The sequence below is a fragment of the Streptomyces sp. NPDC102467 genome (assembly GCF_044765445.1).
GTDB lineage: Bacteria > Actinomycetota > Actinomycetes > Streptomycetales > Streptomycetaceae > Streptomyces.
Window position 1 is genome coordinate 131,421 of sequence record NZ_JBIWKA010000002.1, and the last position, 45,986, is coordinate 177,406.

43 protein-coding genes (1 of these 43 only partly in view) are annotated in these 45,986 nt (G+C 71.7%); 18 read left to right on the plus strand and 25 right to left on the minus strand.

Features of this window, described 5'->3' with window-relative positions; all coding sequences use genetic code 11:
- A protein-coding gene (locus ACIREE_RS03660) for a thiamine pyrophosphate-binding protein (RefSeq protein WP_404145644.1) crosses the window boundary here: on the minus strand, positions 1-1,070 show its 5' portion. Its footprint begins 601 nt before the window's first position; only the first 1,070 of its 1,671 coding nucleotides appear in the window; the start codon lies at positions 1,068-1,070; the stop codon falls past the left edge of the window.
- Positions 1,071-1,121: 51 nt separating this feature from the next.
- Positions 1,122-2,588: a sodium:solute symporter gene (locus ACIREE_RS03665; RefSeq protein WP_404145647.1), complete on the minus strand. Its 1,467-nt coding sequence runs from the start codon at positions 2,586-2,588 to the stop codon at positions 1,122-1,124.
- Positions 2,589-2,732: 144 nt separating this feature from the next.
- Here ACIREE_RS03665 and ACIREE_RS03670 point away from each other — a divergent pair, with 144 nt between their 5' ends.
- Entirely contained in the window at positions 2,733-4,175 is a 1,443-nt protein-coding gene (locus ACIREE_RS03670; RefSeq protein WP_404145650.1) for a helix-turn-helix domain-containing protein, read from the plus strand.
- A gap of 23 nt (positions 4,176-4,198) precedes the next feature.
- Here ACIREE_RS03670 and ACIREE_RS03675 read toward each other — a convergent pair whose 3' ends face one another.
- Together ACIREE_RS03675 and ACIREE_RS03680 are read right to left on the minus strand one after the other, a co-directional pair.
- Entirely contained in the window at positions 4,199-4,555 is a 357-nt protein-coding gene (locus tag ACIREE_RS03675) for a YkvA family protein (RefSeq protein ID WP_404145653.1), read from the minus strand.
- 42 nt (positions 4,556-4,597) lie between these two features.
- A complete protein-coding gene (locus tag ACIREE_RS03680) occupies positions 4,598-5,392 on the minus strand; it encodes an SDR family NAD(P)-dependent oxidoreductase (protein ID WP_404145656.1) in 795 nt (264 codons plus the stop codon).
- A 156-nt stretch (positions 5,393-5,548) separates the two neighbouring features.
- On the opposite strand from ACIREE_RS03680, the gene ACIREE_RS03685 reads away from it, so the two are divergent.
- Positions 5,549-5,719, plus strand: a complete 171-nt coding sequence (locus ACIREE_RS03685) for a hypothetical protein (protein ID WP_404145659.1) — start codon at positions 5,549-5,551, stop codon at positions 5,717-5,719.
- A 14-nt stretch (positions 5,720-5,733) separates the two neighbouring features.
- Here ACIREE_RS03685 and ACIREE_RS03690 read toward each other — a convergent pair whose 3' ends face one another.
- From ACIREE_RS03690 to ACIREE_RS03725, 8 genes are all read right to left on the minus strand, one after another.
- Positions 5,734-6,240: a DUF5709 domain-containing protein gene (locus ACIREE_RS03690; protein ID WP_404145662.1), complete on the minus strand. Its 507-nt coding sequence runs from the start codon at positions 6,238-6,240 to the stop codon at positions 5,734-5,736.
- Positions 6,241-6,338: 98 nt separating this feature from the next.
- Complete coding sequence (locus tag ACIREE_RS03695) at positions 6,339-6,734, minus strand: hypothetical protein (RefSeq protein WP_404145664.1); 396 nt, start codon at positions 6,732-6,734, stop codon at positions 6,339-6,341.
- A gap of 63 nt (positions 6,735-6,797) precedes the next feature.
- On the minus strand, positions 6,798-8,420 hold the full coding sequence (locus ACIREE_RS03700; protein ID WP_404145667.1) for a glycoside hydrolase family 13 protein: 1,623 nt from the start codon (positions 8,418-8,420) through the stop codon (positions 6,798-6,800).
- Positions 8,421-8,465: 45 nt separating this feature from the next.
- The gene (locus ACIREE_RS03705) at positions 8,466-10,178 is read right to left on the minus strand and encodes a glycosyl hydrolase family 28-related protein (RefSeq protein ID WP_404145670.1); all 1,713 of its coding nucleotides are present in this window, start codon (positions 10,176-10,178) and stop codon (positions 8,466-8,468) included.
- Between the two features lie 43 nt (positions 10,179-10,221).
- Positions 10,222-11,106, minus strand: a complete 885-nt coding sequence (locus tag ACIREE_RS03710) for a carbohydrate ABC transporter permease (protein WP_404145672.1) — start codon at positions 11,104-11,106, stop codon at positions 10,222-10,224.
- 15 nt (positions 11,107-11,121) lie between these two features.
- Positions 11,122-12,069, minus strand: a complete 948-nt coding sequence (locus tag ACIREE_RS03715) for a carbohydrate ABC transporter permease (protein WP_404145675.1) — start codon at positions 12,067-12,069, stop codon at positions 11,122-11,124.
- A gap of 1 nt (position 12,070) precedes the next feature.
- Positions 12,071-13,315, minus strand: a complete 1,245-nt coding sequence (locus tag ACIREE_RS03720; protein ID WP_404146795.1) for an extracellular solute-binding protein — start codon at positions 13,313-13,315, stop codon at positions 12,071-12,073.
- Between the two features lie 260 nt (positions 13,316-13,575).
- Positions 13,576-14,583, minus strand: a complete 1,008-nt coding sequence (locus ACIREE_RS03725) for a LacI family DNA-binding transcriptional regulator (RefSeq protein WP_404145678.1) — start codon at positions 14,581-14,583, stop codon at positions 13,576-13,578.
- A 153-nt stretch (positions 14,584-14,736) separates the two neighbouring features.
- On the opposite strand from ACIREE_RS03725, the gene ACIREE_RS03730 reads away from it, so the two are divergent.
- Entirely contained in the window at positions 14,737-16,068 is a 1,332-nt protein-coding gene (locus ACIREE_RS03730) for an SLC13 family permease (RefSeq protein WP_404145681.1), read from the plus strand.
- 207 nt (positions 16,069-16,275) lie between these two features.
- Positions 16,276-16,686: a GPI anchored serine-threonine rich family protein gene (locus ACIREE_RS03735; protein ID WP_404145684.1), complete on the plus strand. Its 411-nt coding sequence runs from the start codon at positions 16,276-16,278 to the stop codon at positions 16,684-16,686.
- Here ACIREE_RS03735 and ACIREE_RS03740 read toward each other — a convergent pair.
- From ACIREE_RS03740 to ACIREE_RS03750, 3 genes are read right to left on the minus strand one after another with little or no spacing between them, the layout of a single operon-like run.
- Positions 16,683-19,322 (minus strand): FUSC family protein, encoded by a 2,640-nt coding sequence (locus tag ACIREE_RS03740; RefSeq protein WP_404145687.1) that lies wholly within the window; start codon positions 19,320-19,322, stop codon positions 16,683-16,685. The two genes, ACIREE_RS03735 and ACIREE_RS03740, sit on opposite strands and share 4 nt — an antisense overlap.
- On the minus strand, positions 19,319-19,798 hold the full coding sequence (locus tag ACIREE_RS03745) for a MarR family winged helix-turn-helix transcriptional regulator (protein WP_404145690.1): 480 nt from the start codon (positions 19,796-19,798) through the stop codon (positions 19,319-19,321). The genes ACIREE_RS03740 and ACIREE_RS03745 overlap by 4 nt, the downstream gene beginning before the upstream one ends.
- 56 nt (positions 19,799-19,854) lie before the next feature.
- The gene (locus ACIREE_RS03750; protein ID WP_404145693.1) at positions 19,855-20,655 is read right to left on the minus strand and encodes a helix-turn-helix transcriptional regulator; all 801 of its coding nucleotides are present in this window, start codon (positions 20,653-20,655) and stop codon (positions 19,855-19,857) included.
- A 121-nt stretch (positions 20,656-20,776) separates the two neighbouring features.
- On the opposite strand from ACIREE_RS03750, the gene ACIREE_RS03755 reads away from it, so the two are divergent.
- From ACIREE_RS03755 to ACIREE_RS03775, 5 genes are all read left to right on the plus strand, one after another.
- Positions 20,777-21,511: an SDR family oxidoreductase gene (locus ACIREE_RS03755; RefSeq protein WP_404145696.1), complete on the plus strand. Its 735-nt coding sequence runs from the start codon at positions 20,777-20,779 to the stop codon at positions 21,509-21,511.
- A gap of 113 nt (positions 21,512-21,624) precedes the next feature.
- A complete protein-coding gene (locus ACIREE_RS03760; protein WP_404145699.1) occupies positions 21,625-24,249 on the plus strand; it encodes an ATP-binding protein in 2,625 nt (874 codons plus the stop codon).
- 98 nt (positions 24,250-24,347) lie between these two features.
- Positions 24,348-25,763, plus strand: a complete 1,416-nt coding sequence (locus ACIREE_RS03765; RefSeq protein ID WP_404145702.1) for an FAD-binding oxidoreductase — start codon at positions 24,348-24,350, stop codon at positions 25,761-25,763.
- A 58-nt stretch (positions 25,764-25,821) separates the two neighbouring features.
- Positions 25,822-26,454, plus strand: a complete 633-nt coding sequence (locus ACIREE_RS03770) for a DUF6629 family protein (RefSeq protein WP_404145705.1) — start codon at positions 25,822-25,824, stop codon at positions 26,452-26,454.
- Positions 26,455-26,581: 127 nt separating this feature from the next.
- Positions 26,582-27,541: an NAD-dependent epimerase/dehydratase family protein gene (locus tag ACIREE_RS03775; protein WP_404145708.1), complete on the plus strand. Its 960-nt coding sequence runs from the start codon at positions 26,582-26,584 to the stop codon at positions 27,539-27,541.
- Between the two features lie 13 nt (positions 27,542-27,554).
- Here the strand turns inward: ACIREE_RS03775 and ACIREE_RS03780 are convergent, their stop codons facing one another.
- From ACIREE_RS03780 to ACIREE_RS03810, 7 genes are all read right to left on the minus strand, one after another.
- Entirely contained in the window at positions 27,555-27,941 is a 387-nt protein-coding gene (locus tag ACIREE_RS03780; RefSeq protein ID WP_404145711.1) for a hypothetical protein, read from the minus strand.
- Positions 27,942-28,060: 119 nt separating this feature from the next.
- Positions 28,061-28,963, minus strand: a complete 903-nt coding sequence (locus ACIREE_RS03785) for a phosphogluconate dehydrogenase C-terminal domain-containing protein (protein ID WP_404145714.1) — start codon at positions 28,961-28,963, stop codon at positions 28,061-28,063.
- A complete protein-coding gene (locus ACIREE_RS03790; protein WP_404145717.1) occupies positions 28,921-29,721 on the minus strand; it encodes a sugar phosphate isomerase/epimerase family protein in 801 nt (266 codons plus the stop codon). Before ACIREE_RS03790 ends, ACIREE_RS03785 begins: the two co-directional genes overlap by 43 nt.
- Complete coding sequence (locus tag ACIREE_RS03795; protein WP_404145720.1) at positions 29,721-30,491, minus strand: triose-phosphate isomerase family protein; 771 nt, start codon at positions 30,489-30,491, stop codon at positions 29,721-29,723. Before ACIREE_RS03795 ends, ACIREE_RS03790 begins: the two co-directional genes overlap by 1 nt.
- The gene (locus ACIREE_RS03800; protein WP_404145722.1) at positions 30,491-30,952 is read right to left on the minus strand and encodes a ribose-5-phosphate isomerase; all 462 of its coding nucleotides are present in this window, start codon (positions 30,950-30,952) and stop codon (positions 30,491-30,493) included. Before ACIREE_RS03800 ends, ACIREE_RS03795 begins: the two co-directional genes overlap by 1 nt.
- A gap of 21 nt (positions 30,953-30,973) precedes the next feature.
- On the minus strand, positions 30,974-32,701 hold the full coding sequence (locus ACIREE_RS03805; protein WP_404145725.1) for a dihydroxyacetone kinase family protein: 1,728 nt from the start codon (positions 32,699-32,701) through the stop codon (positions 30,974-30,976).
- Entirely contained in the window at positions 32,698-34,074 is a 1,377-nt protein-coding gene (locus tag ACIREE_RS03810; protein ID WP_404145728.1) for an MFS transporter, read from the minus strand. The genes ACIREE_RS03805 and ACIREE_RS03810 overlap by 4 nt, the downstream gene beginning before the upstream one ends.
- A gap of 255 nt (positions 34,075-34,329) precedes the next feature.
- On the opposite strand from ACIREE_RS03810, the gene ACIREE_RS03815 reads away from it, so the two are divergent.
- Positions 34,330-35,094 (plus strand): FadR/GntR family transcriptional regulator, encoded by a 765-nt coding sequence (locus ACIREE_RS03815; RefSeq protein WP_404145731.1) that lies wholly within the window; start codon positions 34,330-34,332, stop codon positions 35,092-35,094.
- Positions 35,095-35,177: 83 nt separating this feature from the next.
- On the opposite strand, the gene ACIREE_RS03820 is transcribed toward ACIREE_RS03815, so the two are convergent.
- Entirely contained in the window at positions 35,178-36,122 is a 945-nt protein-coding gene (locus tag ACIREE_RS03820; protein WP_404145734.1) for a GlxA family transcriptional regulator, read from the minus strand.
- A gap of 219 nt (positions 36,123-36,341) precedes the next feature.
- Here ACIREE_RS03820 and ACIREE_RS03825 point away from each other — a divergent pair, with 219 nt between their 5' ends.
- From ACIREE_RS03825 to ACIREE_RS03840, 4 genes are all read left to right on the plus strand, one after another.
- The gene (locus tag ACIREE_RS03825) at positions 36,342-37,013 is read left to right on the plus strand and encodes a DJ-1/PfpI family protein (protein ID WP_404145737.1); all 672 of its coding nucleotides are present in this window, start codon (positions 36,342-36,344) and stop codon (positions 37,011-37,013) included.
- A 53-nt stretch (positions 37,014-37,066) separates the two neighbouring features.
- Positions 37,067-37,387 carry a hypothetical protein gene (locus ACIREE_RS03830; RefSeq protein ID WP_404145740.1) on the plus strand — a complete coding sequence of 107 codons (321 nt, stop codon included), beginning with the start codon at positions 37,067-37,069 and terminating at the stop codon, positions 37,385-37,387.
- Between the two features lie 2 nt (positions 37,388-37,389).
- Complete coding sequence (locus tag ACIREE_RS03835; RefSeq protein ID WP_404145742.1) at positions 37,390-37,860, plus strand: hypothetical protein; 471 nt, start codon at positions 37,390-37,392, stop codon at positions 37,858-37,860.
- 113 nt (positions 37,861-37,973) lie between these two features.
- Positions 37,974-39,521, plus strand: a complete 1,548-nt coding sequence (locus ACIREE_RS03840) for a substrate-binding domain-containing protein (protein WP_404145745.1) — start codon at positions 37,974-37,976, stop codon at positions 39,519-39,521.
- A gap of 6 nt (positions 39,522-39,527) precedes the next feature.
- Here ACIREE_RS03840 and ACIREE_RS03845 read toward each other — a convergent pair whose 3' ends face one another.
- Positions 39,528-40,076 carry a helix-turn-helix domain-containing protein gene (locus ACIREE_RS03845; RefSeq protein ID WP_404145748.1) on the minus strand — a complete coding sequence of 183 codons (549 nt, stop codon included), beginning with the start codon at positions 40,074-40,076 and terminating at the stop codon, positions 39,528-39,530.
- A gap of 169 nt (positions 40,077-40,245) precedes the next feature.
- Here ACIREE_RS03845 and ACIREE_RS03850 point away from each other — a divergent pair, with 169 nt between their 5' ends.
- The 4 genes from ACIREE_RS03850 (at position 40,246) to ACIREE_RS03865 (ending at position 44,073) form a co-directional block, all read left to right on the plus strand.
- Complete coding sequence (locus tag ACIREE_RS03850) at positions 40,246-41,484, plus strand: benzoate/H(+) symporter BenE family transporter (protein WP_404145751.1); 1,239 nt, start codon at positions 40,246-40,248, stop codon at positions 41,482-41,484.
- Positions 41,485-41,584: 100 nt separating this feature from the next.
- Positions 41,585-42,475 (plus strand): fructosamine kinase family protein, encoded by an 891-nt coding sequence (locus ACIREE_RS03855; RefSeq protein WP_404145754.1) that lies wholly within the window; start codon positions 41,585-41,587, stop codon positions 42,473-42,475.
- A 39-nt stretch (positions 42,476-42,514) separates the two neighbouring features.
- Complete coding sequence (locus tag ACIREE_RS03860; protein WP_404145756.1) at positions 42,515-43,597, plus strand: dihydrodipicolinate reductase; 1,083 nt, start codon at positions 42,515-42,517, stop codon at positions 43,595-43,597.
- On the plus strand, positions 43,594-44,073 hold the full coding sequence (locus ACIREE_RS03865) for a carboxymuconolactone decarboxylase family protein (RefSeq protein WP_404145758.1): 480 nt from the start codon (positions 43,594-43,596) through the stop codon (positions 44,071-44,073). The genes ACIREE_RS03860 and ACIREE_RS03865 overlap by 4 nt, the downstream gene beginning before the upstream one ends.
- Before the next feature lie 40 nt (positions 44,074-44,113).
- Here ACIREE_RS03865 and ACIREE_RS03870 read toward each other — a convergent pair whose 3' ends face one another.
- On the minus strand, positions 44,114-45,748 hold the full coding sequence (locus ACIREE_RS03870) for a GMC oxidoreductase (RefSeq protein ID WP_404145761.1): 1,635 nt from the start codon (positions 45,746-45,748) through the stop codon (positions 44,114-44,116).
- Positions 45,749-45,986: the final 238 nt, after the last annotated feature.

Sequence of the window (45,986 nt, forward strand, 5' to 3'; positions counted from 1 at the left end):
TCGTCGGCCCGCTTGTCGACCGCGTCGGCGAACGCCTTCAGGGTGAGCCGGGCGTCGGCGTGGAGGCCGAGGGCAGGATGGTTGGCCTCCAACTTGCCCGCGTCCGCCTCGACGTGGATGACCCGGCCACGCGGCGCGAAGGTGTGGTAGTTCGAGGACAGCTCACCGAGCCCGGAGCCGACCACCAGCAGGACGTCCGCGTCCTCCAGAAACGCGGTCGTGTGCCGGTCCTCCAGCCAGGACTGGAGGGAGAGCGGATGGTCCCACGGGAAGGCGCCCTTGCCGCCGAACGTGCACACCACCGGCGCGTTCACCTGCTCCGCCAGTGCGCGCAGTTCCGCTGCCGCGTCGGCGCGGACGACACCGCCGCCCGCGACGATCACCGGCCGCTCGGCCCGCGTCAGCAACTCGGCCGCTGCGGTGACGAGTTCAGGTCGGGGAAAGAGAGCGCGCGGCCTGGCCTCGACCGTCGTCACGACCGGCTGCGCCGCGGGGGCGAGCAGCACGTCCTGTGGGATCTCCACGTACACCGGGCCGTGCGGCACGGTGAGCGCCGACTCCCAGGCCGCCGCGATCGCCGACGGGATCTGGGACGCGGTCCGCACCGGGTGCACGGACTTCACGATCCCCTTGAACACGGCTTCCTGATCACGGAGTTCGTGGAGGTAGCCGTGCCGCCCGCCGCCGACTCCGGCCAGCGGCACCTGGCTGGAGATCGCCAGCACGGGCGCGCTGGCGGCCGCCGCCTCCTGCAGTGCAGCCAGCGACATCAGCGCGCCGGGGCCGGTGGACAGGAACAGCGGCGCGGCGGTCCCCGTCATCCGGCCGTACGCGTCCGCCGCGAACCCCGCGTTGTTCTCGACGCGCAGCCCCACATAGCGCAGGTCGGAGCGGCGCAACGCGTCGAAGAGGCCCAGCGCGTGCTGGCCCGGCACACCGAAGACCGTGGTGGCGCCGAGGCCGGACAGGGTCTCGATCACCAGGTCGCCGCCGATCCGCCCGGTGGCCTGCGTCGACACGGCGGCGTCCGGTGCGGGTGAGATGTCCGTGCTGGTGCGGGTGCTGGTCATGCGCAAGTGCCTTCTTTCCTGTGCCTGTTCACTTCATGGGCCGGGCGCCGCTCATGGCCGCGCCGCGACCGCTTCCGCCGCCGGAGCCGGTGCCTCCGCGCGCCCGGCGAGCCGCTCCCGCCAGTGGGCGAGCACCGCGGGGTCGGTGGGCCGGGTCGCCAGAGAGACGGCGACGTAGGCGGCGAGGGAGGCCAGAAGCCCGTAGTAGACGGGCTCGTTGGCGAGGATTCCGTATCCGGCCATGAGGCCGATGACGGCCGTGCCGCCGACCGCGACGGCGGCCAGCGCGCCGGCCGCGGTGCCGCGCTTCCACAGCAGGCCGCCGAGGATCGGCACGAGGAGCCCGCCGACCAGCAGGTTGTAGGCCACGGTCAGCGCCTCGACGACGTCGTTGAGGGCGATGGCGATACCGATGACGGCGACCCCCATGACGAGGATGAACACCCGGTTGCCGGAAACCTCGTCGCCTTCCTCCTTTGTGCCGCGCACGGCGCCGCGCAGCCGCGACCAGATGTCGTTGTTGGCGACGGTGGCGCAGGCGATGAGCGCCCCCGACGACGTCGACATCACCGCGGCGAGCGCGGCCGCGAGCACCAATCCCCGTACGCCGACGGGAAGTTCGTCCTTGACGATCGTCGCGAACGCCGAGTCGGCGGACGGCAGCTTCGGATACATCACCTTGGCCGCCGTCCCGATGACGGCACCGGCGATCGCGTACACGAGACAGTAGGTGCCGGCGACGGTGCCGCCGTAGCGGGCGACCTTGTCGCTGCGCGCGGTGAACACGCGCTGCCAGATGTCCTGCCCGATGAGCATGCCGAACGTGTAGATCAGGACGTACGTGAAGATCGTCTCGCCGCCGATGCCCAGCGGATCGAAGTACGAGGTGGGCAACTGCGCCTTCATCTCACTGAACCCGCCGGCCTTGATGACGGCGATGGGCAGCAGCAGGACCAGCACGCCGATGGTCTTCACCACGAACTGCACCATGTCGGTGAGGGTGATGGACCACATGCCGCCGAGCGTCGAATACGCGACGACGATGGAGCCGCCGAGCACGATCGCCAAGGTGCGGTTCATGTCGAAGATGACGTCGAAGATCGTGGCGTAGGCGATGGTGGAGGTGACCGCCAGCATCAGCGTGTACGCCCACATGACGACGCCGGAGATCAGGCCGGCGCGGCCGCCGTAGCGCAGGTCGAGCATCTCGGAGACGGTGTAGACCTTCAGGCGGGAGATCCGCGCCGAGAAGAGCACCGACAGGGCGAGCAGGCCGAGGCCGATGGTGAACACCATCCAGGCGCCGGACAGGCCGTACTGGTAGCCGAGGCCGACGCCGCCGATGGTGGAGGCGCCGCCGAGGACGATCGCGGCCATGGTGCCCGAGTACATGCCGGGGCCGAGGCGGCGGCCCGCGACGAGGAACTCGGACTTGGACCTGGCGCGGCGCATGCCCCACCAGCCCATGGCCAGCATGCCGGCGAGATAGACGACGATCACTGTGTAGTCGACGGCCATGGGGCGGCCCTCCTTCACGCACAACGGCGGGGGTTCGGCGGGGTCGGGCGGGGGGTGTGGAGCACGACCCTAGGTGGCTGGGGAACGGCGCTGAAGTGTACGTTTCCTCCACTCGCAGGCCTGTCAGCAGAGGAAACGTCCACCATGCCCGAGACTGCAGCCGCTCCGCGGATCCCTCCGACTCCCCCGGTCCCCCTGGCCACGCTCCTTGCCCGCGAGGATCTGGGGCTGCGGCTGATCGGGGGCGGTCCGGCGGAGGATGTGGTGATTTATTGGGTGCACACGTCCGAGATGCCGGACCCGTATCCGTATCTGCTCGGCGGGGAGTTGCTGCTGAGCGCCGGCGCGCACGCCACGGAGGCCGCGGGCACGGGCCCCTACTTCGACGACTATGTGGCGCGGATCGTCGCGGCGGGCGGCGCGGCGCTCGGGTTCGGGCTCGCTCCGGTGCACGACACGGTGCCGCGCGCGCTGGTGGAGGCCTGCGAGCGGCGGGGTCTGCCGCTTCTCGAAGTGCCGCCGCGCACCACGTTCAGCGGGGTCGCGCGGGCCGTGTGGAGTCTGATGGCGCAGGTCAGGCACGCGGAGCTGCGCCGGGTCACGCAGGCGCAGCAGAGTCTCGCCGCGGCGGCCGCGCGCCCCGATCCGGTGGCGGCCGTGCTGGGTCAACTCGCCCGGTTCGCGGGCGGGTTCGCCGTGTTGGCCGACGCGGACGGTGTCCCGATCCGGCAGGCCGGGCGGGAACCTGCGGACGGTGTGGCGCGGGCGCTGACCGCCCTGATCGATGTCGTGCGCGGGCCGTCGACCGGGGGGCGTCCGACGTCCGCGTCCGACACGGTCGGCGGCACGCGGCTGTCCGCGTACGCGCTGAGCGGCGGGGGCGGCCACGCGCTCGGCCTGACCGGGCCGTCCCGCGACAGCGGGGACCACACCGTCGCCGGGGCCGCCGTCGTCCTGCTGTCCCTGCTGACCAGCCGGCACCAGCTCGCGGGAGCCTCCGGGGACACCGACCGGTCGGCGGCGCTGGTCCGGCTCCTGCTGGGCGCGCGCCCCGAGGACGTGGCGGAGCTACTGGGCGGGGCGCAGTGGCGGGTCGCGCAGCTGCGGTGGACGGGAGCAGGGGCGGCGGGCGGGACGCCGCCGCCCCCTGCGGTGCCCACACCGCTGGTCGACGTCGACGGCGGGCGGGTCCGGGCGCTGCTGCCCGCGGATCAGGAGATCACCGGCCATCCGGGCTGGGCGGCCGGTGTCAGCGCCCCGGCCGGCCTGCGGGACCTCGCGGCGGCCGACGCCCAGGCGTCCCGCGCCCTGGCCCGGGCCCGCGCCACCCGCAGCCCGCTCGTCCACCACCGCACCGCATCCCCCGGCCTCGCCCTCACCCCGCTGCTCGACAACGCGGCCCTGCTGGAGACTCTGCGCATCTGGCTGTCCCTGCACGGCAGTTGGGACCGTACGGCCGCGGCGCTCGGTGTGCACCGCAATACCGTGCGCCAGCGCGTCACGAAGTGCGCGACGCTCCTGACCGCCGATCTCGACGATCCGGACGTACGGATGGAACTGTGGTTCGCCCTGCGGTACGTCCCGTGAGCCGGCGGGGCGGGGCCGATCCGTCAGGACGGTCCGGGGCCGCCCCACCGGCCCGGACCGAGCTGCTTGTCACTGGAGGCCGAAAGAGTCGATCCGGACCCGCCCCGCGACGCCGTGACGGCGCGTGCCGCCGAGTGCAGTGACTTCAGCGCGACGAGCAGGACCCCGATGTCGTCCAGGTAGATCGGGTCGGGGAGCAGGTCGACCGGGGAGACCGTGTAGACCACGGCGACCCAGAACAGCGCCTTGCTCCGCAGCGGGATGCCCGCGTCGAGGAGCAGTTTGCGCGCCTGGAAGACGCGTACGAGGAGATACACGGCGACCACCAGCATGACGACGGCCGCCACCGTCGCCAGGACGAACCATGTGTGCCCATCCATCAGTCGTCCACCCCTGTCCGGTCCCGGTTCGCTTGCCCGCCCTCACGGCAGGATGGAGTCCACGTACCCACCGTCGACCCGTACCGCACCTCCCGTGGTCGCCGAAGCCTGGTCGGAACCGAGGTAGACGACCATGTTCGCGATCTCTTCGGGCTCGATCAGGCGCTGCAGCAACGACTGCGGCCGGTGCTCCCGCATGAAGGCGCGCTGCGCCTCGTCCCACGGCAGGTCCCGGTCGACGAGTTCGTAGACGAAGTCCTCGACCCCGCCGGTGTGGGTGGGCCCGGCGATCACCGAGTTCACGGTGACACCCGTCCCCGCTGCGCGCTTGGCGAAGCCGCGGCTCACGGACAGCAGAGCCGTCTTCGACATGCCGTAGTGGATCATCTCCGCGGGCACCACGATGGCCGAGTCGCTCGCGATGAACTGCACCCGGCCCCAGCCGCGCTCCATCATGCCCGGCAGGAACATGCGGGTGAGCCGGACGCCCGCGAGGACGTTGACCTCGAAGTAGCGCCGCCACTCGTCGTCGGTGATCTCCAGCGGTTCGGCCGAACCGAAGATCCCGAGGTTGTTGACCAGGATGTCCGTCTCGGGCAGCGCCTCGGCCACCTGCCGCGCGCCCTCCTCGGTGGTGACGTCCGCGACGACCGGCACCAGGTCCGCCCCCGGCGACTGCGCCGTCAGCCGTTCGATGCTCTCCTGCACACGCTCGGCCGAACGCCCGTTGGCCCCGACGCGGGCCCCGGCCCGGGCCAGGCCCGTGGCGATCGCCGCCCCGATGCCCTGGGTGGAGCCGGTGACCAGCGCCGTCCGCCCCTTCAGATCGATCCGCATGTTGTGTGTCCCTTACTGATCGGGGGCTGGTCGGGTCTTCGTCGGGGTGTCGCTGTCCCGCCTCCGTCCGGATCCTCGCGTGACGTGCGGTGCGCCGCACGTCACGCGAGGATGGAGACGGCTCGGGGCGGAATTCGACACGAGGAGATCGACATCGTGCTCATCATCGTCGCGATGGTCCTGGGAGCGGTCAGCATGGTCTGCATAGGCGTCACCGCACGTCAGTGCACGACGGACGACATCACGATCGGCCCACCGATCGTCGCCCTCGTGACGGCCTTCACCTCGGTGGCACTGATGCTGACGGCCACCGCCTACGGACACTGACGCCCCGCCGGGCATCAGCCCGGCTGCTCGTCCTCGTCGACCAGATGAACAGCGGCCTCCTCTGCCGACGCCGCTCCCCCGTCGATGCCCACGTCCTCGGCCAGCATGTCCTTCTCGGCGTCCTCATGGGCGCCCTCGTCGGGTGCCACGAGCCGGCCCGCGCGCGCCGCGCCGACCTCGCCGTCGAGTGGTTCGCCCTCGCCGTCGGGCAGGTCGCCGACGCCGTCGCCCGCCTGCTCGTCCGATTCGAGCGCCTCGTACTCGTCGACCGCGGGGTCCGCGCGCTCCTCGGCCAACCGCTGGTCGAGGCTCTCGCCGTCCCGCTGTTCCGCCGCGGTGTTGCCCGTGTGCTCGACGCCGAGCGGGCGCTCCGGGGGCGACCACCCTTCGTCGTACGGATCGACCCCACGGTCGGTCAGTGTGTCCTCCACGTCGAGGACGCCCTCGTCCTCACGCGCGTCCGGGTCTCCGGGCTGGTACACCTCGTCGCCCATGAGCGTCTCGTCGTTCCCGTCGGTCATCCGGTGTCACCTCGTTTCCTCGTCCCCCGTGCCTGTTCGTCCCCCTCCCCGTCACGTAACCAGCCTGCGCCAGGTCACGCATATCGGCGCCTTGTAAGTCAGGCGGGGACGGCTGCACGGGGCACCACCACGATCTGCACATCGTCCTCGTAGACGACTCGCCCGGGGTCCGTGGAGGTCGCCTTTCGCCAGGGGACACCGTGCGCGTCAAGGATCTCCAGATAGCCGTCCAGCCGCTCGACGAGGTGCGTGGCGGACGGCTTGAACCAGGCCGTGGCCCCCGGATTGACGGCGGGGTCGTAGACCGACGGGTCGACGGTGGACGGGTCGGTGTACGCGGCGTCGTACCAGGAATTGTTCGCCCGCCGGAAGCTCTCCTGCTCCGCGCTGAGCCGCCCCTGACGGCCCAGGTTGTTCAGCAGCCCGAACACGCCCTTGAAGTGTCCGTGCGCATCCGGCGTGGCCACTTGGAAACGTATGTACTCGATCGCCATCGGGCGATCTTTCCACGCGCGCCCCAGGGGCTCGGGCAGCATCGGGCAGGGTCGGAGGGGCTCCTACGCGTCAGGGGTACGCAGCCACACTCCCGTGTCGGGCGGCACCTGCCCGTCGATGAGTGGCTGCGAGGCCAGGAGTACGGCGGTGTGCGGTGGCAGGTCCACCGGCCTGCCGGAGAGATTGACCAGGCAGGTGAAGTCGGCACCGCGAGCGAAGGCGAGCACTCCGTCGGGAGATTCCAGCCAACGCAGCTCCCCGTCTCCCAGCGCGGGTTCGGCGCGGCGCAGGGCGAGGGCGGTGCGGTAGAGGTTCAGCATGGAGTCCGGGTCGCGGTCCTGCGTGGCGACGCTGAGCGCGGCCCAGGACGGCGGCTGCGGCAGCCAGGGCCGGTCGGCGCCCTCGGGCGAAAAGCCGTAGGGCTCCTCGGTGCCGTGCCAGGGCAGCGGCACGCGGCAGCCGTCGCGGCCGGGGTCGGTGCCGCCGGTGCGGTGGTAGATGGGGTCGTCGCGCCGGTCGGCGGGAATGTCCTCGACTTCGGGCAGGCCGAGCTCCTCGCCCTGGTAGATGTAGACCGCACCGGGCAGGGCCGTGGTCAGCAGGGCGGCGGCGCGGGCCCGGCGGCGGCCGAGTGCCTCGTCGACGACGGGGTTGAACTGGCGGATGCCGCCGGCCGTGCTGGTGTCGGGGCGGCCGTAGCGGGTTACGTGCCGGGTGACGTCGTGGTTGGAGAGGACCCAGGTGCTGGGCGCGCCGACGGCGGCGTGCGCGGCGAGCGTCGCGTCGACGCACGCGCGCAGCGCGCTCGCGTCCCAACTACAGCCCAGAAAGTCGAAGTTGAAGGCGGTGTGCAGTTCGTCGGCGCGCAGGTAGGCGGCGAAGCGGTCGCTGTCGGCGAGCCACACCTCGCCGATGAGGGCGCGGGGCTCGGGGTAGGAGTCGGCGACGGCGCGCCAGCCGCGGTAGATGGCGTGGTTCTCGTCGCGGTCGACATAGGGGTGCGGCACGGGGAAGGCGCCGTGCTGGTCGAAGTCGGGCAGGTCGGGGTCCTTGCTGCACATGGCGGCGGAGTCGACCCGGATGCCGTCGACACCGCGGTCGAACCAGAAGCGGAGCACGTCCTCGTACTCGTCACGGACCCCGCTGTCGCGCCAGTTGAGGTCGGGTTGTTCGGGGGCGAACAGGTGGAGGTACCACTGTCCGTCGGGCAGCCGGGTCCAGGCGGGGCCGCCGAAGATGGACTCCCATTCGTTCGGGGGGAGTTCACCGTCGGCGCCGCGCCCGTCGCGGAACCAGAACCGCTCGCGCTCGGCGGAGCCGGGCGCGGCACCGAGCGCTTCGCGGAACCAACGGTGTTCGTTGGACACGTGGTTGGGGACGACGTCCACGATGACGCGGATGCCGTGCTCGTGCGCCTCGGCGATGAATTTCTCCGCCTCGTCGAGGGTGCCGAAGCGCGGGTCGATCGCGCGGAAGTCGGTGACGTCGTACCCGGCGTCGGCCATCGGTGTCAGGTACCAGGGGCTGCACCAGATCGCCTCCACGCCCAGGTCACGGAGGTGGCCCAGGCGGGAGCGCGCACCGGCCAGATCACCGATGCCGTCGCCGTTCCCGTCGGCGAAGCTGCGCGGGTAGAGCTGGTAGATGGCGGCGTGCCGCCACCAGTCGGTGCTGCGCTGGGTCATGCTTCCTGCTTCCTGCTTTTGATGGGATACGGCGGTCCGGTCGTGCTACCAGCCGGAGTTGCCCGCGCCGCGGGTGACGGTGAAGCCGCCCGCGAGGTCGAGGCCGCCTGTGGCGGCGCCGGTGACGGTGGTGCCGGAGAAGGTGCCCGCGCCGGCGGCGTTGATCTCGATGCCGTAGTGCCCGGCCTTGTCGATCTTCAGGTGGTCGACGCGGAGGTCGGCGACCTGCTTCTGGTAGGAGACGAGGAGGCCGCTGTAGGTGGAGTCGAGGACGTCGTTGTCGCTCAGGACGACGGGCGTGGTGATGTCGGACGTGTCGGCGTAGACCCACAGCGCGCCGAGCTTCGCGTTCCAGTTGGGCTCGTAACTCCCGGTGCGCGCAAGGGTGTTGCGGGCGACCGTGGTGGTGCCGCTGAAGGGTTCGCCGAACCGTGTGCTGACCGCTATCCCGGCGGCCGAGGTCACGGTGTCGGTGATCGTGTTGTCCTCGACGCTGTTGCCGCTGCCGCCGTAGACGGCGGCACCGTTCGCAAGGAGGGGCAGTTGCACCGTGTTGCCGCGGAAGGCGTTGTCGGTCGCCGCTCCGCCGTCGGACCACATGGCCAGGGCGTCGTCGCCGGTCCCGCGGATGCTGCTGTTGGAGACGACGGTGTTCCGGACGGCGCCGTGCAGGTTGACGCCGTCGGCGTAGGTGTCACGGATGCGCAGGTCGCTCGCGTGCAGTCCGGTCGTCGGGGCGTTGATCCACAGGCCGACCTTGGTGTGCTGGATCCACACGTTCTTGATGACGGAGCCGGTGCCGAAGTCCCCTTCGATCGCGGCCTGTCCCCCGGCGTCGTCGCGGACGGTGTTGTCGCCGTCGATCATCAGGTCCTGGACGCTGCTCGTGCCGCCCTGCCCGTACAGTCCGCCCTTGAGGCCGGTGCCGCGCAGCACGGTGTGCCACTGGCCCGCGCCGCGCAGGGCGACGCCGCTCAGGTTCACATGGTCGGAGATGGTGTAGGTGCCGGCCGGAAGCCACAGGCCCTTGCCGTCGTTCTTGGCGCGGGCGAGGGCGTCGTTGAGCGCGGCGGTGTCGTCCTGGCCGTCGTCCGGCGTGACGCCGAGGTCCGTCGCGGAGACGTAGTCGCTCGGCATGCCGGCCGCCGCGGGTGCCTCTTCGGCCTCCAGCAGGTCGATGGTGTACGAGGCGGCCGTGTCGGCGGCGTCCTTCTGGAGCCGCAGGACGGTCCCGGCGGGCAGCGTCCTGCCGAGAAGCGCTCTGGTCTCGTCGAAGAAGCGGTGTCCCGAGCCGTCGGACGGGTTGTTGGTGTACGGGTACTGGCCGTACACCCAGCTGTAGCGCGAGGTGAGGTGCAGGTCGGTGAGTGCGGTGCCGTCGGCGTAGACGCTGAGGGTGGCGTCCTGGCCCCGCCCGTCGGCGCTGTCGGGGATCGAGTAGCGCAGGTTGAGGGCGTTGGTGGCCTGCGTGAGCGTGAACTCGACGTAGGAGCCGGTCTCTTGAAGCGTGACCGCCTTGCGCCCGGAGGCCTCGGAGGCGGGCGTGAGGTAGGTGCGGTCGGGGCCGACGGCCGGGGCGTCGGTGGTGCCGTTCTCCGCTTCGTACGTGGTGTACGGGAGGGCGGCGCCGCGCGTTTCGGCGGCCGCGGCGGAGCCGGCACCGCCCGTCTGACCTGCGGCCAGTGCGGCGGTCAGGGCGAGGGCGCCGGTCAGCGCGGTGGCAGCGGTACGTGGGGCCCGGTGCTTGATGCGGCTCACAGCGGTTCCTTCCATCGGGGTGGGGGGAGATGCGGGCTGCGGCTCAGCCCTTGAGGCTGCCGGCGGTGAGGCCGGAGATGATGTGGCGCTGGAAGATCAGGAAGAGGGCGAGCAGGGGCACGGACGCCATGACCATTCCGGCGAGGAGCTGGTTGGCGGGCATGAACTCGGCGAGCCGGTTCAGGGCGACGGTGACGGGTTGGCGGGCCGGGTCCGGCAGGACCAGCAGCGGCCAGAGGAAGTCCTTCCACACGCCGACCACGGCGAAGATCGACACGACGGCGAGGACGGGCCGCGACAGGGGCAGTACGACGGAGACGAGCACGCGGACGGGGCCGGCGCCGTCGATGCGGGCGGAGTCGAGGAGTTCGGCCGGGATCTGGTCGAAGAACCGCTTCAGGATGAAGATGTTGAAGGCGTTGGCGCAGGCCGGAAGCCAGATCGCCCAGGGCGTGTTGATGAGGTTGACGTGGAGGAGGGGCACGTCCGTGACGGTCAGATAGGTGGGGACGAGCAGCGCGGAGACCGGCAGCATCAGGGTGGCGAGCATCATGCCGAGGACGACGTTGCCGAGGGCCGGCCGGAGCTTGGAGAGGGCGTAGGCGGCGGACACGTCGACGACGAGTTGCAGCAGCCAGGCGCCGCACGCCAGCAGCAGGGTGTTCAGGAAATACTGGCCGAGGCCGACGTTAGTCCAGGCGTGGCCGTACGACTCGGGGTGCCAGCTCTCGGGCAGCAACGTTGGTGTAGGTGCGGCCAGTTCGGTCGACGATTTGAGGGCGCCGGACGCCATCCAGTAGAGCGGGAAGACGAAGGCGAGCGTGAAGCCGGTGACGGTGGCGCCGAGGACGACGCGGTAGAGGACACGGCCGGTGCGGCGGTCGAGTTCGGTGGGCGCGATGAGGGTGCGCTCGGCGGAGGCGGGCATGGTCGCGGAGTCCTTTCAGCCCTTGCCGCGGGTCAGCCGCAGATACCCGGCGGCGAACAGTCCGAGGACGACGAAGAGGAGGGTGCTCATGGCGCTTGCCATGCCGAAGTCGTTGTAGACGAACGCGTAGCGGTACAGCAGGAGCAGCACGGTGACGGTGGCGTCGTCGGGTCCGCCGCCGGTGAGCACGAAGGGCTCGATGAAGACCTGCATGGTGCCGATGATCTGCAGCAGCAGCGTGATCATCAGGATGAACCGCATCTGCGGGAGCGTGATGTGCCACAGCCGCTGCCGGATCGACGCGCCGTCCAGCTCGGCTGCCTCGTACAGGTCGCCGGGGATCGAGCCGAGCGCCGCGAGGTAGATGAGTGTGGTGGTGCCCATGTTGGCCCAGGTGGAGACCACGACCAGGGAGACCATGGCGAGGTGTTCGGACTCCAGCCACTGCTGGGCGGGCAGGTGCAGGATCTCCAGGGCGTTGTTGAAGAGGCCGGGTCCGGGATCGTAGAACCAGCGCCACAGCAGCATCGTGACGATGGGCGGCAGCATCACCGGCAGGTAGACGGTCATGCGCAGATAGCCGCGGGCGTGCCGGAACTCGTTGAGGACGACCGCTGTCACGAAGGGTGCGGCGAAGCCGAAGACGAGGGCCAGCAGCGTGAAGTATCCGGTGTTGCGCCACGCGGTGAGGAACAGCGGGTCGGCGAAGAGGCGGCGGAAGTTGTCGAGGCCGACCCACTGGGCGGGCTGGGCGAAGGTGACCTGCTGGAAGCCGAGGAGCCAGCCGCGCACGATCGGGTACCAGGAGAAGAACGCGAAGCAGATGACGCCCGCGGCGAGGAAGGCGTAAGCGACCAGGTTGTCGCGCAGTCGGCGTGCTCTGCGGGACGGCTGTGTCTTCGAGGCGGTGCGGCGCGGGGGCGCGGAGGTCTCGCGTGTGGGGGCAACGGTCGGTGCTGTCATGTCACTTGACCGTCGCGAGGATGCCGTCGACCTTCTTCGACGCGTCCTTCAGGAGCTGGTCGAGGTCGGCGTCCTGCCGGGTGAGGACCGCCTGCATCACGCTGTCGAGGGCGGTGTAGATCTGCTGGGCGTTGGGCGGTTCGACCTTCTGCTCCAGCTCGGCGTTGCCCTCGACGAACGGCTTGTAGTTGTCGCGCGGGACGTTGGCGTACTTGGCGTGGCTCGCCTCCTGCTTGTCGGACGCCGCGCCGTCGAAGAGCTGGTCCAGGGGCAGCCCGATCGGCACGTCGTTGCCGGAGGCCCGCTTGTCCTCGTAGGCGGTGCGGTCGGGGTTGAGGTACTTCCACTGGATCCACTGCAGCCCGGCCCTGATCTTCTCCGGGGACGCCTTGGGGTTGACCATGAAGCCGTTGCCGCCGCCGAGGGTGGCGGCGCCGGGCATCGCGGCGACGCCGAACTCGCTGTACTTGCGCTCGAACTGCTTGACGATGGTGGGGATGTTGTCGGGCCCGGCCATGTACATTCCGAGCTTGCCTGCGCCCATCATCTTCTGGACGTCCTCGATCTGGAGCAGCTGCCGCGAGCCCATGGAGCGGTCGGTCCAGCGCAAGGCGTGGAGCATCCGCAGCGCCTGCCGTCCGGCGTCGCTGTCGAACGCGGCGCGCCATCTGCCGCCGTCCTTGACGGCTATGTCGCCGCCCATGGAGTACACCCACGACGTGAAGTGCCAGCCGCCCTGGTTGTTCTTGCTGTAGTCGGCGTAGCCGACCGTGCCGTCACCGAGAGCACTGATCCTCTTCGCCGCGGCCCGGACGTCGTCCCAGGTGGTCGGGGGCTTCTCCGGGTCGAGGCCTGCCTTCTCGAACAGCTCGCGGTTGTAGATCAGGCCCAGCGAGTACTGCCCGTTGGGCAGTCCGTACAGCTTGCCGTCGGGGCCGGTGAAGACCTTTTTGTACGCGGGCTTGAGGTCGGCGACGTACGGGAGGTCCTTCACGTACGGGGTGATGTCCGCGGCCTGACGGCGGGCGATCAGGCCCGTCGGGTCGGTGAAGTAGACGTAGTAGACGTCCTCCAGTTGCCCGCCGGCCAGTTTCGCGGAGAACGTCTTCGGGTCCATCTGCCCTTCACGGGCGTCGATCCGGATCGTGGGGTGGGCCTTCTCGAAGGCCTTGACGTCCTGCTCGAAGTACCTGCGGTCCACCGGCTGCGTCTTCGGCGGCATCCCGTTCACCGAGATCGTGACCACGCCGTCCTTGCCGCCGGCGGACGGCGAACCGCCGCAGGCGGCGAGCCCCCACGTCAGCGTGCAGGCCATGCCCGCACCGATGAACCCACGACGGCTCAGCGCACCAGTCATCACTGATCAGCCTTCCTGCTTACGGGACAGAGCTGCGCCCCGGAATCCGAGAGGCGGGCGTCAGCGAATACGCAGAAGTTAGAAGGCTGGACTGCAAGCAGTCAATAATTTCACGCAAATTTCTGCTCACTCGATGGGAGCAGGTCCGCTCAGCGCGGGCGGGCCGCCGTGGATCCGCGCACGATCAGCTCGGTCTCGAAGTACATCGGGGCGTCGGCCATGACATGCCCCCTGACCTGCATCATCAGCGCGTCGACCGCGGCCTCGGCCATCGCCGCGACGGGCTGGCGCGCGGTCGTCAGCGGCGGGTCGACAGCGCCCATGAACGCGGAGTCGTCGAAGCCCACGACGGACAGGTCCTTCGGCACGTCGAGCCCGGTCCGCCGCGCCCCGCGGATCACCCCGAGCGCCAGCGCGTCACTGGCGCAGACCACGGCCGTGGCGCCCGCCCGCAGCAGTCCGGGCACCGCCCCCGCGCCACCGGCCACCGAGAAGAGCGAGGGCACGACCAGCGGCCGCCACACCTCCGGCGGCACGTCCCTGACCTGCCAGAACGACGCGAACCCCGACAGCTTGTACGCCGACGGCACATGCCCGACCGGCCCGATGAGCAGCCCGATCCGCTCGTGCCCGAGTGCGGTGAGATGGGTCAGCGCCTGCTCGACGGCGCGAGCATCGTCGGCCCGGACCTGGACCGCGCCCGGCATCTCGTCGGCGGCATTGATCAGGACGACCGGCACGTTCTGATCACGCAGCGCCTTGCCCTGAGCCTCGCCCGCGTCCGCGTAGCTGGAGCCGATGAAGACGATGCCGCCGACGTTCTGCGACAGCAGCATCTCCACGTAGTTCGCCTCCGAGACCCCGTCCGCGGTGCGGGTGCACAACACCGGCACCAGACCACGCTTGTTCAGCCGCCCCGCCAACGCCTCGGCGAACGCGGGGAAGACGGGATTCTGCAGGTCGGGCACGACGATGCCGATCAACGGGGCGCGCCCGGTCCGGCCGCTCGCGGGCCGGTCGAAGCCCAGGACGTCGAGCGCCCTGAGTACCCGGTCCCGTGTGGCGGGGGCGACGACGGGACTGCCGTTCAGCACGCGGCGCACCGTCACTTCGCTCACGTCGGCGAAGGCGGCCACCTGGGAGATTCGGTTCTTCACGTCCGGCACGGTACTGCAGTTCAGCAAATTATGAACAGATTCGCGCAAGCCAAAGACAGCACGGGACCGTCCAGACGAGCGTGCCGGAGATCTTGACAGGCCCATGTCGTAACGGAAAATTGGCTGAGCCACTCGTCCAATGGGAGTTCGCCCGTGTCCGCAGAGTTGCTCTCCATCCTCGTCCTGGCGGTCATCTTCGTGATCGCCACCACCCGCTCCGTCAACATGGGAGCCCTCGCGTTCGCCGCGGCCTTCGCGGTCGGCGGACTCGCCGCCGACCTCGACGCCGACGCCGTCTTCGCGGGCTTCCCCGGGGATCTGTTCGTAGTCCTCGCCGGAGTGACCTATCTGTTCGCCATCGCCCGCGCCAACGGCACGACCGACTGGCTGGTGCATGCCTCGGTCCGGCTGGTGGGCGGCCGGGTCGCGCTGATCCCCTGGATGATGTTCGCCGTCACCGCCGCGCTCACCGCGATCGGCGCCGTCAGCCCCGGGGCGGTGGCGATCGTGGCGCCGCTGGCGCTCGGGTTCGCCGCGCAGTACGGCATCAGCCCGCTCCTGATGGGGATCATGGTGGTCCACGGCGCCCAGGCCGGCGGCTTCTCCCCCACCAGCGTCTACGGCTCGACGGTGAACAGCATCGTCGACCGCGAGCACCTGCCCGGCAACGAGGGCGCGCTCTTCCTCGCGAGCCTCGTCGTGAACACGATCATCGCGGGCATCGTCTACGCCGTGCTGATGCGGCGCGGCGGCGTCCCCCATCGCGTACCGCAGCGTGCCGCGGCCGCGGTCGGCGGTGGCTCCACGCCGGCCTCGGACGCGTCTCAGGAACCGCCGGCGGAACAGCCGCGGGCCGTGCCCGCGGCCCCGGCTCCCGTCGCGGAGCGCCTGGACGGCCCGCGCATCGCCACCCTCACGGGGCTCGTGGCCCTGGTCGTCGGGGCGCTCGCCTTCGACCTCGACGTCGGTCTGACGGCGATCACGATCGCGGTGGTGCTCAGTGTCGTGTGGCCCGCGACGAGCAAGACGGCGGTCGCCGAGATCTCCTGGTCGACGGTCTTCCTCATCTGCGGCGTACTCACGTACGTGAGCGTGCTGGACGAGATGGGCACGATCAAGTGGGCGGGAAACGCCGTCAGCGACATCGGCGTCCCACTGCTCGCCGCCCTGCTGCTCTGCTACATCGGTGCGATCGTCTCGGCGTTCGCCTCGTCCGTCGGCATCATCGGCGCGCTGATCCCGCTGGCAGTGCCGTTCCTCGCGGCGGGCGAGGTCGGCGCGGTCGGCATGGTGGCGGCGCTCGCCGTATCGGCGACCGTGGTCGACGTCAGCCCGTTCTCCACCAACGGGGCGCTGGTGCTCGCGAACGCGGAGGACGTCGACCGGGACGTGTTCTTCCGGCAGTTGATGCTCTACGGGGCCACGGTCGTGGTCGTCGCGCCCGCGGCGGTATGGCTGGCCTTTGTGGTGACGGGCCTCGGGTGAGGCCCGGTTCCCGGCTTCGGGCACAGCGGACCAGCCGTCACCGCGCGCGAGGATGTCCGCCACCGGCCGCCTTGTCCAGTCGGGTCGCCCGCTTCGGGGGCAAAGGCGTACCCCATGGGGTGGCGCTGCCCGCCGATCCCTTACGTGATCTTGCGCGGGTGGGAGGGCTGAAGGTGTCGGATCCCCCTAGCGGAACGAGGTCGTCGCATGCGCCGTACCGGATTCCTGATCCTGGCCGCCGTCCCCCTGCTCTTCGGCTTCGCCCCGGCGGCCGAACCCGACCCGGCCGTCACCGTGACCGCGCCGGCCGCGGGCTCCGTGCACCGGGCGGGCGGCAGCCTCTTCGTGACCTGGCACAACGACACCGGACGGGCGGTGGACATGTGGCTCGTGCACGGCGGCGCGGACCGCGTGGCCCAGCTCGCCGCGAAGCTCAGCGCCGCTCCGGCGGGCGAGACGGCGACGGTGCTGCCCGATGTGCCGGAGGGCGCGGGCTACACCATCGAGATCATCGCCCGCGACGGCGGTGAGCGGGGCTCCAGCCCGTCCTTCACCGTGGGCCGCCCGGCCGCCCAGGGACCGCCGACGCAACGGGCCCCTGGGCTCGACTCCCGCTAGGAGCGCAGCTCCACGTCGTGTCGTACCGTCTCCGACGGGCGCTCCACGGTGACCAGTTCGGCTCGCGGCGCGTGCCGGGAGGCGGAGATCACCAGGGTGTGCGTGCCGGGGGGCAGTGCTTCGATATTGTAACTGCCCGCTGTCACCGGCGACTTGGCGAGGCGCTTGCCGCGGGCGCTGATCACCGTCACCCAGGCGGGGCAACCCTCGGGGTGGGCGGGGCAGTGCACGCGGCCTTCGACGCGGGCCGTTCCGACGGGTGCGGGCGCGCGGTACTGCGGTTCGCTCCAGGCCGCCATCACGGAGCGGGTGCGCCGCTGCATGGGTGAGGCGGGCGCCGTCGCGGTGCGGCCTTCGGCGGCGACCGGGAGGCCTGCCTGTTCCGCGTAGGCGGCGAGGGTCTCGTCGAGGGCGTCGAGTTCGCGCAGCGCGGTCCCGAGGCGTCGGGCGCGCGGGCCGGGCGGGGCCGGGGCGAGTTCCGCCTCCAGTTCGCGGACGAGCGGGCCGACCCGGCGCCAGGCGCCGGTCCCCTCGGGCTCGCCGCTCGCGAAGAACCGGTCGAGTTCCTTGAGGGACGCGGTGAGGGTCTCGGTGATGAGCCGGGCGCGTTCGGCCAGGCGCGGGGACAGGTCGACGTCGATGTCGGCGGCGACGGCCAGCGCGCGGGCGTGGCCCGTCGCCGTGGCGAGGAGTGCGACCCGGTGCTCGGCGGCGGGCCCGCGCACGCCGACGGGCATCCGTACCAGGGGTCGTACGACGCTCTGCACCTGGCTCAGCGCGGCGTCCACCGCGCGGGCCGCGCCGCGCAGTCGTACCGGCTCGTCCGGCCGGGACCAGCGCTGCTCGACCTGCATGACGACCTGGGCGAGCGCGTCGACGTACCCGCGCTCGGCCTCCTTGACGACGGTGCGGCGGGACAGCGGGAAGATCAGCGCGGCGCAGGCGGTGGCGACGAGGACGCCGATGCCGTTGTCGAGGAGCCGCTCTCCCAGCAGATGGTTCATGCCGCTGTCGGGGGTGGTCAGGGCGTAGAGCTGGACGAGCGCGACGACGAGCCCGACGACCCAGCAGGCGTAGGCACGCTGCATGCCCCAGGCGCCGAGGGTGAGTCCGGCGACGATGACGGCGAGCGTCGCGTAGACGTGATCGCGGCCGATGAAGTGCAGGATGACGATGCCGAGCACGGCGCCGATCACGGTACCGACCATGCGGTGGCCGAACTTGCGCAGGCGTTCGTGGGTGGTGTTGGTGCCGAACAGCGTGATCATGACGCCGACCAGGCCCCAGTAGAAGCGGTGCGGGTCGATCGCGTCGGAGATCGGGCAGACGATCGCGGCGGCGACGGCGGCGTGCGCGGGGACCCGGATGAACGGGATGACGCGGCGCCAGCCGGACTCCGAGCCCGCGGCGAGGACGCGCCGCGCGGGACCCGCGGAGCCGGGCAGCCGGTTGTTCTCCAGGGCGACGGTGGGCTGGAACGGGACGTCGGCCGGGCTGGTGGAGGCGGTGTGGCCGAGGGCGAGCCAGTTGTGCAGGGACGCGGCGAGCGAGTCCAGGAGGTGGCCGATGCGGCGGGCGAGCACGGCGGCCTCGACGTCGTCGGCCGGTGCGGCCGCGTCGCGCAGGATCGTCTCGGCGCGCTCCTGGACGTGGGCCGCTGCCGGGTGGAGCCCTTCCGCCTTGCCGAGCGGGGTGTCGCGGGCCAGCACGAGGCCGACCGCGAGGGCTTCGCGCAGCGGCTCGGGGACGGGCCGCCGGGTCAGGTCGGTGGCGGCCTGACCGATGCCGCGCAGCGCCAGTTCGGCGTCGAACAGATGCCGGTGCAGCAGTTCGGCCGAGGCCGGGTCGGCGGCGACCTCGGGCTGGGCGAGGCGTCCGTCGATGGTGACGGTGGTGATGTTCAGGCGGCGCAGGGACCGGTCCATGCGGCGCACCGCGCGCTCCCGGTCGGCGTCGGGGTCGAGCGTGTCCACGGCGGCGTCGGCCACGCGGCGGGCCTCGACGACGAAGGCGCGCTGGGTGCGCAGCAGGTCCTCGCGGGGCATCGGGTAGCAGAGCAGCAGCCGGGTCGCCAGGACGGCCGCGGCGGAGACCAGGGCGACCGCGAAGGCCTTGCCGACGAGCGCCGCGGGGATACCGGCGAGCATGCCGACCATCAGGCCGTTGAACAGCATCATGCCGGTGAGCAGAGCCATCGGCCCGAACCTGGCGAGGAAGAACGTCAGCGCGAGCGCGGTGATCATCAGGACCATCTGCGGGACGCGCTCGCCGTTGAGGCTCGCGCACAGCCACAGCACGGCGGTGTACGGGAACGGCATCCACAGGATGGAGCGGGCGAGCCGGTCCCAGGTGTTCTCGGCGACCGCGAACGCGCTCATCAGGCCCATCATCCCGGCGACCATCATGCCGATCATGGGCGGGATCTTCAGCGCCTCCGCCATCCCGTAGCCGACGGCGAGGGAGGTGACCATGGCGACCAACGACCGCCAGCCCGCCTGCAGTTGACCGAGTCCCGGGTCGGCCGCGAGCACCCAGTCCCACCATCTGCGCGGTCCTGCGACCCGGTGGGGCGCGAGGTCCGCGGCGGCGGCCGCGTGCGGGGCGGCGGTGTCCGGCAGTGTGTCCGGGGTGGTCAAGTTCTCTCCGATTCCATGGCGTGTACGAGTACGGCGATGGCGTCCCGCGCGGATCCGACCGCGCGCACCGCGTGCTCGGGGTCGTCGATGCTGCCGTCGAGGGCGGCGAGCAGGGCCCCTGCCATCCGCCGGCGGCCGCGTTCGAGCAGGTCGCGGCCGGCCGGCGTCAGCGACGTCTGCACCGCGCGCCGGTCGGCCGCGCAGCGCTCCCGCTCGACGAGCCCGGCTTCCGCGAGCTTCTGCAGGATCACCGTGACCCGAGGCTGGGCCATCCCGGTGGCGGCGGCGAGTTCTGTCACCCGGCGCGGTCCTGGTTCGAGCGCGTCCAGCAGGGCGACCTGGCTCCGCGTGAGCCCGAACTCCCCTGCCTTGAAGAGGGCTTGGGTCAGTTGCCCGATCCCCCGCAGCAGGCCGCGGGCAGCGCCTTCGACACGCCGCGCCTCGAGGGGTTCGACGGACCCCGAGGATAGATGCATACGGAAATTATATACATGCCGCATACAAACATCTGACCAGGGTCCACGCCGGAGCCCTACTCCCCCGCCCCGCCCGACTCCGCGTAGATCACCAGCGTCCGATCCGGCTGCCCGGCCACATGGAACGCGGTGTAGTCGTACGTGACCACACCCCGCCCCGGGGACCGCAGCCGCTTGCGCCCGCCCCCGCGCGTCTCCACCTCGAACCGGGGCCACCAGTCCCGCACCTCGGCGCTGCCCTGGTGGATCTCCTCGACGAGCCGCGCGTAACGGGGATCGCCCGGATGCCCGCCGGCCAGCGTGCGCACTCGGGCGAGCAGGCCCCGCGCCTCGGGCTCCCAGTCAACCAGGACGTCCCGCGCCAGCGGCTCCAGAAAGGTCCAGCGGACGAAATTGGGCCGCCGGCCGTCGTCTCCGACCAGGCCGGGGAACGTCTCCTCGGCGGCCCGGTTGCGGCTGAGCACGTCGTACGTGCCGTCGATGACGTACGCGGGCTGCGGCTGGAGCAGCAGGGGCACCGCGGCGACCTCCGGGGCGAGCGGCTCCGCGTCGGGAAGCTCGGCGACCGGGGCGCGGCCGGCGAGCTGGAACAGATGGTCGCGCTCGATCGGCGGGAGCCGCAGGGCACCGGCGAGCGCGTCGAGCACCTGGTCGGAGGCGCGGATGTCGCGGCCCTGCTCCAGATACGTGTACCAAGTGGCGCTCATCCCGGCGAGCAGCGCCAGCTCCTCCCGCCGCAGCCCCGGGGTCCGGCGCCGTCCCGTCAACGGCAGCCCCGCCTCGACCGGCGTGATCCGCGCCCGGCGGCTGCGCAGAAACGCGCCGAGTTCACGCCGCTGCTCAGGCGTCTGGGACATGGCTCCTACCACCTTTGGTTCCAGAATAAGTCGGCTCTGGATACCAGGTTAAACGAGGGCCAGACTCATACCGAGGCAGTGAGCAGAACCACGTCAAGCGCATAGAAGCAAGGAGAAGCCCATGTCAGGCATTACGGGCAAGGTCGTGGCCGTCACCGGGGCGAGCAGCGGCATCGGTGAGGCGACCGCGCTGTTGCTCGCCGAGCGCGGAGCACGTCTGGTGCTGGGCGCACGGCGCTCGGAGCGGCTGGAGGAGCTGGTCGCCCGCATCGAGAAGACCGGCGGCGAGGCCGTCTCGCTCCGCACCGACGTGACCCGCCTCGACGACGTACGCGCTCTGGTCGCGCTCGCGGGTGAGCGGTTCGGCCGGCTCGACGTGCTGGTCGGCAACGCCGGGGTGGCCAACATCTCGCCCCTGGACGATCTGCGCACCGACGACTGGGACCGCATGGTCGACGTCAACATCAAGGGCGTGCTGCACGGCATCGCCGCGGCCCTGCCGGTCTTCCGGGCCCAGGGCGGCGGTCAGTTCGTCACGACGGCGTCCACCGCCGCGTTCCGCGTGGTTCCGGCGATGGCCGTCTACGCCGGAACGAAGTTCGCGGTACGAGCCATCTGCGAGGGCCTGCGGCAGGAGGCCGGCCCGACGGTGCGGGTGAGCACCGTCTCGCCCGGGGCGACCGCCACGGACTTCGGCGAGGCGACGAACGACCGGGTGCGCGCCGAGCTCGCCGCGAGGCTGGACGGGATCGCGATCCCGCCCGCGGCGATCGCCCGCGCCATCGCGTTCGCGATCGAGCAGCCCGCCGACGTGGACGTCAACGAGATCGTCGTCCGGCCGACCGCGCAGAGCTGAGAGCCTGTCTTCGCACCCTCTCCCCCGGCCGACGCCCGGAGGCGTCTCGGCCGATCGGCGTATCCGTCCCGCCCGACCTGCCCGCGGCGCCGCCCCGGTGGGACACTCCGGGCGTGAACGGGGGGATCCTCGAGCGGGATCTCGAACTGGAGCGACTGGCCGCCGCCGTGCGGGACGCCACGGACGGAGCCGGGTCCGTCGTGCTCGTCCTGGGCGAGGCCGGGATCGGCAAGTCCTCGCTGGTACGGGCCCTGCCGGGCGTGCTGCCGCCCGGCGCCCGGCTGCTGGTCGGGCACTGCGACGACCTGGTCACGGGCCGCCCGCTGGGACCGCTGCGGGACCTCGTCGGAAGCGTCGGCGCCGAACTGGCGCGGGCGCTGCGCGACGCGGGTGACCGGCACCGGGTCCACGAGGCCCTCTACGCCGAGCTGGCCGGTGGACCGCGCCCCGCGGTGCTGGTCGTGGAGGACGTGCACTGGGCCGACGAGGCCTCCCTGGACGCGCTGCGCTATCTGGTGCGCCGGGTCGAACGACTGCCGGCCGTCCTTGTCCTCACCTACCGGGACGACCAGTTGGGCCGCGGCCATCCGCTGCGGCAGCTGCTCGGACTGGTGTCGGGGGCGGCCCGGGTGCACCGGCTTCCGCTGGCCCCGCTGTCACCGGAGGCGGTGCGCGCCCTGAGCGCGGCGGCGGAGCTCGATCCGGCACAGGTGTACACCGTGACGTCGGGCAATCCGTTCTTCGTCGCCGAGGTGATCGCGGCGGGCACCGCCTCCGGTGACAGCGGGGCGGTGCCGCCGACCGTGGTCGATGCCGTGCTGGCCCGGCTGCGCGGACTCTCCGACACGACCAGGGACGCCCTCGAACAGCTGGCCGTGGTGCCCTCGGCGGTGGAACGCTCCCTCGTGGACGCCTTGCTGGGCGACAGCGACGGCGACCGCGACGGCGCGCTCGCGGCGGCCGAACAGGGCGGGCTGCTGGTCGTGGCCGTGGACCGGGTGGCGTTCCGGCACGAGATCATCCGCCGGGCCGTCGTCGACTCGCTGCCCACGGCACGGCGCATCGCACTCGACCGTTCCGTGCTGTCCGCGCTGGTGCGGGACCCCGCCGCCGACCGGTCCCGGATCGTGCACCACGCGGCGGCGGCAGGGGACGCCGAGGCCGTCGCGCGATTCGGTCCCGGGGCCGCGCGGGACGCCTCGCGGGCGGGGGCGCACCGGGAGGCCGCCGCCCATCTGCGGCTCGTGCTCCGGCACCGGCACCGGTTCGGCCCCGCCGAACGGGCCGATCTGCTGGAGCAGTTCGCGGTCGAGAGCTACACCATCGGGGACGCCGGGGCCGCTGTCGGGGCGCAGCGCGACGCCGTGGCACTGCGCCGGGAGCTGGCTGATCTGCGCGCCCTGGGCGCCGATCTGCGCTGGCTGTCGCGCATCCATTGGTGGGCCGGTGACGCGGCCGCCGCGCAGGCCGCCGCACGCGAGGCGCTCGCCGTGCTCGAACAGGCCGGTGACGACCGCCTGTTGGCCCTCGCTCTGAGCAACACGGCCCAGCTGCGGATGCTCTCCGACGAGTACGCGGAGGCCGTCGACTACGGCGAGCGGGCCATGACGCTGGCCCGCTCGGTCGGCGACACCGCGATCCTCGCGCACGCGCTCAACAACGTCGGCAGCGCCCGCTGGCGGTCCGGGGACCCGTCCGGGCAGCGGCAGTTGGAGGAGAGCCTGCGGGTGGCGCTGGTCGCGGGCGAGGTCGAGCACGCCTGCCGCGCGTACACCAACATCGTCTGGCTCCTCCTCGACGACCTGCGGCTCGCCGAGGCGGACCGGTTCCTCACGCCCGCCATGGAACTCGCCGACCGCGCCGAGCACCTGGGTTTCCTCACCTACCTCCGGGTCGAGCGGGCCCTGCACCGGTTCGCCGAGGGCGACTGGGCGGCGGCCGAGCAGGACGCGCTGCTCGGCCCCGATGCGTTCCCGCCCGCCCGCTGCCCGGCGCTCACCGTGCTCGCCCGGATCCGGATCCGGCGCGGCACCGCGGGCGGCGACGAACTCCTCGACCGGGCCTGGCGGATCGCCCTGGGCACGCGCGAACTACAGCGCACCGGGCCGGTGGCGGCGGCCCGCGCCGAGGCCGCCTGGCTGCGCGGCGATCCGGCGGGCGTCGTCGCGGCCGCCGAACCGGTGCACGCGCAGGCCCGGCGGCTGTCCGCACCGCCGCACCGCGCCGAACTCGGCTACTGGCTCACCAAAGCGGGCATGGCCGTGCCGCCGGACGCGTCGTGCCATCCGTACGCGCTGCAGGCGGCGGGCCAGTGGGACAAGGCGGCCCGGCTGTGGCAGGAGGCGGGCTGCCCGTACGAGCACGCGGCCGCCCTCGCGGAGAGCCCGGACCCGGCGGACAAGATGAGCGCGCTGCACGCCCTGGACGCCTTGGGAGCACAGCCGCTGGCCCGCCTGGTCCGTGCCGAACTGCACGCCCTCGGCGCCCGGCACGTGCCCCGCGGCCCGCACGCGACGACCCGCCACAATCCGGCGGGCCTGACGAGCCGTCAACTCCAGGTCGTACGGCTCCTGGTGGAGGGCCTGACCAATACGGAGATCGCCGGCCGGCTCGTCGTCTCCGTCCGCACGGTCGACAACCACGTCCGTGCGGTCCTGGAGAAACTCGACGCGCCCACCCGGCGCCGCGCCGCCGCACGGGCCAGGGAACTCGGGCTGCTCCCCGACGGCGAAACGTAGGTAGGTGCCGGGCCAGAGGTAGGTGGTCGGCACGCATGCCGGGACACGTCCCCGGCCGTAGAACGGGCGGACCACACCCATCACTTCCGGGGGACCCCATGACCAGCACGCCCGCACAGGCGGCACGCAACGAACTCACCGATTTCCACGGCGCGTTGACCGGCCCGCAGGACCCGGGGTACGGCGAGGCGCGCGCCGTCTACAACGGAATGATCGACCGGCACCCCGCACTCGTGGCGCGCTGCGCCGACGCCGGCGACGTCGCGCGCGTCATCGGCTTCGCGCGCCGGCACGATCTGCCGCTCGCGGTGCGCGGCGGCGGCCATCACGGGGCGGGCCTCGGCACCTGCGACGACGGCGTGGTGGCGGACCTGGCGCCGATGAACTCCGTCGAGGTGGACGCCGCCGCCCGCACCGTACGCGTCGGCGGCGGTGCCACCTGGGGGCTGGTCGACACCGCCACGCACGAGCACGGCCTGGCCACACCCAGCGGCATCATCTCCACCACGGGCGTCGGCGGTCTCGCGCTGGGCGGCGGGCTCGGCCATCTCACCCGCCGCCACGGTCTGACGGTCGACAACATCCTGGCCGCGGAGATGGTCCTGGCCGACGGCACCCGGGTGCGCGCGGACGCCGACGAGAACACGGACCTGTACTGGGCGATCCGGGGCGGTGGCGGCAACTTCGGCGTCGTCACCGCGTTCACGTTCCGGCTGCACGAGGTGGACACGGTCGTGGCAGGACCCACCTTCTGGCCGGCCGAACAGAGCGCCGAAGTCCTCACCGCCTACCGGGAGTTCATCCCTGCCGCGCCCCATGACGTCAACGGCTTCTTCATGTACGCGACCGTCCCGCCCGCGCCCCCGTTCCCCGAGGAGCTGCACCACCGCAAGGTCTGCGCGGTCGTGTGGTGCCACACGAAGAACGACCCCGACGCGGCCGGCCGCGCGATGGCCCCGCTCCTCGACGGGCTCCCGGCGCCCCTGCTGCACGCCGTCGCGCCGATGCCGCACCCGGCGCTGCAGTCGATGTTCGACGCGCTCTACCCGCCCGGCGACCAGTGGTACTGGCGGGCCGACTTCGTGCGGGACATCCCCGACGAGGCCGTGGCGCTGCACGCCAAGTTCGGGCCCGAGGCGCCGACCCCGCAGTCCACGATGCACCTGTACCCGATCGACGCAGCCGTGCACGACACGGCCGCGGCCGACACCGCGTTCCACTACCGGGACTCCCGGTGGGCGAGCGTCTACGCGGGCGTGGACCCGGACCCGGCCAACGCCGAACTCGTCAAGCGCTGGACCGTCGACTACTTCGAGGCGCTGCACCCGTTCTCGGCGGGCGGCGCCTACGTCAACATGATGATGGACGAGGGGCAGGAGCGCGTACGGGCGAGCTACCGCGGCAACTACGCGCGCCTGGCCCGCATCAAGGCGGCCGTGGACCCGGAGAACGTCTTCCGCCTCAACCAGAACATCGAGCCCGATCCTGCCTCCCGCTACGAGGCCAGGCCCTGACCGACCCGGTCGCGCCGCCGACGCGCCGCACGAGCCGCGGGAACGTAGCGTGGCCCGCATGTGCTGGAGCGCGACGGCCGATCTCGTGGCGGGCAGCGCGATCGCCGCGGTGGGGGTCGCCTGCGTGGCGCGGGCGGCCCGCACCCGGCCGCGCGCCCTGCCGCTGGCGGCGCTGCCGCTGCTGCTCGGCGCACACCAGATCATCGAGGCGGTGATCTGGAACGACTCCGGCGGCCGCGGCCCCGCCGTCGTCGCCTGGGCAGTGATCGCCCTGCCGCTGCTGCCGCTGTGGGTACCGGCGGGCGTGCTGTGCGCGGTGTGGCCCCGGGCCCGCCGGCGCCTGGCACTCCCGCTCGCGTGCGGCGTCGTGACGTCCGCCGCCCTCGCCTACGTGCTGGCGACGAAGACCGCCACGGCCACCGTGCGCGGCCACACCATGGCCTACGAGATCGGCCTGCCGCATGCCGGATGGCTGATCGCCGGGTACCTCGTGGCGACCATCGGCTCGCTGCTGCTGTCCGGCGAGGCGGGCCTGGTCCTGCTGGGCGGCCTGGTCACCGTCGCCGCCGCCGGGTGCGCGGCGCTGTGGCGCTGGGAGTTCATCTCGACCTGGTGCGCCTGCGCCGCGCTGAGCTCGGTGGCCCTCTACGTCTGGGTGCGCCGGAGCGCGCCCGCGCCCGTCGACAGCTGAACGAGGCCACCACCCCCGCCCTGAAATCAGCTTCTTGCTATAGGCATACGCTGGCGTTAGAGTCTCTAACAGAAGCGATGAGTCATTACGCCGAAGCCGCCGCGGGCGGCTGTCGAAGGGATCCCTCATGACCAGCACCCAGCCCCTGCACGCCGTCCTCGGCTCCGGCCCCGCCGGGAGCGCCCTCGCCGAGGAGCTCGTGCGCCGCGGTCACCCCGTGCGCCTCGTCGACCGCAAGGGCGAAGGCCCCGCTCTCCCCGGCATCGAGCGCGTCGCCGCGGACGTCGGCACTCCGGAGGGCGCGCACGCCGCCGTCGCGGACGCCGCCGTCGTGTACCACTGCGTCAACGTCGGCTATCACCTCCAGGTCGCGGTGATGCCGGGCATCCAGGAGGCCGTGCTGGGCGCGGTGGAGCAGAGCGGGGCACGCCTCGTCGTACTCGACACGGTGTACCCGTACGGCGAGACGGGTGGCGCGGTGATGACCGAGGACTCCCCGTGGCAGGCCACGACGCGCAAGGGACGGATGCGGGCCGACCTGGACGAGACGTATCTGGCGGCCCACCGCGCGGGGCGGGCCCGGGTGACACTCGCCCGGTCCGCCGACTTCTTCGGGCCAGCCGTCCTGAACTCGACGCTCGGCGCCGCCGTCTTCCCGGCCGCACTGACCGGCGGCGACGTCCCGGCCTTCGGCGACATCGATCAGCCGCACAGTTACACGTACATACGCGATGTCGCGGCCGGTCTCGCCACGCTCGGCGAACGCCCCGACGGCGACGGCCGCGTCTGGCACCTGCCGACCGCTCCGGCCCGGTCCACCCGCGACGTCCTCGCCATGATCGAGCAGCGCACCGGACAGCCGATGCGGCTGACCGCGGTGCCCGAGCCGCGGCCGTTCGGACCGTTCGACGAGCAGTTCATGGCCGAGTACGCCGAGATGTTCTACCAGCACACCGAGCCGCAGATCATGGCCTCGGCCGCCTTCGAGGGCCACTTCGGGGTCTCCCCCACTCCCCTCGCCGAGGCACTGGACGCCACTGTCGCCTGGTACACCGCGTGGCTCGGCGCCCAGGCCCCGGCCAACTAGGCGGCAGTACGCGTCAGTTAGTGATCGTCACACACGGCAGGCCCACGCTCTCCCCACCACGGAAACCCTCGGCGCACAGCCGTGTGCCGGCGGCGAAGTGCCGCTGGGGGTATGCCTGGTCGCGGTAGGTGCGGAAGGCGTCGACGTCCTCCACCTTGGTGTTGGCGCTCCATCCGTCGGTGGTCCAGACGCGGGCGCTGATGCGGTGCGGCTGGTTGGTGTTGATGACGGAGACCTCGACGCGGCCGAGGTAGGTGCCGGAGTCGTACGTCTCGATGCACACGGCGTTGTTGCACCACTTGCCGTCCGCGGCGGCGGGCGCCCCGGCCGCGAGGACGCAGCCGAGCGCGGCCGCCGCGGCGCCGATACCGGAGACAATCTTGTTGAGGACAGCCCGCATGGGTGACTCCCTGAGTGCTCTGCGCTGATGGGTTCCGCGGAGCCGGGACCCGGCTCCGGCAGTCCAACGCCGGGCCGGGATCAGGGGTTACGAGGCTGCGTCCGCCCGTGCGGAACAGGTCAGCGCCTGATCTCCTTGATCTTGAGCATGCGCGTGATGACCTTGTCGAGCTCCGCGTCGTCGAAGACCTTCTTCCAGTCGTCACGGACGATCGACTCACGGCCGTAGTCCATCGCGATGAGGCAGGCGTCGGAGAACGGGTTGGAGCCCTTCAGCGTGTTCGCGAGGGCGACCTGTGTGTGGCCGAGCAGCATCGCGCGGGCGGCCTTCTCCGGAACGCCGACAGTGTGCACGGTCTCGTGCAGCGCCTCGGTGAGCAACGCGCCGACCATGCAGGCGATGGTCTCGACGAGCGTCGGCTCCAGGACGGCCAGCTGCTTGACGGTGACCCAGTGGACGTCGACGACCGGCGCGTACATGACGCGGATGACGGCGTCGGCGAGAGCCTGCTTGTCGGCGTCGCCGCCCTCGTACGCGGCGACGACCTCCTGCGGCGCGGCGATGCCGCCGAAGGTGTCCTGCCACTCCTCCTTCGTGGTGCGCTCCAGGAAGACGGACGGGTGGCAGGGGTGCGCACAGGCGTAGTGCACGTCGTCGCGCTCGAACAGCAGGCCCGCGTACGCGGCGGCCGGGTCGAGCGTGAGGACGACGGCGCCCGGCTTCATCAGCGGGACCAGCTGCTCCGAGACGGTGCCGAGGACGATGTCGGGCACCGCCAGGATCACGACGTCGGCCTCCTTGGCGGCGACGTCGGAGTCGGTGAGATCGCGGCCGAGGGAGCGGATCAGCTCCTGCCCCTTCTCGGAGGCCTCGCTGAAGAGGACCCGGAAGTCGCTCTCGACCAGATTGTTGGAGACACGCTGGCCCATCTTGCCTGCGGCCCCGATGACGGCGACTGTCTTGTTCTCGGTGGCCATGGTCATTCGCTCCTCAGGAGGGTGGTGATGCTGGTGTTCGTCCACTGGTGTTCGAGCCGGGCGGTGGCGTCGAAGCCGTCGTCCTGCCACGGGAGCCAGTGCTCCACGATCTGGTTGATGCCGCGCTCGTGCGGGCGGACCGCGGCGATCATGGCGTCGTGGTCGAGGAGGCCGGTGCCAAGGGGGCAGCCGGCATAGGTGAAGCCGACCCAGCCGTCACGGCGGGTGAAGGCGAAGTCCTTGACGTGGATGTTCACCACGTACGGGGCGGTGGCCCCGACGACGTCGGAAGGACGCTCCAGACGGGCCACGCTGTTGCCGGGGTCGAGCACGACACCCAGGTGCGGGTCGTCGACGCCCTTGATCACGGCGAGGAGGTCGTCGGTGGAGACCTGCTCATAGGTCTCCAGGCCGAGGGTCACCCCGGCGCCCGCATAGTGGGGCAGGGTCTGCCGCAGCAGCGTGACGGCCTCGTCGACGCCGGGCCGGTGGTCGACGGTGTTCATCATCGAGCGGACCAGCGTGACGTCCAACTGCCTTGCCATGTCGAGGTACTTGGCGAGGTGGTCCGGATGTACGCCCCGGGTGCCGAGTTCCAGGCGCAGGCCGAGGTCCCGTGCCGCGTCCCGGACATCGGCGAGGCGCGTGGCGTCGTACGACTCGATCTCGGGGTAGTCGCAGATCTGGAAGACCTGGCCTCCCAGCTCCTTGGTGTCGACGAGCATGTCGAGCAGGGAGAGGCGCTTGGGCGCCCGCTCCGAGATCCGCCAGAAGTACGCGTAGGTGCTGATGCCGTACGCCATCACGCCACCGCCGTCGGTGCGTTCATGGCCTCGGCCTCGTCGAGGATCGCCCGGACGGCCGCCGGGTCGTGCGCGAAGCGGCCCAGGAAGAGCCCGCCGACGGACCCGCCGAGCCGGGTGAGCAGTCCGGGTCCGGCGCTGCCGCCGTAGATGACGGTCGAACCGGCGTGCTGGGCGCGGGAGTTCAGCCACTCCCCAAGGGCTGCGCACACCGTGGTGATGTGCTCGGGCGAGGCGGGCTCGGGCGCGCCGATGGCCCACTGCGGTTCGTAGGCGAGGACGACCGTGCCGCGCATGCCGTACAGCAGGCGGGCGGCCTCGGCGACGGTGCGGCGCGCGGCCTCCTCCGGCTCCACGGGGTCGAGCTCGCCGACGCACAGGACGGGGACGAGCCCGTTGCGCAGGGCGGCCGCGGTCTTCGCGGCGACCACCGTGTCGCCCTCGCCGTAGAGGCGGCGGCGCTCGGCGTGGCCGACCTCGGCGTACCGGCAGCCGATCTCCTTCAGGTACGGGCCGGAGACCTCGCCCGTGTACGCGCCGACATCCTCCGTGGCGATGTCCTGCGCGCCCACGTCGACGCCGCTGCGCGCGAGGATCCCGGTCACCGGCACGATCGCCGGGAAGGCGGGCAGCACGAACAGGCGGGCCGCGCCGCCGGTGACGGCGGGGTGCCGGTCGGCCAACTGGACCACCTTACGAGCCCAGTTGAGGGTCTCGTGGTGGCCGAAGTACATCTTCAGGCTCACCCCGAGCAGGAGCGGGGCAGCCATCAGGCGGCCTCGTAGTCGCTCATCAGCTGTACCTTCGCGGCGGACGGCGAGGAGTCGTCGAAGCGGTAGGTCAGCCACTCGGCGGCGAGGCGGCGGGCCAGCTCCAGGCCGACGACGCGCTGCCCGAAGGTGAGGACCTGCGCGTTGTTGGAGAGGACGGCGCGCTCCACGGAGAAGGAGTCGTGGGCGGTGACCGCGCGGATCCCCTTGACCTTGTTGGCGGCGATCGCCACGCCCAGGCCCGTGCCGCACACGAGCAGCGCCCGGTCGGCCTCGCCGCGGGCCACCATCTCGGCGGCGGCGATGGCGATCTCGGGGTAGGCGGTGTGTCCGTCGGCGTCCACTCCGACGTCGGTGACGTCGGCGACGAGCTCGCTCGCCAGGAGGTCCTTCTTCAGGGCTTCCTTGTACTGGTGGCCGGCGTCGTCGCTGCCGACGACGATCCGCAGCTTCTCACTCATGTCATGTGTCCTTAAAGGGAGTTACTGGCAGGTGGCGAGCGCGCCGTGGACGGCGCGGACGATCAGGGCGAGGGAGTGCGCCCCCGCGTCGGGGGTGCCGAGCGACTTCTCGGCGTGCGGGCGGGCGCGGCCCATGCGGGGCAGGAGGCCGGCGGTGGAGCGGGCCGACCGCTCGGCGGTGTCCGCTGCCGCGGCCCAGGCCGTGGCCAGTCCGGCTCCCGTGGCGACCTGTCGGCCGAGTGCCTCGGCGAAGGGGACGAGGACGTCGACCATCGTCTTGTCGCCGACCTCGGCGCCGCCGGTCCTGCGGACGTCGTCGGACGCCTGCCGGACTCCGTGGGCGACGGACGCCGGGGTCGGCCGTTCGGTGTCGCCGAGTGCGTCGGCGAGGGCACGCAGGATGATGCCCCACAGGGCGCCCGAGGTGCCGCCGGCCTTGTCGGCCCAGGCGTCACCGGCGGCGGCCAGCAGAGACCCCGCTCCCGCGCCCGACTCGCTTGCGTGCAGGGCGGCTTCGTAGGCGGCGCTCGATCCGCGCCGCATGCCGATGCCGTGGTCGCCGTCGCCCGCGACGGCATCGATGCGTCCGAGCTCGTCCGCGTGCGCCTCGACGGTCTCCTTGAGGAGACGCAAGCCGTCGAGGGCGGTCGCGGCGGCCCTGCGGGAGTCCTCGCCGGCCTGATACGTCCGGCTTTCACTCACCGTCTCGTACGACACCTCGTCGGCGACTGCCACGGCGGGCACGGCGCCCTTGCGGTAGGCGGGGGCGTCGGCGGGCGCGGTCCACAGTGCTTCGAGGGTGTCGTCGAGCCAGGTCAGGGTGAGGGAGACGCCCGCCATGTCGAAGCTGGTGACGAGTTCGCCGACCTCGGGGTCGACGGCCTGTACGCCCGCGTCGGCGAGGAGCTGGGCCACGCGCCGGTAGACGACGAAGAGCTCCTCGTACTTGACGGAGCCGAGGCCGTTGAGGACGACGGCGGCGCGCTGCCCGTCCGGGTCGGTGACGCTGTCGGGGAGTTCCTTCAGGAGGGCCGAGACGAGGAGTTCGGCGGCCTCGTCGGCGGTGGGCACGGCCGCTTCGCCGATGCCGGGCTCGCCGTGGATGCCGAGGCCGACGGCCATCCGGTCCTCGGGGACGGAGAACAACGGGTGGTCGGCGCCGGGCAGGGTGCAGCCGGAGAAGGCGATGCCGAACGAGCGGGTGCGGGCATTGGCGTGCGCGGCGACGTCCGCCACCTCGTCGAGGGACAGCCCCTGCTCGGCGGCGGCGGCCGCGGCCTTGAAGACGGGCAGGTCGCCCGCGATACCGCGGCGCTTGTGTGCCTCGTCGGCCGCGGCACTGGACAGGTCGTCGGTGACGGCGGAGGTACGGGCGGGTATGCCCTCGGCGGTGAGCCGCCGCGCCGCCTGCCCGAAGTGCAGGACGTCGCCCGCGTAGTTGCCGTAGAGGAGGAGGACACCGCCGCCGGCCTCGGCGGCGCGGGCCACGTTGCGTATCTGCTGGGCCGAGGGCGAGGCGAAGACGTTGCCGACGGCGGCGCCGTGCGCGAGGCCCTGGCCGACAAGACCCGAGAAGGCCGGGTAGTGGCCGGAGCCGCCGCCGATGACGACGGCCACCTGGCCCGGCGTCTTCACCGTGGCCCGCACCACGCCGCCCGGCACGGGGCGCACCCAGCGGCGGTGGGCGGCGGCGAACCCTTCGAGCGCTTCGTCGGCGAAGGCGGCGGGGTCGTTGTAGAGGCGGGTCATCGCTGGTTCTCCGCGGGGGCTGAGGGAGTGGACAGGGACTGGGGGTTGCGGGCGGCGAGCCAGATCATCAGTGCGGCCGACAGGAGCATGAAGACGCCGACGAGGTAGAGCGGTACGTAGTAGCCGCCGGTCCAGTCCTTGAGCCAGCCCGTGATGTAGCTGGAGGCGAAGCCGGCGATGTTGCCCGCCGTGTTGATCAAGGCGATGCCGGCTGCCGCGGCCGCTCCGGTGAGGAAGCGGGAGGGCACGGCCCAGAAGACGGGGAGCGCGGCGAAGATGGCGCAGGCGGTGACCGTGATGACGGCGACGGTGGCCGCGGGCGAGCCCATGTACAGGGCGAGCGGGATGGAGACACCGCCGACGATCGCGGGCCCGGCGACGTGCCAGGTACGGGTGCCGTGCCGGGTGGCGTGCCGGCTCCAGAAGAAGAGGACGAAGGCCGCGGGAAGGTAGGGGATCGCGGTGATCCACGCCTTGTCCATCACGGTGAACGTGGTGTCGTACTGCTCCTGGAAGCCGTTGATGATGGTCGGCAGGAAGAACGCCAGCGCGTAGAGCCCGTAGACGAAACCGAAGTAGACGACCGCGAGGATCCAGACCCGGGTGTTGGTGAACGCCGTCTTCAGGTCACCCTTGGCGTGGCCGCCGTCGCGACCCGCCTTCTCGGCGTTCTCGGCGTCCAGCTCCGTGGTGAGCCAGTCCCGTTCGGCCGGGGTCAGCCACTTCGCGTCCGCCGGGCGGTCGATCAGGTAGAACCAGGCGATGATGCCCAGCAGGATCGCCGGGATGGACACGAACAGGAACATCACGCGCCAGCCCTCGAGGCCGAACAGGCCGTGGTGGCCGATCAGCCAGCCCGCGAGCGGGGCGCCGAAGACCGTGGTCAGCGGCTGGGCGAGGTAGAAGAGTCCGAGGATCTTGGTGCGGTGGCGGCTCGGCACCCACTGGCTCAGGAAGAGGATCGCGCCGGGGAAGAACCCTGCCTCTGCGACGCCGAGCAGGAAGCGCAGCGTGTAGAGGCCTCCGCTGCTGTCCACCCAGGTGAAGAGCAGCGACACGATGCCCCAGGTGACCATGATCCGGGCCAGCCAGCGGCGGGCGCCGAAGCGGTGCAGGGCCATGTTGCTGGGGATCTCGAGCACGATGTAGCCGAGGAAGAAGATCCCGGAGGCGAAGCCGAACTGGGCGGCGGTCAGGGCCAGGTCCTGGCCCATCCCGTTCGGCTCGGCGAACGACACCGCCGTGCGGTCCAGATAGTTCACGAAGAACATCAGGGCCACGAAGGGAACGAGGCGGATCGAGATCTTCTTGATCGCCGACGCTTCGACGGCTGATCGCGCCTTGGTCACGGGCGGCGCGGTGCTGGCAGGCATGGCGACTCCTCGGCTCGCCGGACAGCTCTGTCCGGACTTGGGTCACTCTCGGCGCCGGGAGGCGGGCAGCGGGACTGTCCACGCCGGTGGGGCCGATCTGAGTGTCACGCTATGCCCGAACTTCAAATTGGTCACCAATTTACCAATGTGGCGAGCGTCGCACTTGTCACCCCTGGTTGAACCCTTGACAAAGTGAGGGTGGAGAGACGTCGCGCGCGACCGGCGAGGGGCGCCGGGCAGCCGTCTGGTCTACTGGTGACCGTGACCAGTCAGCCCGCCCACACCACGCCAGGCGACCCGCCCGACCTCGCCCAACTCCTGCGCCCCGTGGTGCGGGAGTCCTCGGTGAGCGAGGTCGCCAAGCGACTTCTCGACCACCTCTCCGCGGGCAACATCAGGCCCGGGACGCGGCTGCCCGCCGAGCGCCAGCTCGCCGAGGCCCTCGGGGTGGCACGCTCCAGCGTCCGTGGCGCGCTGTCCGCGCTCGACGTGCTCGGCATCATCGAGATCCGTCCCGGCTCGGGCTCGTACGTGCGCGAAGGCACCTCGGAGTTCCTGCCGCGCGCCATCAACTGGGGCCTGATGCTGGGCCAGCGCCGCACCCGGGACCTGGTCGAGGTGCGTACCTACATGGAGGGCGTCTCGGCGCGCCTCGCCGCGGAGCGGGCGACCGACGAGGACGTGGTCCGGCTGGAGGAGCACCTGCGGCACATGCGGGAGGCGGGCAGCGACGTCAAGGCGTTCATCGACGCCGACATCGCCTTCCACCTGGAGTGCGCGAGCATCGCGCGCAACACGGTCCTCAGCGACATCCTGCACAGCATCCGGGCACTGCTCCAGGTGTGGATGGAGCGGGTCAGCGACATCGAGGGCACGGTCAGCGGCACCCTGTGCGAGCACGACGCCGTGCTCGCCGCGATCCGCGACCGGGACCCGGAGGCCGCGGACCGGGCGATGGCCGAGCACATGCGGATGGCGAGCGCGCGGCTGCGGGAGTCGGTGGACCCCGCCGGCGACTGATCCGACCGTCCCGATCCGACTGCCGTGACCCGTCCGCCCCGACCCGACTGCCGTGACCCGTCCGCCCCGATCCGTCCGGCCGGTCAGCTGAAGGTACGGCGGTACGCCTGCGGGCTGACTCCCGTCGTGCGCTTGAAGCGGTCGCGGAACGCGGTGGGCGAGCCGAAGCCGACCTGGACGGCGATCCGTTCGACCGGGTGCGCGGTGGTCTCCAGCAGGTGCTGGGCCTGGCGGATGCGGGCGCGGTGCAGCCACTGCAGCGGGGTGGTGCCGGTCTGTTCGCGGAAGCGGCGCATGAGCGTGCGGGTGCTGACGCCCGCGCGGGCGGCGATGTCGGCGAGGGTGAGTTCGCTGTCCAAGTGGTCTCGGAGCCAGCCGAGCAGGGGCTCGAACGACGCCCCCTGAGGGGTGGGCGCGGCCGTGTGGTCGTGGACGATGAACTGCGCCTGGCCACCCTCCCGTTCGAGCGGCATGACGGAGAGCCGGGCCGCGTCCGCGGCCACCGCGGAGCCGTAGTCGCGGCGGATCATGTGCAGGCACAGGTCGAGGCCCGCGGCCGCGCCGGCCGAGGTGAGGAGCTGCCCGTTGTCGACGTACAGGACATCGGGGTCGACCTCGACCTCCGGGTACGCGGCGGCGAGCGCGTCCGCCGCGATCCAATGCGTCGTCGCGCGCAGCCCGTCGAGGAGACCGGTCGCGGCCAGCGGAAAGGTACCCGCGCAGATGGACGCGATACGGGTGCCCTGCGCGGCGGCCGTCCGCAGGGCGTCACCGACGGCGGGTGCGAGGGGGGCCGTGGGCGTGGCGGTGCCGGGGACGATGATCGTGTCCGCCCCCTTGAGACCGTCGAGACCCCGGCGCGCGCGGATCGTGAACGTGCCCGCGTCCACCTCGGGCCGCTCGGCGCACACCCTCACCTGATAGCCGGGGCGGCCGTCCGGCAGGCGGGTACGGGTGAAGACCTCGATCGGCGTGGCCAGGTCGAACGGGATCACCTGGTCCAGCGCCAGGACGGCGACGATGTGCATGGCCAGAAGATACCCGTTCACCGGGAAACCGCCATCGACACCGCGGCACTCTTACGTGGTTCGATGCGCGGCCGACCTGCAAAAGGACTGGTTCGGCAGCCTGGCGTTATCCCGTTGACTGCCGTCACTAATGCCACTGGGAGACGGAAGGTCCGCTGACTAGCGTCGACGGCGAACCCGGCGCGGACCGGACCCGTCGCACGCGAAGGAATCTCCCCCATGCACGTCCAGATCGTTCTTTTCGACGGCTTCGACCCCCTCGATGCCGTCGCCCCGTTCGAGGTGCTGCACGCCGGCGGCGCCGCGTCCGGTGGGGCGGTCGAGGTGGAGCTGGTCTCCGCCGAGGGGCCGCGTGACGTGGTCAGCGGAACCGGTGGGCTCACCCTTCGGGCCACCGCCGCCCTCGACCCGTCGCGCGCGGGCATCGTCGTGGTGCCCGGCGCCTCGGGGCCGGTCGGGGATCCCGGCGCCGCGCCCGACGAGGACGCGGCCGAGGCCACCATCCCCGTACTGCTGGGCCGCACCCTGATCACCGGGCTGCCCGCGCTGCTCGGGGCGGCGATGGAGAACCCCGAGCTGACGGTCGCCTGCGTCTGCGGCGGCTCCCTCGTCCTGGCGCTCGCCGGGCTCCTCGACGGCCGCCACGTCACCACGCATCACCTGGGCCTCGACCTGCTGGACGCCACCGGCGCGCACGCGGTGCGGGCCCGGGTCGTCGACGACGGCGACCTCGTCACCGGCGCCGGTGTCACCTCAGGGCTCGACCTGGCCCTGTATCTGCTGGAGCGCGAGGTGGGCCCGCAAGTCGCGCACGCGGTCGAGGAGTTGTTCGCGTACGAACGGCGCGGCACGGTCTGGCGTGCCGTCGGCCCGGCACCCGTCGGCTTCTGACGCGACCGCCTCCTCCTTTCACCGCTCCCCCGATCAGAGAGAAGAACCAACGCATGTCCGTCGAAGGCATCTGGGACCTGTCCGTCGCCACCCCCATCGGCATGATCAAGGCCGTGGTGGAGCTCCATGAGGACGGCGCCGGTCTCGCCGGTTTCGCGCACGGCACAGGTGAGCAAGTACCGCTCACGGGCGTGCGGTTGACCGGCGATCTGCTCACCTGGAAGCAGGCCGTCACCAAGCCCCTGCGGCTCAATCTGGTGTTCGTCGTGACGGTCGACGGTGACACCCTGAACGGCACGTCCCGCGCCGGGCGCCTGCCGGCCTCGAAGGTCAGCGGCGCCCGCCGCCTCGCGGGCCCGGGCGCGGGCCGCTGACCATGACGAAGCTTCTGCTCAGCCTGCACGTTCTGGCCGCCGTCCTGACCGTGGGCCCGGTCACCGTCGCGGCGAGCATGTTCCCCAAGTCCCTCCGGCAGGCGCTCGGTTCACCGGGCGACGCCGATCCTGTGTCGACCCTGGGGACGCTGCACCGTATCTGCCGGGTCTACGCGGCCGTCGGCGTCGCCGTGCCGCTGTTCGGGTTCGCGACGGCGAGCAGCATGGGGGTCCTCGGCGACGTCTGGCTGATCGTCTCCATCCTGTTGACCGCCGCTGCCGCCGCCGTGCTGGCGCTGTGGATCCTGCCCGCGCAGGAGGTCGCGCTCGGGGCGGTGCGGCAGCCGGGCGGCACCTCGCCCCTCCCCCGCTCCGCCGGTCAACTGCCCGCACTCACCGGCGTGTTCAACCTGTTATGGGCCACGGTCACCGTTCTGATGATCGTCCGCCCCGGCTCCACCACGGGAGCGTGACCAGAGGTTCAACAGCCGTGCTCCCACAGCGATGGTTGAACATCTGACGAACAGTCGGCGAAGCTCGGCACCGGACCCGCCGCGCGACGCGACGGGTCCGTACCGTCGGCCTCATGGGATGGCTCGAGATCACCTTCACGGCCGCGGGCCTGCTGCTCGGTGCCGTCTCCATCGTCACGCCGTTCGTCGCGGACCGGCGGGCGCGGCGCAGCAGACGCATCGGCTTCCGCAAGCAGATGGACATCGCCATAGGACACAACGGCCAAGCAGGCGTGTCCGGTGCCGATCCGCGGCTCGGCCTGTTCAACGACCTGCCCGCCATGCGGGACGCCACCCTCGTACTCCTGCGTATCGAGAACGACGGCTCGCGGCACGTCGAGGAGTCGGACTACATCGATCCGTCGACGCAGTACGGGCTCACCGCCGAGTTCCCGGGGCGGCGCATCGAGGCGCAGGACGTCACGCTGCCCGACGAACACGCCAACCTGATGGGCTACTTCGAGAACCAGCCCGGGCTGCTCGTCGCCGGGCCGAGCACCTTGCGCGTCCCACGCGTCCCTCTCAAGCCGGGCGCGTACTACAAGATTCTGGTGCTCCTGACGGGTGGTCAGGAGGGTGACCGGGTCACCGTCACCGGTGACCTCAAGGACGGCACGCTCCACGAGAACCACAGCCTGACCCCGGACGAGAAGCCGCCGGTGTTCAGTAGACAGGCCCGCTGGACGACCGTCGCACTCGGGCTCGCGCTGATCGCCGCCGCCACGCTGCCCCTCTTGCTGCCCCCGGCGCTGCCGGACGACTGCGAGAGCGGCACGCTGCGGCTGACGGGTTCGACGGCGTTCGCGCCGGTCCTGTCCGAGCTGGCGACGAAGTACCGGGAACACTGCGGCGGCCGCCCGGACATCACGGTGGCCGCGCACGGCAGCCGGACCGGGGTGCGGGAACTCGCCCTGTCCGACGGCCGGCCCGAGCAGGGCGCGACGGTGATCGCGTTCTCGGACGGGCCGCGCCCGGCGAGCTACACGCGGCTCAGCGAGAGCCGCGTCGCGGTCTCCCTGTTCTCCCTCGTCGTCCACGACGACGTGCGCCTGACGAACCTGTCCGTCGCCGACGTGCGCCGCATCTACCGGGGAGACGTCCGCAACTGGACCCAGCTCGGCGGCCCGGATTTGCCCGTCGTCCTGGTCAGCCGCTCCTCCGGTTCCGGCACGCGGAGCGCGCTCGGCAGCCGGGTCCTCGCGGGCGCCGACGAACCGCCCGCGTCCTCCGACGACTGTGTCAACCGTACGGTGCGCACCGCCGCGGTGCTGCGCTGCGAGCTCGATTCGACCGAGCAGGTCCTCGACACCGTGGCCCGTACCCCCGGCGCCATCGGCTACAGCGAGCTGCGCGCCGCGTCCCCGCCGGAGGCGCCGCGCGGACTGCACCGGATCACCCTCGACGGACAGGCGCCCGACCCGGACCGCCTCACCACCAGTGGCTACCCGTACCGCGAGATCGAGTACGCCTACACCTACGGCCGCCCGCCCGCCGACTCACTGGCGTCGAGCTTTCTCTCGTACGCCGTCGACAACGGGACCGGCAAGGGCGTGGTCGCGACCCACGGCCATCTCCCGTGCGGCACGGCGGTCGGGCTCCAGGTGTGCGGTGAGAGCGACTGAACGTGCCTACGCCCAGGGCCTGTTCTTGGGGTAGCGCACGAAGAGGATTCCTTGGACCTCGCCGTCCGGCGCTCCGTAGCGGTGCGGGGCGTCGGCCCGCCAGTGGGCATGGCCGCCCGGGCCCACGGTCTGCGGCGCGTCGGGCAGGCCGACGACGGCTGTGCCGGAGAGCACCATGAGGCTCTCGGTGGTGTGCGGGGCGTGTGCGGTCGAGTCCTGGGTGGCGCCGTCGGCGATGGTGACGCGGAAGACGTCCGTGGCGGCGTCGGCGTCCTCGTGCCGCTCCAGGAGCACCGCGGTGACGGCGCTGCCGGAGACGCCGCCCGCGCCCTCGCGCACGCCCGCGGGCGGATCGTCCAGGACGGCGCTCAGCGGGCTGCCGAGTGCGGTGGTCAGCGCGTAGAGGGTCTCCAGCGTGGGGTTGCGCTGGCCGCTCTCCAGCTCCGAGAGCGTGCCCTTGCCGACGCCCGAGCGGCGCGCGAGCTCCGACAGGGAGAGGCCGCGCTCGCCGCGCAATCCCTTGAGCCTGCGCCCCACTTCGTCGTTGAGGCCCATCGCTCCCACCACTCCCGTCCACCCTCGCGCCTGGTCCTGACGCCGGCTTGTTGACGGTTCGGCGCCGACTTCTTTAGTGTTCCATAAACGGAACGTTCTGTTTATGGAACACCGGAACGCCCTGCCTCGCCCCTGCTCTGCCTCCCGCACGTCCGGAAGTGATACCCCCATGTCCCCGCTCACCCGTATCCGCGCCCTCGCACCACCCTCGGCCGTGGCGGCGGGGCTCATCGCCGTCACCGTCGGCGTGACCAGTTCGGCGGCACTGGTCTTCACGGCGGCACGGGCCGCCGGGGCGGACGCGCGCGAGATCTCGTCGTGGATGCTCGCCCTCGGCATCGGCCTCGCCGTGACATGCGCCGGGCTTTCGCTGCGTTTCCGGGCTCCCGTGGTGACCGCCTGGTCGACGCCGGGCGCGGCCCTCCTGGCCACCGGTCTCAGCGGGGTGTCCATGGGCAAGGCCGTGGGCGCGTTCGCCTTCAGCGCCGTACTGATCCTGCTGAGCGGGCTCACCGGGTGGTTCGCCCGCGTCATGGACCGGATCCCGGTACCGCTCGCCGCGGCGCTCCTCGCCGGGGTGCTGCTGCAGTTCGGCACGGGGCTCTTCGCCGAGATGGACGGCAGCTTCGCCATCGCGTTCCCGATGTTCGTGCTCTACCTCGTGGGGCGCAGACTGCTCCCCCGGTACGCGGTCCTGCTCGCACTCGGCGGGGGCGTCCTCGTCTCCGTCCTGACCGGGGGCTGGCACCTGGAAAGGGTCCAACTCTCCTTGGCGCAACCGGTGTTCACGGCTCCGGAGTTCGACTGGAAAGTACTCATCAGTGTCGGCGTGCCCCTCTTCGTGGTCACCATGGCCTCGCAGAACCTGCCGGGCGTCGCCGTGCTGCGCGGGTCCGGGTACCAGGTGCCGGTCTCGCCCCTGCTGACCTGGACCGGCGCCGTGCAGGTGGTGCTCGCCCCGTTCGGCGCGTTCGGCATCAACCTGGCGGCGATCACCGCCGCGATCTGCACCGGCGAGGAGGCACACCCTGATCGCGAGCGACGCTTCCTCGCGGCGGTCTGGGCGGGTGTCTTCTACCTGTGCGTGGGACTGCTCGGCGCCACCGTCGCCTCACTGCTGGTCGCGATGCCGCACGCCCTGGTACTGGCTGTCGCGGGCATCGGCCTGCTCGCCACGATCGAGGCGTCCCTGGCCTCGGCCCTGTCCGACCCCGCCTCCCGCGAAGCGGCGGTCGTCACCTTCCTCGCCACGGCGTCCGGCGTGACGCTGCTCGGCATAGGTTCGGCGTTCTGGGGTCTGCTGGCGGGGGCGCTGACGAGCATCATCGCCTCGCTCGGCCGGCGTCGCCGGAATCCGGAGAGCCCGGCCGCCCCCGAGCCCCACTCGCCCGCGCGGGCGAGCACGTGAACGCCGGGCCCCGGCCCGGTCCGCCGCGTGGATCGAGGAAGGAGATCAGGGCTCGGCACGCCACGTCGACGGCCGGGCCGCCACCCCTACCCTGGGAGGTATGCCCCGACAAGTGCCCCAGAGCATGCCCCACGGCACGTCCCGCGCATCGTCCGCCGCGGCACGCTTCACGGGGCGGCACGCTGTCGAGGAGCGTCCCCGGGGCGGCCCGCTGGCCGAGGTCGTCCTCGACGACGGGCGCGGGGTGATGGTCAAGCAGGCGGACACCGCTGACGCAACCAGCGCGGAGGCGGCGGGGCTGCGCTGGCTGGCCGGCACGGACACCGTCGCCGTCCCCGAGGTGCACGGGCACGACACGCGGTGGCTGGTGACCGACCGCGTGCCGGACGGACGGGCGACCGCCGAGAGCGCGGCGCGGTTCGGCCGCGACCTGGCCGCGCTGCACGCCACGGGCGCCCCCGCGTTCGGCGCGCCCCCGCCCGGCGGCCCGACGGACGCGTTCATCGGCCTCGCCCCGATGCGCAACGTCCCCGGCACCGACTGGTCACGCTGGTACGCCGAGCATCGCGTGCTCCCCTACCTTCGGCTCGCCGTGGACGACGGCACCGTGAGCACCACCGAGGCCTGGATCGTCGAGAAGACGCTCGACCGGCTGCCCGATCTCGCGGGACCCGCCGAACCGCCCGCCCGGCTCCACGGCGACCTGTGGACCGGCAACGTGCTGTGGGGTCCTGACGGCGTCGCGTGGCTGATCGACCCGGCCGCGCACGGCGGCCACCGCGAGACCGACCTCGCGATGCTGCACCTGTTCGGCGCCCCGCACCTCGAAGGGATCCTCGACGGCTATCAGGAGGCGGCGCCACTCGCGGACGGCTGGCGGGACCGCGTCCCGCTGCACCAGTTGTTCCCGCTCCTCGTGCACACGGCGCTCTTCGGACGCGGTTACGCCGAGCAGGCACTGGCCGCAGCCAGGGCCCAACTGGCGCGGTAAGTCTATGAACTGACGACTCGTCAGGTTACGCTCCGGCGCATGACTTCCACGGTGGTCTGGGGCACCGGGAACGTGGGCCGCGCGGCGATCCGAGCCGTCGACGCCCACCCCGGGCTCGAACTCTGCGGCGTGCTCGTGCACGACCCCGCCAAGGACGGCCGCGACGCGGGCGACCTGGCCGGGCTCGACCACGCCCTCGGTGTCACCGCGACGACAGATGTCGACGCGGTGCTCGCGGCCCGTCCCGGTGCCGTCTTCTACGCGGCCTCCGGCGAACTGCGCCCCGACGACGCTCTCGCCGACATCTGCCGCGCCCTGCGGACCGGCGCCGTCGTCGTCAGCCCGGCCCTCTACCCGCTCTACGACCATCGCGGTGCGCCACCGGAGTTCACCGATCCGGTGCGCGCGGCCATCGACGAGGGCGGCGGCTCGCTGTTCGTGTCGGGCGTCGACCCCGGCTGGGCCAACGACGTACTGCCCCTCCTGATCAGCGGCCTCGGCACCCGCGTCGACGTCCTGCGCTGCCAGGAGATCTTCGACTACTCGACGTACGACCAGGAGGACTCGGTCCGCCACCTCGTCGGCATGGGCCACCCGATGGAGTACGAGCCGCTGATGCTCGCCGCGTCCATCCCCACGATGGTGTGGGGCGGGCAACTGCGCCTCATCGCCCGCGCGCTGGGGACCGAACTCGACGAGATCCGCGAGACGTTGGAGCGCCGGTCCCTGGAGAGCGACGTGACGACGACGGCCATGGGCGACTTCGCCGCGGGCACCCAGGGCGCGGTCCGCTTCGAGGTGCAGGGCATCCTGGACGGCGAGGTCCGCATCGTCGTCGAGCACGTGACCCGGATCCATCCGTCGTGCGCGCCCGACTGGCCGGTGCCGCCCGGCGGCGGGGCCGGCGCGCACCGCGTGATCGTGGAGGGCAGCCCGCGCATCGAAGTCACCGTGCAGGCCACCGACGAGGGCGGCAACCACTCGGCGGGCGGCAACGCGACCGCCGTCGGCCGGCTCGTCGGCGCCGTCGACTGGCTCCTTGCCGCGCCGCCCGGACTCTACGACGCGCTCGACGTGCCCGTGCTCCCCGCCGTCGGCCGACTCGGAAGGAAGCAGTCATGAGGATCGACATACCGGACGGCGAGGAGCCCATCCCCTACGTGTGGGGCGAGATGGTGCCCGGGATCGGGCCCGTGGCGGCCCAGTTCTCGATGGCGGTGTACGACCACTCGTCCCTGGGGCTACGGGAGTTCGAGGCGGCGCGGCTCCGTGTCGCACAGATCAACGGCTGCCTGTTCTGCCTGGACTGGCGCACCGAGCGGGACGGCGAGAAGGTCGAGACGTCCTTCATCGAGGCGGTGGAGGACTGGCGCGACACCACCGCGTTCGACGAGCGGACCCGGCTCGCCGCCGAGTACGCGGAGCGCTACGCCGTCGACCACCACGGCCTCGACGACGCGTTCTGGGAGCGGATGACCGCCCACTACAGCCAGGCCGAGATCGTGGAGATGAGCATGGCCATCGGCTCGTGGCTGGCCTTCGGCCGGCTCAACCACGTACTCGGGCTCGACACGGTGTGCGCCCTGCCCAAGCCGTGAACCACCGGGTGGCGGCCGCGGCCCGGACAGGGCGCGACCGTCACAGGTCAGTGGCGACGATCTTCTCGATGTTGCGCTCGGCGAGCGCCGTGATCGTCACGAACGGGTTGACGCTGGTGTTGCCCGGGATCAGCGATCCGTCGATGACGTAGAGCCCCGGATACCCGTGCAGGCGGCCGTAGTTGTCGGTCGCCTTGTTCAGCACGGCACCGCCCAGGGGGTGGTATGTGAGGTGGTCGCCCCAGATCTTGTACACACCGAACAGATCGGTGCGGTAGATCGTGCCCTCCTTCGCGTTGATCTTGTCGAAGATGGTCTTGGCCGCGTCGATCCCGGGCTGTTTCCACGCGGTCTGCCAGTTCAGGTCGACCCCGCCCGACGTCGGGTTGTACGTGAACTGGGCGCGGTTCGGGTTCTTCGTGATGGACAGGTAGAACGACGCGAACGTCTCGATGCCGGTCGGCAGCGGGGCCACCTCGGCGAACGCGCCGCCCGCGGCCCAGTTGTCGATGCCGCCGGTGGGGATCGACGCCTGGAGCGAACCGGTCGGGTCCCACAGGTGGTTGGCGCGCCCGCACATCACGTTGCCGTTGTCTCCCCAGTTCTTGCCGATCTCGTTGTTGAGCGCGGGCAGCGCGCCGGTGGCCTTGAGCTTGGTGAGCAGCTTGCTCGTGCCGACGCTGCCCGCGGCGAAGAAGACGCGGTCGGCGGTGATCTCCTTGGTGGCCGTGACGGCGCCCGTGGTGTCGAGCTGGTCGATGCGCACGGTGTAGCCGCCGCCCGCGGCCGGGGCGACGGACGTCACCTTGTGCAGCGGCGAGATGGTGACTCTGCCGGTGGCCTTGGCCCGCGGGAGATAGGTCTTCTGCAGTGACTTCTTGCCGTAGTTGTTGCCGTAGAGGATCTCGCCGGCCAGCGCGGACCTGGGCACCGTGTTGGCCTGTTCCTGCTTCATGTAGTCCCAGTCGTACACGTCCGGCACGAACACGAACGGGAAGCCCGAGCGCTGGGCGTGCTTACGGCCGACGCGCGCGTACTGGTAACACTCGGCGGTCTCGAACCAGTTCTGGTCGATGGTGGCGACGCCCAGACCGGCGTTGGCGCGCGGGTAGTACGTGCCGTACATCTCGCCCGCGTCGACGGAGGGCAGGATGGCGCCGAAGTTCTCCCGCTTCGGCGTGACGGCCATGCCGCCGTTGACCAGTGAGCCGCCGCCGACGCCACGGCCCTGGTAGACGGTGATGCCGGCGAAGTCCTCGGCGTCGAGGATGCCGGTGTACTTCGGGATGTCCTTGTCGATGGGGAAGCCGAGGAAGTTGCTCAGAGGCTGCTTCGTTCTGGTTCTGAGCCAGAACGATCTGTTGTCGGGACTCGTGGTGTTGGCGAAGATCTTGCCGTCGGACCCCGGGGTGTCCCAGGCCATGCCCATCTCCACCATCTGCACGTCGACGCCCGCCTCGGCGAGCCGGAGCGCGGCGACGGAGCCGCCGTAGCCGGTGCCGATGACGAGGGCCGGGAGGTGCGCGCCGTCGGCGACGGCCGGAGCGGTGCCGCGCTCGGCGGCGACGGCGTGACCACTCAGGGCCACGGCCCCCAGAAGAGAACCTGTTCCTGCGAGGAAGCCACGGCGGGAGATTCCGTTACGGACCACTTCAGGGCGGGTTGCATCACTCATTGCACGTTCCTCACTCTAGACGGAATGGGAACGAGTTCTACTGTTGATCGCCAATCAAGTCGATGCATACCGATTGGTAACGTGCGCGCATTTCCCGCCAACTTCTCCCGATCTTGAAGCGCGGCCCCCAGAACGGTCGGGGAACGACAGAGCGGCGGGGGGGGGCCCGGGGCCCCCCCCCCCGGGGGGGGGGGGGGGGGCGGGGGGGGGGGGGGGGGGGGCCCCCCCCCCGCGGGGT

Coding starts and splice junctions, on each gene's coding strand:
- ACIREE_RS03665 (WP_404145647.1), bottom strand. CDS start 2,588: ATGGCCGTCGACTACACAGTGATCGTCGTCTATCTCGCCGGCATGCTG.
- ACIREE_RS03670 (WP_404145650.1), top strand. CDS start 2,733: ATGCCCGAGACTGCAGCCGCTCCGCGGATCCCTCCGACTCCCCCGGTC.
- ACIREE_RS03675 (WP_404145653.1), bottom strand. CDS start 4,555: ATGGATGGGCACACATGGTTCGTCCTGGCGACGGTGGCGGCCGTCGTC.
- ACIREE_RS03680 (WP_404145656.1), bottom strand. CDS start 5,392: ATGCGGATCGATCTGAAGGGGCGGACGGCGCTGGTCACCGGCTCCACC.
- ACIREE_RS03690 (WP_404145662.1), bottom strand. CDS start 6,240: ATGACCGACGGGAACGACGAGACGCTCATGGGCGACGAGGTGTACCAG.
- ACIREE_RS03695 (WP_404145664.1), bottom strand. CDS start 6,734: ATGGCGATCGAGTACATACGTTTCCAAGTGGCCACGCCGGATGCGCAC.
- ACIREE_RS03700 (WP_404145667.1), bottom strand. CDS start 8,420: ATGACCCAGCGCAGCACCGACTGGTGGCGGCACGCCGCCATCTACCAG.
- ACIREE_RS03710 (WP_404145672.1), bottom strand. CDS start 11,106: ATGCCCGCCTCCGCCGAGCGCACCCTCATCGCGCCCACCGAACTCGAC.
- ACIREE_RS03715 (WP_404145675.1), bottom strand. CDS start 12,069: ATGACAGCACCGACCGTTGCCCCCACACGCGAGACCTCCGCGCCCCCG.
- ACIREE_RS03735 (WP_404145684.1), top strand. CDS start 16,276: ATGCGCCGTACCGGATTCCTGATCCTGGCCGCCGTCCCCCTGCTCTTC.
- ACIREE_RS03745 (WP_404145690.1), bottom strand. CDS start 19,798: ATGCATCTATCCTCGGGGTCCGTCGAACCCCTCGAGGCGCGGCGTGTC.
- ACIREE_RS03750 (WP_404145693.1), bottom strand. CDS start 20,655: ATGTCCCAGACGCCTGAGCAGCGGCGTGAACTCGGCGCGTTTCTGCGC.
- ACIREE_RS03755 (WP_404145696.1), top strand. CDS start 20,777: ATGTCAGGCATTACGGGCAAGGTCGTGGCCGTCACCGGGGCGAGCAGC.
- ACIREE_RS03765 (WP_404145702.1), top strand. CDS start 24,348: ATGACCAGCACGCCCGCACAGGCGGCACGCAACGAACTCACCGATTTC.
- ACIREE_RS03770 (WP_404145705.1), top strand. CDS start 25,822: ATGTGCTGGAGCGCGACGGCCGATCTCGTGGCGGGCAGCGCGATCGCC.
- ACIREE_RS03775 (WP_404145708.1), top strand. CDS start 26,582: ATGACCAGCACCCAGCCCCTGCACGCCGTCCTCGGCTCCGGCCCCGCC.
- ACIREE_RS03780 (WP_404145711.1), bottom strand. CDS start 27,941: ATGCGGGCTGTCCTCAACAAGATTGTCTCCGGTATCGGCGCCGCGGCG.
- ACIREE_RS03790 (WP_404145717.1), bottom strand. CDS start 29,721: ATGGCGTACGGCATCAGCACCTACGCGTACTTCTGGCGGATCTCGGAG.
- ACIREE_RS03795 (WP_404145720.1), bottom strand. CDS start 30,491: ATGGCTGCCCCGCTCCTGCTCGGGGTGAGCCTGAAGATGTACTTCGGC.
- ACIREE_RS03800 (WP_404145722.1), bottom strand. CDS start 30,952: ATGAGTGAGAAGCTGCGGATCGTCGTCGGCAGCGACGACGCCGGCCAC.
- ACIREE_RS03805 (WP_404145725.1), bottom strand. CDS start 32,701: ATGACCCGCCTCTACAACGACCCCGCCGCCTTCGCCGACGAAGCGCTC.
- ACIREE_RS03810 (WP_404145728.1), bottom strand. CDS start 34,074: ATGCCTGCCAGCACCGCGCCGCCCGTGACCAAGGCGCGATCAGCCGTC.
- ACIREE_RS03820 (WP_404145734.1), bottom strand. CDS start 36,122: ATGCACATCGTCGCCGTCCTGGCGCTGGACCAGGTGATCCCGTTCGAC.
- ACIREE_RS03825 (WP_404145737.1), top strand. CDS start 36,342: ATGCACGTCCAGATCGTTCTTTTCGACGGCTTCGACCCCCTCGATGCC.
- ACIREE_RS03830 (WP_404145740.1), top strand. CDS start 37,067: ATGTCCGTCGAAGGCATCTGGGACCTGTCCGTCGCCACCCCCATCGGC.
- ACIREE_RS03835 (WP_404145742.1), top strand. CDS start 37,390: ATGACGAAGCTTCTGCTCAGCCTGCACGTTCTGGCCGCCGTCCTGACC.
- ACIREE_RS03840 (WP_404145745.1), top strand. CDS start 37,974: ATGGGATGGCTCGAGATCACCTTCACGGCCGCGGGCCTGCTGCTCGGT.
- ACIREE_RS03845 (WP_404145748.1), bottom strand. CDS start 40,076: ATGGGCCTCAACGACGAAGTGGGGCGCAGGCTCAAGGGATTGCGCGGC.
- ACIREE_RS03850 (WP_404145751.1), top strand. CDS start 40,246: ATGTCCCCGCTCACCCGTATCCGCGCCCTCGCACCACCCTCGGCCGTG.
- ACIREE_RS03855 (WP_404145754.1), top strand. CDS start 41,585: ATGCCCCGACAAGTGCCCCAGAGCATGCCCCACGGCACGTCCCGCGCA.
- ACIREE_RS03860 (WP_404145756.1), top strand. CDS start 42,515: ATGACTTCCACGGTGGTCTGGGGCACCGGGAACGTGGGCCGCGCGGCG.
- ACIREE_RS03865 (WP_404145758.1), top strand. CDS start 43,594: ATGAGGATCGACATACCGGACGGCGAGGAGCCCATCCCCTACGTGTGG.
- ACIREE_RS03870 (WP_404145761.1), bottom strand. CDS start 45,748: ATGAGTGATGCAACCCGCCCTGAAGTGGTCCGTAACGGAATCTCCCGC.